This is a genomic window from Candidatus Binatia bacterium, assembly GCA_023150935.1.
Taxonomy (GTDB): Bacteria; Desulfobacterota; Binatia; order HRBIN30; family HRBIN30; genus JAKLJW01.
On the sequence record JAKLJW010000019.1, the window covers coordinates 1 to 57,443 of the forward strand.

Consider the following 57,443-nt stretch of genomic DNA (forward strand, 5'->3'; position numbering starts at 1 on the left):
GCTTCGGAGGGCATCCTTCGCCTACGGGTGGTGTCCGTTGGGCTTCGGAGGGCATCCTTCGCCTACGGGTGGTGTCCATTGGGCTTCGGATGGCATCCTTCGCTCGTTTTCGCTGCGCCGTTGTGGCCTGCCATCCGAAGCTCGTCTGAGCGCAGCGAAGACGAGCGAAGGATGGAGGCGGGGGGAATCGAACCCCCGTCCGAGAGCGGGCGGCGGCGGCTTCTACGTGCGTAGCCACGCATTTTTCATTCGCTGCCCAGGCTCCTGCGGGCGGGATCCGCGACAGCTAGCTCTTATCCTCCTTCGCCGAGGCTTCGGAGGATTTAGTTTTCGTCGGCGGGTCCAGAGCACTCCCCGCCGCTTATCCCGATTTGCGTCGCCTGATCCAACCCTACGGGCTCGAGCCGGTCAGACGTGACTGCCCTCAGGCAGCCAGTGCGAGTGGTTCGTCTGCGTTTAAGCAGCCCTGGGGTTTTTTCCGGTACCCAGGATCCCGTGCACGCAACCGCAACGTTCCAAACTCCCGTCGAACCCAAATCGCCCCCATGGACTGGCCAACCGTCCACCGGATCCCCGACCGTCGATTCCGCGATGGTCGCAGAGCCGAAAGGCGCCTGGCCAACAACAACACCCAGATACTAGTGGCCACACTCAACCTGCACAAGCCGCCTGCCAACCCCGCCTCAACCGCCAGCCTCACCGCGTTCGCGCGATGAAGCCGTCGATCAACGCGGCGATCTCGTCGGGCCGGTCCTCCTGCAAGAAATGCCCGGCGCCGGCGATGGTCACGTGCGGCTGCCCCTGCGCACCCGGCACCCGCTCCTGAAATACCCGCTCCCCACCCTGCGTTACCGGATCGGAATCGCTGAACGCCGTCAGCACCGGCTTCGTGAAGCGTTCCAGCACCGCCCACGCGTCTCGGTTCTCCGCCACCGATGCGTGCTCCGGGGTCACCGGCACCAGCACCGGAAAGCGCCGCGCTCCCGCCTTGTAACTCTCGTCCGGAAACGGCGCATCGTAAGCCGCCCGTTCAGCCTCGGTCAGCGGCCGCACCGTTCCGGAGGCGACGATGTCGCCGATCGGCAACGTCGGCACCCGCTGACTGAAGTCCAGCCAGCGCTGAAATCCCGGTCCGAGCCCCGTACCTACCGGCAAGCCCGTGTTGGCGACGACCACACGCGCAAATCGTTCCGGATGCGCCGCGACCAGTCGCAAGCCGATCAGCCCGCCCCAGTCCTGGCCGAACAAGGTGATCCGATCCAGTTCCATGGCCGCCAGCCAGTCGTCCATCCAGCGCACGTGCCGTTCGTACGTGTAGTCCTCCGGCACAGCCGGCTTGTCCGAGCGCCCGAACCCCACCAGATCCGGCGCCACCACCCGATGCCCGCGGGCGACGAGCTGCCGAACGATGCGCCGGTAGAGGAAGCTCCAAGTCGGCTCGCCGTGCATGAGCAGCACCGGCGCCGCGTCGCGCGGCCCCTCGTCCACCGCGGCGATTCGCAACGCCGTACCGTCCGCGTCTCGCACCTCCACATAGCGCGGCGCGTAGCCGAAGTCGGCAACCGCCGCGAAACGCTCTTCCGGGGTCCTGAGCACCTTCATTCGTTGTCCTCCATAGCGCGGGGTGCGCCCGCAATCCAAGATATGACCGAACTTGCCCCAGGGGAGGGCGAGGCTCCAGCCGAGCCGCGTCGATGAGTGCACGGCTCGGCTGGAGGGGATGCATCGGCTCGCCGATCATGGCAGGGTTGCGTGACGCGTGCGATCGATGACCGGCCTGGGACAGCAACTGCGCGACGTCGTGTGGGCACGGCGCGGTGCGGTGGGTTGGGCGGGGTGGCTGCTCTTGCAGCCGCTCAGCGCCGCTTTCCGTCTCGGGGTTGCGGCGCGCCACCTCGCGTATCGTGCCGGCGTCTTGCGATCGGAACGTGGGGTGCTGCCGGTGGTGAGCGTGGGTAATCTCGCGACCGGTGGGACGGGCAAGACCCCGGTGACGTTGTGGCTGGCCCGCGCGCTGGCGGCGGACGGCCGGCGCGTGGCGATCGTGATGCGCGGTTACGGCGGCGCCGAGCGCGGCGTCCGTATCGTCTCGCGCGGCCATGGTCCGGAAGCGGCGGTCGATGTCGCCGGCGACGAGGCGTCGATGCTGGCCAGGTCGTTTGCCGGCGTGGTCATCGTGGCGCCGCGGCGCATCGACGGCGTTGCCGCCGCTGCCGGCCTCGGCTGCGAGGTTGTGGTTCTGGACGACGGGTTTCAGCATCGGGCGCTGGCCCGCGACTTCGACCTGGTGCTGCTCAACGGTCGGGCCGGCGGGTTGCTGCCGGCGGGGCCCTTGCGAGAGCCTGCCAGCGCGTTGCGCCGGGCCGACGCCGTGGCAGTAGTGAGAAAGGCCGACGGCGACCGGGTAAGCCTGCCGGCGGCGGCAGCGGGAAAGCCCGTATTCGAGGTCCGCTTCGTCGCGCAGGCCCTCGTGGAATCGGACGCCGGGCAATGGCGAGAAATGGCGTTGTCGGGCCTGTCCGGACACCGTATCGGTGCGGTGTGCGGGATTGCGGCGCCGGCGTCGTTTTTCGCCCAACTGCGGCAGTGGGATGCGGAACTTGCGGAGGTATTCGAGTATCCGGATCATTACGCGTACGATGCCGCCGACTGGCAGCGTCTCAATCGTGCGGCGCATCGGGTGGACTTTATCGTGACGACCGAGAAAGATCTGGTGAAGTTGGAGCGCTTTCCATTCGCCAGGGGGAAGTTGGTTGCGCTTCGCATTGGTGTAGAGGTGGAGCGTGGGCAGGAACTGCTGGCCATGATCCGCCAGCGCGTCGCAACCCGGTGAGCGCGGAAGACGGGGAGGAACGACATGACGATCGACAAGGAACTTCTCGAGATCCTTGCGTGCCCCAAGTGTAAGGGTGCCGTCGAGCTGACCGGGAAGGAAGATGGCCTGGTCTGCAAGGCCTGCCGCTTGATGTACCCGATCAAGGACGACATCCCGGTAATGATGATCGACGAGGCGATCGTGCTGGAGTCGTGACGCCGCCGGCGGGCTTCGAGGCGCGCCGCGCCGGCAGCGCGGAGTGGTGGCGGCGGCCGGGTGATTCGCAGTGGATCGACACACTGCTGCAGGTGGTAGCCGCGGTGCCGGAGGCCGAGGCGGAGCTGTTGTCCGGCGGGCGTGGCGGCGCGCGGCTGACCGGCTCGGGTACGCATCGAATCGTGATCCGGCCGTACCGGCGCGGTGGCTTGCCGGGGCGTATCGTGCACGACCTGTACTTCGGTTGGCAGCCTCGGCCGTTCCGCGAATTGGTCGAGACCGAGGCGCTGCGCGCGCGTGGCGCCCCCGTGGTGGAGGTATGCGGGGCCGTGGTCCACTGGGCATTCCCCGTGCTCTATCGCGGTTGGCTGGCGACCCGCTATGTCGATGGTGCGCGGACCCTGTGGCAGTTGATGTCGGCGGCGCCGGCGCCGGCCGACCGCATGGCGGCGTGCGCCGCGGCGGGCCGCGCCATTCGGCGCTTGCACGACTGTGGCGGTCGTCACCCGGATCTGAACCTCAACAATCTCCTCGTCTCGGGTACGGACGCCGACTGGCAGGTACACCTCATCGATTTCGACCGGCCGGCGGTGCGTGTCGGCCGGGATGACCCGATGGTTGAGTTGGCCCGCCTGCGGCGCTCCGCCGCCAAGCTCGATCCAGCCGCGCAGTTCGTCACTCCGGCCGACCTTGCATGTCTCGAAGCCGCCTATCGGCGCGGGGAGTCCAGGTGAGCGAGCCCCGCGTTCCGGCACGGACGGTCGTGATCGTGCTGCTCGGAGCGATCGGCGACGTGACGCGCGCGTTGCCGCTGCTCGTTCGCCTGCGGCGCGGTTATCCGGAGGCGCGGCTGTGCTGGGCGGTAGAACCGGCTGCGGCGCCGCTACTGGAGCGCCACGCGGCGCTCGATTCCGTGCTGGTGTTCGATCGCCCGCGGGGGGCAAGAGCATTCGTGTCGTTTCTCGGTGCCGTGCGCCGATTGCGGGCGGACCTGGTGGTCGACCTGCAGCGGCACCTGAAAAGCGGCGTGATCGGCCTGGCGTCGGGGGCGAGGGTGCGGCTCGGGTTTCATCGCCGCAATGCCAGGGAAGGCAACTGGCTGTTCAACACGGATCACGTGGCGCCCATGGAGCACTTCAGCTCCAAGCTGCGGCAGTTTCTGGCGTTCGGCGATTGGCTGGGGTTGCCGGAGACGCCGATCGAATTCGGGTTGCGACTGAACGATGCGGAGGAGGCGAAGGTGGAGCGCTTGCTGGCGAATGTAGAACGGCCGTTCGTGGCCGCGTTCGTCGGCTCGAGTTGCGAGGCGCGATTGTGGTTTCCCGAGCGGACCGCGGCGGTTGCCGACGCGCTGGCGGGGCGGGGGTTGGCCACGGTGCTGGTCGGGGGAGCGGGTGACGTTGGTTACGGTGTGGCCACGGTGCAGGTGGCCCGGTCGCCGGTGGTGGATCTCACCGGCCGGACGTCGTTGCGCGATCTCATAGGGATCTTCGCCCGGGCGCGGGCAGCGTTCGGCCCGGATTCGGGTCCGATGCACATCGCCGCCGCCGTCGGCACGCCGACCGTGTCGTTGTGGGGAGCGACGAGCGCGCAACGTTCGGCGCCGTGGGGAAACGAGGCGGGTGTCATCGAAGGCGTGGCGGACTGCCGCCCGTGCTACCGGAAGACCTGCCCGATCGGGCGACTGTGCATGCAGGCGATCACGGTGGAAGCGGTGGTCGAGAGGGTGGCGGGATCGAAGGCTTGAGGGCATGAGGGCATGGACAGATCTTCCCCCAGGTCCCCAAGCCCCCAGGCCCCTCCTTGCTTCCTCCGTCCTCCATAAAGTAATCGTCCCGCGTGCAACGTGACGGGGTCAGTTGGACGTCGGCGGTCATTGCGCTTGCGGCGGCGTGTTTGTGTCTTTGCGCGACGCGAGTCTCGGCCGAGCCCTACATTGCCGTGCGCGAAGGGCTGCCGTGCGGTGCCTGTCACGTCAACGTCACCGGCGGCGGGATGCGCACGGATCTCGTGCGCACTCACGCGCGCGACGTTTTGCGCTACCCGCTGTTCTTCGGGCGCTTCTCGAGTCCGCCCGAGTACTTCACCGGCGACATCAACAAGTACCTGGCGCTCGGTGCCGATTTGCGCGTCAGCGACACGGCGGTGTTTCAGCAGAATCCGGTGAACGGGCGCGTCGACAACAACACGGTTTTCAAAGGTACTTTGCAGACAAACACTATCGACGTGAATCAGTTCACGCTGTACGGCGAGGCGCGGCTGATTCCCGAGTACGTGACTGCGTACATCGACCAGCGTTTTGCCCCGAGTGTCGACAACCGCGAGGGCTGGCTGATGCTACGGGGCGTGTTCCCCTGGGGTGGATTCGTCAAGGCGGGCCAGATGTTTCTGCCTTACGGGCTGCAGATATGGGACGACAGTGCGTTCATTCGTGCGGGGCGTAACGGGTCGGCGCGGACCGGCTTCAGCTTCAATGCTTCGCAGGCCGGTCTGGAGGTGGGGGCGCAACCGGGGCCGGTGTCCGCCTTTGTCGCCGTGACCGACGGCCCTTCGGGGGATCGTTCGGCGCAGATTACCGGGACCGTATACGGGATGTTCGAGGGCGTTCCGATGGTGCGCAGCGTCTTCGTCGGCGGCTCGGGGTCGTATGTGCAGCCGCCGGGCAGCGAGCAGACCATCTTCGGCTTCTTCGGCGGCACGAATTTCGAGCGCCTGACGGTTCTTGGAGAGGCGGATTTTCTGTCGGTCCGGAATCCGCAGTCTAACGGACGCAACCTCGGGCACTTCATCAGTTACGTGGAGGCCGACTACCTGTTCTTCGGCTGGCTGAACTTCAAGGTGGCGGTCGATTACTCCGACTGGGACGGGAGTGCAGCCGGGAGCGTCGACGACGCGGAGAACCGGGTGTTGTTCGGGTTCGAGCCGTTTTGGAATCGGTTTCTACAGACGCGGCTGTTCTATGCGATCGGCAACGGTGTCGAGTCGCAGCCGACGCACAACCAGAACGTCCTTTATTTCGAGATTCACGGCTTTCTCTAGACCCCCTTGCTGGAGAAGGCCAGGAGGGCAGCATGCCGCAGGCGAAGGTCAACGGGATTACGATAAACTACAACGAAGTCGGCAGCGGCGATCCGCTGCTGCTGGTGATGGGTTTCGGTATGCCCGGGGAGGCGTGGCTGGGTTCACTGCCGTTTCTCGGGGGCTTCCGTGCCATTTACTTCGACAACCGGGGCACCGGCCAGAGCGATAAGCCGGAAGGGCCATACACCATCGAGCAGATGGCCGACGACGCGGCCGGCCTGCTCAGGCATCTGGGGATCAGCCGCGCGCACGTCTACGGCGTATCGATGGGCGGCATGATCGCGCAAGAGCTGGTCTTGCGACATGCCGCGCTGGTACGGTCGGTGGTGCTCGGTTGTACGATGTGTGGCGGCGCTTTCGCGAAGTTGGGCGATCCCGCGGTCCTCGACGAACTGATCGACGTCGTCGCCAACATGGGCAAACCCGACCCGGCCGCGTGGGTCGAACGGCAACTGCCGCTGCTCTTCCCGCCGGCGTGGGTCGAGGCTAATCCGGCGATTCGGGATCTACTGCTGACCGCGGTTACGATGATGCCGCCGACGCCGCCGCAGACCGCGCAGAACGCCATGGCCGGTATGTTCGGCTGGTCGACCTACGACCGCTTGCCGGAGATCGCGGCGCCGGCGCTGATCGTACACGGCGACGCCGACGTACTCATTCCGGTCGAGAACGCGCACATTCTGAAGGAACGCATCCCGGGAGCGGAGCTGTACATCGTGCCCGGTGCGGGTCACGGCTACCCGGCCCAGGATCCGGTGGGCGTCCACGCCGTGGTGACCGAGTTCCTGCGGCGACACTGAAGCAAAGTCGGCGGAGTTCGAACGCCGGCGAGGGCGTGGCAAAGGGCCTCAACCCCCGGCGTGCCGGACCGGCAGTCTGGCTCGCGTGTCGGGGCCGACCTCGTCGAGGAGTACCTCGCGGCTTGCGCACGCGGAGATGTGTGCGGCGATGGCGAAGCGCAGGGTTGAGGCGGCGTCGTCGTAGTCCTGCGGGGCCTGGCGGCCCTCGATCAGGGCGTCGATGAAATCGTGTGCGCCGAGGCGGAAACTTTCGATCCAGTCGGTAGGTATATCGTGCCAGGCCCGGGTTTCCCCGTCGCGGTAGAGAACGAGGGCGGGTTCGTCGAGCAGGAAGCCGCTGCAGCGGTTCACCCAGATGATGCCCTCGGTTCCGTGGATCTCGATGCGGTCGTCGGAGGCGTAGTAATGGGAGCGCACGCGCATCATGATCGACGCGATCACCTCCCAGCTGCCGAACTTGGGCACGCCGGCGTACTTCCATGAGATGAACAGCGGCCCGTCGAACAGAGCGCTCTCGCCGAAATCGTTGACGTGGATCCAAGCGTGGACGCGTTCCACCGGTTCCGGCACGAAGAAGCGGGCCATGTTGTAGCAGTGGTAGCCGTGGTCGAAGGCCATTGCGCCGCCGCCGCAGGTGTCCGGGTTCATGCGCCAGACCTGGGTGGCGGGTGGCACGCGCCAGCCGTCGTCCGGCCTACCGGCCGCCGTCTTGATGCGCACGGAGATGGGTTCGCCGACGGCGCCGGCCCGAACCAGCTCGTGCGCTTTGACGTGTGGGGGGTAGTACATGAAATTCTCGAGCACGCGCCAGCGGCGGCCGGCGGCGAGGGCGGCTTCGTGGATGTCGGCCAGTTCGCGCAGAGTGAGCGTCGGCGGCTTCTGCAGGGAGAGGTGTTTCCCGGCGCGGAGCGCGGCGATGGCGACGTTGCGGTGCAGGTGATGGGGCAGGAGAATCTCGACGGCATTCACGTCGGGGTCAGCGAGCAGCTCCTCGTAGTCGGTGTAGACCTTGCGGGCTCCCCACTCCTCGGCGCGCTGGCGCGCGAGGTCGGCGTTGCGGTCGCAGACGGCGAGGATCTCGGCTCTCGGGTGATCGAGGTAACCTGAGGCTTGCAGCGACGAGATCCGCCCACAGCCAATGAAACCGGCCCGTACACGTTCCAGCGGTGTCATGCGCGCGCCTATAGCACAGCTCATGCGATTTGCGATTCTTGCGGATGCGCGCAAGGCGAGACGATTTCGTCCGCGACCGTTCGCCCTCTCGATTTAGCGCCGGCACTGATTTACGGTCCGCGGCATGGCCTGCGCCGGCGTCGCGGACCGAAGAGCCAGGCAAGCGGACGGGAAGGGCAAACATGGGTGCACACGAAAGGCGAAGGGCACTGCGGGTGGCGGGCTGCGACCTCGGCAAGGCTGCGGTCAAGCTGGTGGTACTGACGGTCGAGGAGGGTCGCAGCGATATCGAGCGGAACGACTGCATCGCCCACGACGGCGGTCCGGTCGAAGCGTTCGCGGCCTGGTACCGCGACGCCGGCATCGCCGCCTGCGATGCACTCGGCGCCACCGGCCTGCACGCCGAAGAGCTGCAAGCTCCGGCGGTGAGCGGTCTGCCCGAGGACGCCTGCCTCACGGCCGCAATCGAGTTTCTCCCCGAACTGCACGGTCCGCTCAACCTCGTCAGCGTTGGTGCCCGGGGGTACAGCGTGCTCACCCGAGACCGCACGGGTCGTGTGCAGGCACTTGGCAACGACAAGTGCTCCTCGGGCACCGGCGAGACCATGGTTCGCATCGCCGGCCGCTTCGGCGTTGCCATCGAGGAGGCCGATGCTCTCGCGCGGCGCGCCAGCGACGCGATCCCGATCACGGCACGGTGTTCGGTCTTCGCGAAGAGCGAGATGACCCATTTCGGCAATCAGGGTCGGCCTGCCGACGCGCTCTTTCGCGGGTATTTCGGGTCGGTGGCGCGCTATGTCGCGGCCTTGTTGGCCCGCGTGCGAGTCGACGGGCCGGTGTATGCCGTCGGCGGCTGTGCGCGCATCGGCACCCTGGTCGACGCGCTGAGCGAGGCCCTCGACACGGACGTGATCGTGCCGGAATCGTTCCTCGTGTTGGAGGCAATCGGCGCCGCGTTGCTTGCCGCAGAGCAGTGCCGTCACGCCGCGCCGCGCCCGCTTCCGGCGGATCCGAACGCGCTGCTGGTCCATACGCCCGAGCGCTTCACCGTCTTACAGCCTGCCAGCCGGTGGCAGGGGCGCGTTCGGCGCCTGGCGGCGCCGCCGGTGTCCCCGGGTGCGGAGCGTGCGCCCTGCGTTCTCGGCCTCGATCTCGGTTCGACGGGCAGCAAGGCCGCGCTGACGTCGGTCGAGACGGGCGAACTGATTCTCGACGTTTACGACCGCACACAGGGCAACCCGGTCGACGCCGTGCAGCGCCTGGTGCGAACCGTTCTGACGCGCACCACGCCCGACGTGCGTGCCATTGCCCTGACCGGCTCGGGTCGCGAGGCGGCGGCCACGGTGATCCGCGCTGCCTTTCCCGAGGCGGCCGACCGCATCGCCACACTCAACGAGATCGTCGCGCACGCGACCGCCGCCATCCGCTGCGACGACAGCGCCGGCGAGAGCATGTCGGTGGTCGAGATCGGCGGGCAGGACGCCAAGTTCATCCAGATCGAAGGTGGCCGGATCGTAGAAAGCGACATGAACAAGGCGTGTTCGGCCGGCACCGGCTCGTTCCTCGAAGAACAGGCGCACTTCTACGGCGTCGACGACATCGGCGAGTTCACCCGTATGGCGATGGCCGCCACGCGTCCCCCCGACCTCGGACAGATGTGTACGGTGTTCGTCGCCGATGCCGCGGCCGAAGCGCACAACGAGGGCTTTGGGGTCGCCGATCTCTTCGCAGGCTTCCAGTACTCGGTGATCCACAACTACATAAACCGCGTCATGGGCCAGCGCACGTTCGGGCAGCGGATCTTTTTCCAGGGCAAGCCGGCCTCGGGAGTATCGCTTGCCTGGACGCTCGCCGCGGTGACCGGGCGTGAGGTCGTCGTCCCGCCGAACCCGGGGGCCATGGGGGCCTGGGGCATCGGGCTGAGTGCGCTCGACGAGTTCGGTGCGGCAAGGCTCGTGGCCGCGCCCGCTTTGGACCTTGCGCGGGTGCTCGACGCCGAGGTGGTCGGCCAGAGCGAGTTCCAGTGCCGCGACCGCCAGTGCGCGACGCTCTGCACGATCGAACGCACGCGCGTCGTGGTCTCCGGCGCGGAGGAGACGGTGCTCTCCGGCGGGGCCTGCCCCAAGTACGAAGTGGCCGGCGGCGTGCGCGTGAAACCTCCGAAGGAGGCCCCCGTCGCCTTCGACGAGCGGGCGGCACTGCTCGCCCCGTACCTTGCCGGGCGTCCGGGCGCACGCACGGTCGGCATTCCCGTGGCGGGCGCAACTGCCGGCTACGTGCCGTGGATGGTCGAGTTTGTCGCCACACTCGGCTTCGGTGTAGGGGTGCTCGCGCCGGATGCCCGGTCGCTATCGCGCGGCGAGGAACGTTGCTACTCCTACGACGCCTGCGCGCCGGTGAAGGTGGCCCATGGAGTCCTCGACGCCGGCGTCGAGCGGATCTTCTTTCCGACGGTTCTCGCGACCGACAGCGTGGTCGGCGGCTGCGGGCGCACCTGCGCGATGGAGCAAGCGCAACCGGCGATGGCCGGTGCGGCGCTACGCGCGCGCGGCAGCGCAATCGAGGTCATCAGTCCGGTGCTCTCGTTCGACACCGGGCCGGACAGCAAGGCTTTCGCGCAGCAGGCACTGGAGGCTGCGCGGGAGCTTCTCGGCGCCGGGCCGGACCGAAACCGGGTCGCAGCGGCGTGTCGCGTCGCCGCGCAGGCGCAACGGCGTTACGACGAGGCCCTCCTCGAGATTGGCCGGGGGACGCTAGACTACGGGCGGGCCGCGGGCATCCCGGTAATCCCGGTCTGCGGCCCCCTCCACGTCATTCATGACCCGGTTGTCAATGCCGGGATTCCCCGGTTGCTGCGCGAGAATGGCGTTCTGGCCCTGCCGATGGACTGCTTCCCTCTCCCGGCCGGCGTGCATTCCGTTCCTCGTATGCCGTGGTCGGATATGCGTGCGGCTTTGCGAATTGCCCTGGCCTCGCGGGAGCGCGGCGATTGCTACCCGTTGCTGCTGTCGTCGTTCGGGTGCAACCCGGCCTCCTTTGGCGAGCAGCTCTTCACGGCGCTTCTCGAGGGTCATCCGCACACAACGCTTGAAAGCGACGGCCACGGCGGTACGGCAGGCTACACCACCCGTGTGCAGGCGTTCCTGCACACGGTGCGGCGTCACGACGGGCGGCCGAGCTCTACGGCGCCCTCGCGCCTGCGCATGCTGGAGCCGTTGCCGAACCCGCCGATTGCACGCGGAGACACGAGGCAGTTCGTAATGCCCAGCGTCGGCGAACCTTATTCTCGAGTCATGGCGGCGAACTTCCGCGCCTTTGGTCTCGATGCCATCACGCCCGGCCCGTCCGACGCCGAGCGTCTGCGCGCCGGCCGCCGCGACTGCTCGGGCAAGGAGTGCATTCCGTACCAGCTCATCTGGGGCGCGTTTCGCCATCACCTGGACCGCCGCGGCGACGACCGCGAGCGCGTACTGGTGCAGGTCACTGGCCAGGGCGTGTGCCGCAATTGCATGTTCTCGGTCAAAGACCAGCTTTCACTCGAACGGCTCGGCCTCGGCGACCTCGTAACCATGCGCGACATCCAGCCGGAGCGTTCGCTCAGTTCGTCGTTCCTGGCGCGGACCGGAATCTCGTCTACGGTGAGCGACATCCTCACGCAGCTCGCGGCCTACCACCGTGCGCTGGAGCGCACCCCGGGCGAGGTGGACCGCCTGCACGCCGCGCTCTGTAAGGATTTCGTTCGACTCGCGGAGCGGCCGGCGTTCGACGGTATGTTCGCCGGATTCCGCGATACGCGGCGGTACGGCCGGGCGCTCGGCGAGCTCGTCGAACGCGCCTCCGCCGCCTACGCGGCACTGGCGGCGCGGGCGGCGGAGGACCGGCGGCTTCGGACGGTACTGCTTGCGGGCGACATTGCCGTGAAGATGGACGAGTTTGCGAACGACGGCATCGTCAGGCGGCTCGCCGAGCGCGGTCTGAAGGTGGCGATCGAGCCGTCGCAGGTGCTCCTCGAATATGCGTCAACCGAGGCACCCGGCGAGATCGCCCGCACCGGGGAAGGCCGTGCCCGGCCGCTCGTGGCCATGGCGTTGCGGCGTATGCGCCGCAAGCTCTACGAGCGCGTGCAACGGCTGCACCCGTGGATCCCGGACGGTGCGGTGGCGCCGTTACTGGCCGAGAGTGCACGCGTTCTCGGGCGGCATCCGCGAGGCGAGGCGCCGGTAACGATCGGTAGCGTGCTCCACTATTGGAAGGCGGGGTTGTTCGACGGCGCAGTGCTCGTCAGTCCCTGGGGTTGCGGCCCGGCGCTGGTGAGCGAAAGCATCCTGCGCCACCAGGCCGATATCCCGATGCTCTTCGTTTACAACGACGGCTCGCCCGTAGACGAGCGCCGTCTTAACGCGTTCGCTTTCCGCCTGCGCCGCGAACCGTCGCGGGCGGCGCCGTATCCGGCTGTTTCGGTGCGTTCCGAAGGACCGACCAGTCGGGCGGCCAGGGACAACGGTCATCCCGGGTCGCGGGCCTCGGCCGGTGGTGTAGAACGCACTTGAGCGGCGTTTCGAGCCGCCGTACAGTCGGGGCCAATGGTGACGGGGGTGAGATGGACGACGTTTGGAAGGTAGTGGCTTACTTGCAGGCCCATCCGCTGCTGACCGTTGGCGGCGCGGTGGCGCTCGTTGGGATGTATTACCTGCTCAACCGCAAACCGAAGGCGACGCGCGACGCCGAAGCGCGCCTGGAACAACTGCGGAAGGAGCGTCACGACCATTATCGGCAGCAGCGGCCGCTGAAGTAGCGGGCCGGGCTCTTTGCTCCCCGGCGCCTTGCCAAAACAAAATCTTGGTAGTGGTGCGCCTGCGTGTTAGCCTCGGTGGTGATGCTACGCGGTGACTTCCACCACCACATCGACAGCGACCCGGTAGACGGTCATTTCGTGCCGCACACGGGGGGCGAGCTGATCGACCGGGCGGTGGCGGTGGGGTTACAGGTCGTGGCGATCACCTGTCACGAGTCGATGCCGTATGGGGACGATCTGGTCGACTATGCGGCGGGGCGCGGTGTGGTGCTGTTGCGCGGCATGGAGGCGACGGTCGAAGGGTGTCACGTGCTGCTGCTGAATTTCCGCGAGTGGCCTGCGGGCAAGTGCACGATGGCCGAAGTGGCGGCTTGCAAGACACCCGGAGCGCTGGTGATTGCGCCCCATCCGTTCTACCCGACCGGCATTGCGGGGGGCGACGTGCTGGCGGAGCATCGCGACGTCTTCGACGCGGTCGAATTCTCGGGCATGTACACGGCGATGACCGGTTACTTTAACCGTCGGGCGCTGGCTTTCGCGGCGTCCGCGGCGCTGCCGGTGGTGGGTAGTTCCGACACGCATTTCTTGTGGCAGCTCGGGGCGACGTTTACCGCCATCGACGCGGACCCGGAGCCGGCCGCGGTCGTCGAGGCGATCCGGCACGGCCGGGTGCGGCTCGTGACGCGTCCCCTGAGCTGGGTAGACGTCGCCCGCTTCGTGGTGCGGTCGCACTCGACAAAGCGGGTACTGCGCGACGGCATGGAGTACATGTTGCGTATCCTCCGCCGCACCAGAACGCGCGCCGCCCAGCCGACACCGCTGCCGGGCGGTGTCGACCTGGAACCTGCCGTGGCCGGCAGGGTCGAACGGCCGTGGCCGGGCGACCGCGCTGGCAAGCGAAAGCTGGGTTCCGGTCCGGAATCGGGGTTGGCGGGTTGATTCGGGAGCTGGACCGGGCGGTCCGAGGGCTCGCCGGCGGATAGCGTGCAGGCAGGGCTGGGTGTGTGTCCGAGCGCCGGGAAGTGGCGAACGGGGGTGCTTACTCGCGGTTGCGGTTGACGAAGCGGAAAGCCTCGTAGATGTCGATCAGGGTTTGGCGTTGAGTTTCGGTCAGGTGCGGGTCGCGACGGATCTCGCGAACGACGTCGAGTTCGTCAGTGTCCAACGGGTCGAGGACGCCCGCCTGAAGCTGCAACGTTTCCGCCGACAGGCGCAGGGCGCCGGCGATCGAGTGCAGGATGGTTCCGCTCGGATCGCGCAGCCCGTTTTCGATTTCTTTGAGTACCGCGGCGGAAATCCCGCTCTGCTCCGCCATCTTCCGCAAGGAGATGTTCGCCAGTTGGCGCTGCCGCCGGATATAGCCGCCGATCCCCACCACCCGTGCCGGGACTCTCGACCTGACCATGCCAAATTAAACCCCTGAATTCGGGTACTTGCAAGCGATCCCCGGCCGGGAGCCTGGAGGAGTCCGCCCTGGCGTGCTCCTCGACGCGGTTCGGGACGGTCGTCGCGATGACTTTCTCCGTCCCGTCTCTACCGGCCGTACTCGCGCGGCGAGGCGCGCACGGCGCGCTCGAAGGCCCACTCGCGGATGTGGTCCACCTGCTCCTTCATCGTGCGCGACAATGGCACGATGCTCGACGAGGCGTTGAGCAAGTCGTCGTCGGCCAGCTCGCGTTCCTCGAGCCGGGCGGCGGTAATTGCCGAAACCACGCATTGCTCGATCTCGGCGCCCGTCCACCCGCGGGTGAACTTCTTCAGCCGCTCGACGTCGAACCCCGCCGGGTCGTATCCCCGGCGTTCCAGGTGGATCTTGAAGATCTCCACCCGCTCGTCGTCGAGCGGAATGTCGACGAAGAACACCTCGTCGAAGCGGCCCTTGCGAATCATCTCGGCCGGCAGGAGGTCGATGCGATTCGCGGTTGCCGCGACGAACAGGCCGCGCGCCTTTTCCTGCATCCAGGTCAGGAAGAAGGCAAAGATGCGGCCCTGTTCCCCCGAGCTCTCCGTCGAGGTGATGCCCATTTCGATTTCGTCGAACCAGACGACCGCTGGCGCGATCTCCTCGAGCATGTGGCAGGCGCGCACGAAGGCGCCTTCGGGGGCGCCGTGCCGACCCGAGAAGATCTCGGTCATGTCTATGCGGTACAACGGCAACTCGAAGCACGACGCGATCGCCTTTACCGACAGGCTCTTGCCGCAGCCGGATATACCCATGACCAGCACGCCCTTGGGGACGATCTCGGCCTTGACGCTATCGCCCATGAGGAAAAGGCGGCGTCGTTCGAGCAGCCATTTCTTGAGGATTTCGAGCCCGCCGATCTGCCCGATGCTGGTCCCCTCGGCGACGTACTCGATCATGCCGGTGCGGTTGACCAGTAGCTTCTTTTCCTCCAGCAGCAGGTGGTGCGAGTTGGCGTCGAGGCGATTTGCGTGGGCGAGGGCGCGACGCACCGCATGGCGCGCCTCGTCGAGCGTCAGGCCTTGCAGCGCACGTGCTAGTTGGAGCAGCGTCTCGCCCGCGGTGTCCACCGTTCCGCCGGCGGCGGCAATGCGCCGCGCTTCCTCCTGCAGGAACTCGATCAACTCCTGAGTATCGGGCAGACGAAGTTCCACGTAGACGACGCAGCGCGAGATCTCCTCGGGAATGAACTGCACCGGCGAGGTGATGACGACGAACTTGTTGCGATCGAAGCAGACGTCGTACAGATCGCGCAGCCGCCGCCGGATATCGGCGCCCTCGCGCATCGGTTCGTGGAAGTCCTTGAGGTGGAAGATGCCCGGCGCATCGTGTGCGGCGATGAAGTCGAGCACGGCGCGCGGTCCCATCGCTTCGCCGCCCGGCTCGTTCCCGTCGGCCCGGGCGAGACCGTCGGTAAGGCTCCAGGTCCAGACCGGCAGGGGCGGCGAGAACAGGGCCTGCCCCGCCTGTCTCAGCAGCGCCGCGACCCGTTGCTCCTCCGCGGTGCGCACATAGGTCAGTGGACGGCCGGAGAGCAGGATCTCGCGAACGGTGGCGAGCGCACGGCTTTCGTTGGCGGGGGTGTTCATCGCGGGGCTGGGCGTCGTGCGGACTCCGGTATCGTGGTGGTTACTGCGGTGCACTTGTTCCCGCGGGAGCAGTGGCGATGGCGATCTTTTCGGCGCCGGCTTCCCGGGCGATCGTCATGACTCTGACCGCCTGCTCGAGGACGACGTTGCGGTCGCCCTGAAGAATGACATTGCGCTCCGGGCTGGCCGCGAGGGCTGCTTCCAGCGCCGGTTTGAGTCCGTCAAGAAGCACGGGCTGGCCGTCGATCTCCAGCTTCTGATCGGCGGTGACGGTGACCATCACGCCCGCCGGTTGCGCGCCGCCGCTGCCGGCGCGCGGTAGATTGACCTTGGTGCCCTGCTGCACGAGGGCGGTGCTAGTCACCATGAAGATGATCAGCAGCACGAGGAATATATCGGTAAGCGGCGTGACGTTGATCTCGGCGACAATGCTCGTGTCGTCGCCGTTGCCCTCGCCGAGGTCAACGGGACTGAGCGACACGGTGGAGAGCTCCTTCACGGGTCCGCGGTGCCGACAGGTGCACCAGCAACTCGTCAGTCCACTCCCGCCAGACGGCGGACAGATTGCCGATACGGACCATGAACGCGTTGTAGGCGAAGATCGAGAGCACACCGACGAGCAGTCCGCCGGCGGTGGCGATCAGGGCTTCGGAGATGCCCGCCGCGACGACGGCGAAACCACCGGAGCCGGTGGCGGCCATGTTCTCGAAGGCGCGGATTATGCCGATAACCGTACCGAGCAGGCCGATGAACGGCGCCAGGCTGCCGACGGTTCCGAGGAGCCAGACGTAACGTTTGAGGCGCCTTGTCGCCTCGGCGAGCCGCCGGACGGCGAGGCGGCCGCGGATCGAGTCGTCGGCCTCGGGGTGGCCGAGCACGGCCTTGTAGACCGTCGCCAGTGGCGAGCCGTCGCCCCGGCTGATGGCTAGGGCATCGGAGAACCCGCCGTCTCGAGCCGCTTCGCTAACCAGACCATGCAGCCGGGCGGCGCTGCGCGCCGCTCGTGCAATGCTCCACAGTCGTTCCAGGGTGATGGCCACGCTGACGACCGAACACAGTAACAGGGGGTACATGACGGCACCGCCCTGCTCGATGAGACCCAAGAATCCGCGCGGCTCGATCATGTGGTGATCGGGACGATAGCGCAGGCCCTCCGGAGGCGCAATTCGCCGCCGCCGCGGTCAGCGCCAGTCCGGGGGCATTGGCAGGTACTCGCTGCCGCGTCGAATGGCGAAGGCCTGCAGGAAGATGCCGCCGGTGCCCTCTGCCCGGGCGTAGGGTGTGCGGATGTCCAGACGAAGAGCCGTGCGCTCTCCGCTGGCGATGCGAGTGCGGTACTCCTTCTGGAAACGATCGACTTCTTCGGAGGTCGATCGCGGTGCGAGCAGGATGCGGACGATGACCCGCACGCCGTCCACGGGTTCGGGGTACGGGTTCCCGATCAGTCCGCGCACCTGAATGACGCGGCCGTCGCTCGACTGCTCGGTAACAAAGACCGGGAGGAGGCCGAGATCGGCCTGCGGCATGTTTGCCGGCGACGGCAGCGGCGGTGGGTTGGCGGATGTGGCCGGGGGCTTGGACTTCGCGGGGGGGCGCGGGCGTGCGCAGCTCGCCAGGGGCAGGGTCGCCAGCGCCACGACGGCCAGGGCGATGCGGCGGTGCCGCCGCCGTGTTGGCCAACTCATCCTTGGGCTGCTCCCCGCATGTACTCCGCCTCTACGCCGCCTCGCGCCACAGGTGCCGGGTTAGCCTCAATCAGAGCGCAGTTCGAGTCGACGGGAAGATCGATTGCGGCCCAAGGTTATCACACTGGACCGGATGCTCCATGTGTGATGGCCTGGCACGTCAGCCGCGATGACGCAGCGGGGATAGCGTGGTAGGTTGTCCGCCATGTCGATCGCCGATGCCGTGGTCCCGCCGCCGTCGCCTCTTGCGATGGAACGTCGGTTCCCATCTCTCACGGGGAAACTGGCGCGGGTGTCCCTCACCGTCCTGCCGACCCCGGTCGAGAGGATGGACCGTTTGAGCGCTTCGGTGGGAGACGCGGATCTCTGGATCAAGCGCGACGACCGCAGCGGCACCATGTATGGCGGCAACAAGCCGCGCAAGCTCGAGTTCTCTCTGGGCGACGCCCTGGCGCAGGGGAAGCGCGCCGTGATGACCTTCGGCGGTATCGGCACCAATCACGGGTTGGCGACCGCCGTGTGCGCCCGATCGCTGGGGTTGCGGTGCATTCTCGTCCTGTTGCGGCAGCCGGTTACGGAGCACGTTCGCCGCTCCTTGCTGCTTTACGGTGCCGCGGGGGCCGAGTTGCATTACGCGCCGACCGTGGGGCCGGTGGCCGTGCGCGCCGCCGCCGTGTGCCTGCGCGAACTCCTGCGCGGGCAGCTTCCCTACGTAATTCCGGCTGGCGGTACGTCGGTGCGCGGCACGCTCGGGTACGTCAACGCCGCCTTCGAATTGCAGGAACAGGTTGCTGCCGGCGCCCTGCCGGAGCCCGACTGGATCTTCGTGCCGCTGGGCAGCGGCGGCACCGTGGCGGGCCTGGCGGCCGGTCTCAAGCTTGCCGGCCTGCGGTCGCGCGTCGCCGCTGTGCTGGTCACCGACATCCTGCCGCCGACGGCGGAGCGGTTGGCGCGTCTGGGCACAAACGCCCTGGAGTTCCTGCGCAGCCGGGCGCCGGAAGTCCCGGCGATGAGCGTCACGGCCGACGATCTGACGATTGTGCGGGGGTATCTGGGGGATTGCTACGGTGCCCCCACGGAAGCGGCCCGGCACGCGCGCGATCTCATGGAGGACTGCGAGGGCATTCGTCTCGAAACGACCTACACGGCGAAGTGCCTGGCCGCTTTGCTCGACGCGGCCCGTCAGCCGGACCGTCGGCGGTCGCACCTGATGTTCTGGAACACGTACAGCAGTGTCGACCCGACGCCGCACCTCGGACGGATGCCCGCTTATCGGGAGCTGCCGCGGGTGTTTCACCAGTTCTTCCTGGGTGCGCCTGTGCCGGCCTGAGGACGGCGGAGTTCTGGCGGTTGCAAACCCGAGACCGCCGCGTTTAGTTGGGAGAGATGGATCGCGGGGTCACCAGTATGCTGCTTACGCGACGTGCTTTGCTGGGGCGTGCGGCGCTGGCGGCGGGGTGGCTGACCTTGAGCCGGCTGCGCCCGCTACCGGCTCACGCGACCGTCCCGGAAGCGACGCCCGCGTTGACGACATTGTCGGCGACCGAAGCGGCGACCATGACGGCGATCGCGGAGCGCATGGTATGCGGCGAGGCGTCGGGGATGCCGCGTTTCGGCGAGACGCCGGCACTGGCGACGATCGATCGGGCGCTCTCGCAGGTCGATACGGAGGTTCGCCGGCAGTTGCGCTGGCTTCTGTGGGGTTTCGAATGGGGCCCGCCGGTGTTTGCGTTACGCCTGACGACTTTCACCCGCATGTCACCCGAGGCCCAGGACGAGTACCTGCAGGGATGGGCCACCAGCCGCAGTCAGCTTCGCCTGCTCGGATTCCGGGCTCTCAAGAATCTGTCGATGCTCGGCTACTATGCTCAGCCGTCGACCTGGCCGGCGATCCACTATGACGGGCCGTGGCTCGGCGGCGCCGCGGGTCCGGTAAGGACGAGTTCGCCATGATCGTGAAGGGCCGGACTCTGGATCGCGACGTCGATTTGCGTTGCGAGGTCTGCGTGATCGGTTCGGGCGCCGGCGGTGCGGTCGTCGCCAGGGAGCTTGCCGGGGTGGGCCGCGACGTCGTCGTGCTCGAGCAGGGGGGGTATTACACGAAGGCGGACTTCACTCAGCGCGAAGACGAGATGATGCCGCTGCTCTACGAGGACATGGGGCAGCGCGCCACCGATGACGGCTCGGTCATCATTCTGCAGGGGCGCAACGTCGGCGGCTCCACGGTGCATAACCTCTGCTACAGCTTTCGCACGCCGGCGCCGATCCTGGACAGGTGGGCGCGCGAGGACGGTGTCCGCGAGATGCGCTACGCCGATCTTGAGCCGTCGTTCGAGCGCGTCGAGGCGATGCTCAAGGTTAAGCAGATTCGGCCCGACGAAGTGAATGTTCTCAACGACAAGATCCGGCAGGGATGCGAGAAGCTCGGCTATCGCGGCTTCGTCACACGGCACAATCGGGAGAACTGTTTGCGTAGCGGCTTTTGCCTGCTCGGATGTTCGTACGATGCCAAGCAGAGCATGCTGGTCACTTACGTCCCGGCGGCGTCCGAGGCGGGTGCCCGCATCTATGCCGATTGCCAGGTGACCGGCCTGACGACGGCCAACGGGCGGGTGAAATCGGTCGAGGCTACCGTTGTCGATGCGGATCGCCGGCCTCGCTTCGGTATGCGCGTCGAGGCCGACGTGGTGGTGGTGTCGGCGGGGGCCATCAACACGCCGCAGCTACTGCTGAACAGTCGGGTGCCGAACCGCAACCGGCAGATCGGGCGCAACCTGCACCTGCATCCGAGCGTCTTGATGGCCGGTTTTTACGACGAAGACGTTCACGGTTACCGCGGCATCCCGCAGAGCTTTTACGTCGACCACTTCATCGATCTCGAGAAGGACCCGGACCGCGGCTACATCCTGATGCCGGTCTTCGGTTATCCGATTGCGACCGGCGCGCAGCTCCCCGGCTTCGGGGCCGAGCATGCGGCGATGATGCGCGAGTACCATCGCATGGTGGCCATTCTCGTGCTGCTCCACGATCAGTCCGCGGGTACGGTCACGGTAGACCGCAGCGGGCGGCCGCGAATTCAGTACGGCCTGACGGCGGACGATGAGGCGCAGATACTCGAAGGTATGGAGCATTGCGCCGAGATCCTCTTTGCCAGTGGCGCCCGTCGGGTTCTGGCTCCGTACGAAGTGCCGCTGTGGTTAGGTCCGAACGATGATCTCGGCGCGATTCGTTCTCGCGGATTGCGGCCCAACGAAGTCCAGATCGCCTCGACCCATCCGCAGAGCACCTGCCGCATGGGCGAGGACCCGCGGCGGGCCGTGGTGAATTCGTGGGGTCGCTCGCACGAGGTGCCCAACCTGTTCGTCGCCGACATGAGCGTGTTTCCGACCTCGCTCGGGGCGCCGCCGCAGATCACCACCGCGGCGCTCGGCGACCGGACGGCGCACTACATCGCGGCGGAGTGGCCACGTCTGAAGGGATGATCGGGGTGTCGCGGGGCGCGTTCCGGGTCGTCGGCCTCGGGTTTCAAGTCCGGGGCGGCCCCAGGCCTATCTGAACAAGTCGAACTCGCGGCGTCGGATGAGGGTGCGGCCACAGCCATCGGTCGGGGCAAAACGGTAGCCGCGCACGACTGCCGCGGGAATGCCGTCGCCCTTACCCATGACCAGACCGGCGGCGGCGGCCAGGGCGTCGGCCTGGGCGATCACCGTGTGGTGCAACTCGCGCCCGGTCAGGTCGTGCTCCCCACGGTGGTCGCGTAACGCGTCCATGCCGGCGACGCCGAGGGCGAAGTCGAGCAGGCCCTCGCGCCATGGGCGGCCGAACGTATCGGTCACGATCGCGGCGATCCGTGCCCCGGTCGCGGCGGCAATGGCGTCGCAGATACGCCGCGCACTGGAGTCGGGGTCGCGCGGCAACAGGATGACCGTTTCGGGGTCGAGGCTGTTTGACTCGTCGACTCCGGCGTTGGCGCAGACCCAGCCGGGACCGGTCTCGACGATGAGGTGGCCACGGTCCATGCGAACGATTCGGGTGGTTTCGCGGAGCACGACCTCGACGACGCGCGGGTCCTTGTCCCTGGTCGACGCGGCGATGCGATGCGCGAAGTCCGACGGCACGACGGTGTCGAGTCGTACCACCCGCCCCTCGGCCTTGGAGACGACCTTCTGACAGACGACGAGGACATCACCGGTTTGCGGCTGTGGTCCGCGCTCGGCGAGCACGGCGACGAGGATGGCAGCGAGGTCGTCGCCGGGCTGCACGGCGGGGACGCCGTGCACGGGGGTGATGGTCAGGCTCATGGGGAGGCTTCCGCGAGGACGGTCGCTGCCAGTCGGCGAGCGCGTGCCGGGCTCGACATGAGAGTGTCCGCGATCACCGGGCGCAGGCCGAGGGCGGCGACCCGCGGGGCGTGAGCCGCGTCGCGGGTGTCGAAGACGAACGTGCCGGCGACATCGCGGTATAGACGGGCAATGCCGACCGGAGACACCTCATGCCCAAGGCCGCGCAGCATATGATGGAGCGGCCCCTTGACCGGCCGGCCGCCGATCAGCGGGCAGACGGCGACGACGTGCGCGCGCCTGGCCCGCAACGCGGCCCGCACGCCCGCAAGGGCGAGGATCGGTCCGATGCTGACGAGCGGGTTGCTCGGTGGGATGATCACCGCCGCACTCCGTCGCAGGGCGGTAATGACCTCGCGCGAAGGCCGGGCTCGGCGGTAGCCGCGCCAGGCGATACGCCGCACGCGCCCCCGGCCGCGCCCGTGGACGAGGTAGCGCTGAAATGCGAGCGGTCCGCGCCCCTCCACGTCGACGAAGGTGCGGACCGGATCGTCGGTCATCGGGAGTACCCGGGCGCGGACGCCGTGGGCACGAGCGATGGTGCGGGTGACCGTGGTAAGTCGCCGGCCACGGCGCAGGGCGTCGGTTCGGAAGATGTGTGTCGCCAGGTCCATATCGCCGAGACGGAACCAGGTTTCGGGGTAGTAGTCGGCCAGCGCTCCGAGGCAGCGAAAGGCGTCTCCCCGCCGACCCCAACCCTGGTTGGGATGCACGGCGCCGGCAAGCGTGTAGATCACCGTGTCGATGTCGGGGGACACGTGCAAACCGAAGAAGGAATCGTCGTCGGCGGTGTTGACGACAGTGGTCAGCGCGGTGGGCTCAAGCAGCGGGCGCAGGCCCCGTAGGAAACGCGCCGCGCCCACTCCGCCAGCCAGCACCGTCACCGGTGCGTTGCGCCTGATCGACCGAGACGGTCCCATATGTTGTCGTGCGCTCCACGGGTACGCGGCCAACGGCGCGGATCAGCGCGTGCATGTCGGCGACGGGGAGGTACTCTCCCGCGTCACCGCCGGCCGACTTGGTGATCTGTTCTTCCATCAGGGTCCCACCGAGATCGTTGACCCCTGCCTGCAGGCTCAGTTGCGCCAGATCTCGGCCGAGTTTGACCCACGACGTCTGAATGTTGTCGATGCAACCGCGCAGCAGCAACCGGGCCACGGCGTACATGCGCAGGTCGAACGCCCCCCTGGGCGGCGGGTCGACCATGCCGCGCTGGTACAGTGCAGTGTAGGTGTGAATGAAGCGTAGGGGCACGAATTCGGTGAAACCGCCGGTGTCCTTCTGGATGCGGCGGAGCAATAAGAGGTGGCGTACGATGTGAGCCGGGGTTTCGATGTGGCCGTACATCATCGTCGACGACGAGCGTAGCCCCACGATGTGCGCCGTGGTCACGATATCCACCCAGGAGCCGACATCGACCTTCTTGTGACTCAGCACGTCGCGGACGTCGTCGTCGAGGATTTCCGCCGCGGTCCCGGGGATCGTGCCGAGGCCGGCGTCTTTCAACATCTTCAGGTAATCGCGGTGCGTCATGCCGGTGCGGCGGGCGCCGTAAAGGATCTCCATCGGAGAGAAGGCATGAACATGAATGTCCGGGAAGCGACCCTTGATGGCGGCCACGAGGTCGCGATAGACGAAAGGGTCGAGTTCCGGATTGATGCCGCCCTGCATGCAGATCTCGGTGGCTCCGAGAGCGACCGCTTCCTGGACCTTGGCCAGCACGTCGTCGACGGTGTCGGTTCGTGCGTCGCTATCCTTGCGGTGCCGGGCGAAGCCGCAAAAGCGGCAGCCAACAAAGCAGACATTCGTGAAGTTGATGTTGCGGTTAACCACATAGGTTACGGCCGGGCCGACGTCGGCGGCGCGGACCTTGTCGGCGGTGCGGATGAGTGCGGCCAGGTCGGGGCCCTCGGCGCCGAGGAGCAAGATGCCGTCGTCGAAGGTCAGCTCGTCGCCGGCGACGGCGCGCTCGAGAATGTCGGCCAGTCCGGGTCGGGAGGCGGCAAGCATGGAATCGAGCGAACGCTCGTCGTGGACGAGCGCGCGAAGGTTCTGCATCAACATATCCGTGCTCCTAGTTCGGCGGTTCGTGCCGCCACGGGGGTCGCCAGGGCCGGGTCGAGGAAGCCGGGTCGGTCGACGTACTCCGGGTATATCGGCAGGCGGGGCTGGAGCGTGAAGCCCTCCGAGCGGCAGAGGTCGGCGAGCGCGGCGACATGAGGCCACGGCGCCTCCGGATTGACGTAGTCGGGGGTGACGGGGGAGATGCCGCCCCAGTCGTTGAGGCCGGCGGCGAGCAGCAGGCGGTGATCGTACGGGCTGAGGTTCGGCGGTGCCTGGATGCTCATATCCCAGAGCAGCAGGCGAGCGACCGCGATCGTTTGAGCCAGCTCGAGGCTGCCGGTTTCCGGGTGGGTCGCGGCGCCGGTGTTGGGCTTCGCCCGGAAGTTCTGCACGATGACCTCCTGTATGTGACCGTGCCGGGCGTGGAGGTCGCGAATAGCCGCCAGACTATCGACGCGCTCGGCGCGGGTTTCCCCGATGCCCACGAGAATGCCGGTGGTGAGTGGGATGTGCAGCTCGCCCGCCTCGCGCAGCATCCGCATGCGCGGCTCCGGGTCCTTGTCCGGCGCATGGTAGTGCACCTGGCCCTTGCGGCGGAGTCGTGGACTGACGCATTCGAGCATAAGTCCCATGCTGACGTTAACCGGGCGGAGTAGCTGCAATTCGTCGCGGCTCATCACGCCCGCGTTGGTGTGGGGGAGCAATCCCTCATCGATGGCAATCGTGCAGGTCTGGTGCACGTACTCGACGGTCGTGCGGTGTCCGAGCGCGGCCAGTGTCTGGCGATGGCTGCGGAAGGCGAGTTCGGGCTTGTCGCCGAGGCACATCAGGGCCTCGACGCAACCCTGGCCGCGTCCGGCACGGCTGGCGGCACGGACTTCCGCAGGCCGCATGGTCCAGGCATGGGGGTCGTCCGGGTCGCGGCGAAAGGTGCAGTACGTGCAGCGGTCGCGGCACAGATTTGTGATCGGCAGAAAGACCTTGGGGGAGTAGGTGACGGTGGAGCCCTTCAGGCGGGAGCGCACGGTGCCCGCGACGGCCAGCAGGGCACTTATTTCCGTGGAATCCTCGGTGTGGAGGAGCGTCTGGGCGGCGTCGACGTCGATGGGGTGGCCGTCGAGCGCGCTACCGAGGGCGCGATGAACGACTCCAGTCAGGCCCCGCCAGCCCGCGGGCGCCACCACATCCACTGACGGCGGCATGATCCGTGCGTACCACAACGCCGCCGGTCGGAATAGCCGAGCGCAGAAAAAGGCGCCGACCCCGGTAAGGCCCCTGGGGCGCTTGACCCTTGCGGGGCCGGGGTCGGGCGGTCAGGCCGCGATGCGGTAATCGTGGCGCACGCGCAGAGCCAGCAGACCGTCTTCGCTGCGGTTGGCGGCGAGGAAGTCGCTGACTCGCGGCAATTCCGTGGCGTCGAAGATCCGGCTGCAGCTCTGCACTAGCTCGACATATTGCGCGTCGGGCATACGGGCGATGCTGATGGACGGATCGTCGGCGTCGTCGAAAGCCACGTCGAGGGCGTCCACGTCGATGCTTTCGATCACGGCCCGCACGACTCCAATAAAGCTGTCGAGCTTGCTCGGGCGCAGTGCGTGCGGATAGAGCTCGCGGTCGAGGCCGTGCAGGAGATGGGCATCTTCGATGCTCACGCTGGTCGGCAGCGACTCCAGGTGGCCCGGTGTGAAGCGGTAAATCCGCGGCTCGTCGACCGATGCTCGCTCCACCGTCACGAGGTACCTGGTATGGCCGTCGGTGACCGTGAAGGTCACGATGCTCATCGGATCCCAGACCGGGCCGATGGCGCGTACTGCCGTGTCGTGCCGGCTGACAATGGCCAGTGAGTGACCCTCGTGTTCCGCCTGGAATTCCAGCAGCGCTTCGGTGGCGGCGGCGACACTGTCGTCGTCGGGGCGTGCAGCAACCGCAAGGGGTTGCAGGCGCTTGCAGTCATGGCAGGCGAGATATTGGGTATCGGTGACGTGCGTGGTCATGGTTTGGGTCCTCGCGGCGAATTTTGTCAGGAGTGCAGCCGGGGGGCCGCGCTCGGTCGTGGGGGTAGGGTGACGGTGAACCGGGTGCCCTGGTTGGCGGCGCTGCGCACGCGCAACTGGCCGCCGAGCAGGTCGACGAGGCGAGTGGCGATACGCAGCCCCAGGCCGAGTCCGCGGTAGCGGCGGCGCGGCGAGGAGTCGCCCTGTGAGAGACCCTGAAGCGCGTGTAACAGCTCGTCGCGATCCATGCCGATACCGGTGTCGCAAACCTCGATCTCGAGTGCGCCCGGCTGAGCCCCCTCGCGGGCTTCGACGGACACGGCGCCCTTGGCCGTGAACTTCACGGCGTTATCGAGCAGCGCCCAGATCACACGTTCCACCTTCTCCTCATCGCTGACCGCGATCAGCGGCGTTGTCGGGAGTTCGGTCCGGAGCAGCAGGCCCTTGTCGTGGACCGTCGGCTGCACGCGGTGTATCGACCGCCGCACGGTTTCGACGATATCGAAGGGGCGGATATCGAGGCTGATTTCGCCGGCATCGATGGAGTTCAGCAGGAGCACGCCGTCGATGAGCGACGAGAGTTCGAGGGAGTTCACCTGGATGCGCTCGATGTGATTGCGTTGGTCCTGGGTCACCAGGGTGCCGAGCTCTTCGAGAAGGATGGAGCTGTAACCGATGATCGCGCCCAGCGGGGTGCGCAACTCGTGCGACAGGTTCGCCAGGAAATCCTCTTTGAGGCGCTGACTGCGCAGGGCGGAGCGCCGGCGCGCCACCGCGCGTCGCACGAGGTCCGATATCTGCGGCACGTCGAAGGGCTTGGTGATGTAGTCGAACACGCCGGAGCGAATGCCGCGCAAGGCGGAATCGAGCGAGCTGTACCCGGTGATCACGATGATCTCGATATCCGGGTCCAGCTCCTTTATCCGTTCCATGACCTCCACTCCGGTCATAACGGGCATGCGCAGGTCGAGCGTGACGACATCGATCGGTGTCGACCGCACGATATCGAGCGCGTCACGGCCGCTGTTGGCCATGAACACGTTGTAGCTCGGCTTGAAGATCATCCGCAGCGATTCGGCCGGGCCGATTTCGTCGTCAACGATCAATAAACTGGCTCGATCGTCGTGAGTTGAGACCTTCTCAGCAGTTGCCACCATAGTGCCCCATCTCCCTCTCTTGCGTGTCGTCAGCGAGAGTTATCTTGCGGCGCAATACCGCCATGCACGAAAAATGCCGTCGATGGTCTGAGGTGCCCTATCCGTCGAGGGCTCAGGGTGTAAATTCTTAATAATGCTTGGTTAATTCTTGTCTCTGGCCGAGGGGGCGATGCCGGCGATGTACCGGTGTCGCGGGTCGGAGCGTCGGATTGTCGTCGCTTTGTGTCAGCCAGGCACCGCTGGAGGGTTACGGCGATTGCCGGCCCGCGGGTTGGATCAGCGTCATGGAAGTGCCGATCACGCCAGTGGAGGTTGGGTGGGCGGCGGCGGATCACTGGAATCGCGGGCGCCGGGCACGGAGATGCCGACCGGGTCATTCCGATCCGGCGGCCTCCGATCCACATCCGCTCCGTTGCCCGCTGCATTCGGATGATGGGATAGTACAGTATCGGCCACGGCTACACAAAGGGACCGGGGCATGGTTGCGGTCCGGCCGGAAAACGGTCGCGGGGGGGGAGCAGGATCGGGCTTTCGGGAGAATTCGCTTGAAAAAGTTTCATTCCGCGTGGTACCCGAGAAGGGTAGTCCGAATCCGGCGCGGGTTACTGTGGCGGAACTGGCGAGAAGACGGGAATGGTGGCGCGGGCGCTATCCGTGGCGCTCTTTAGAGTCTTCGGCCTTGGCGGTGTGGGCAGCGGACTGCAGCAGGGGCGACAGTGGGAACCAGGACCAGTGAGCTTGCCGAGCTCCAACCGATGAATGTCGAGTCCGCGGATGGGGGCGTCGCAGCGACGGAGCCGACCGGGCAGATCGTGGTGATCCGCCCCGACGTGGTGGACACGGTCGGCCACGTTCTCGGCAACCTCTTTCAGCGGATATATCATCTTGTCGATCGGGCCGAGTTGGCAGCGCCCGCGGAAGTCGGCGACCTGAACAAGAACGTGCGCCGGCTCGAGGATTTCTTGCAGTTGGTCATGGATTACATCTCGCCGGTGCCGTTGGTGCTGGAGTACGTGCCGGCAACGGAGGTGGCACAGAGTCTGGCGCGGCAGGTCAGCGACACGGTGGGCTGCGCCGTGCGGGTGGATGCCAGGGTGGCGGTGGACGGCCGTTCGCTGGTCGATCCGGGGCGCCTGGCGCGAGCCTTCCGGTTACTTGCCCGACAGCTCGAGGCGAGCGCCGAGAGCGGAGTTGCTATCGAGCTCAAGGTGGCAGGGCGTGCCGCCGGGCGGACGTTGTCGCTCAAGGCGCGTGTGCCGGGGCAGTTGAAGGCGCAGCGGTCGAGCGACGCGGAGATGGAATGGGCCGTGGCCGAGCGGCTCATCGAACTGCACGGTGGCGGGGTGCGATGTCAGGACCTGCCTAACGGGGATGCGACGTGGGAGATTTCACTGCCGCTTCAGCCCTAGCCGTGCAGACAGGCTTCCCGGCGCGGATTCTGGTCGTCGATGACGACCCGTTGATCCGCCGGCAGCTCGAGGGGTTATACGCGGCCTCGGGTTACGCCGTGGAGTCGGCGTCCGACGTCGATGCCGCCGTCGAGCGCCTGACTTCGTCCGACTTCAGCCTTGCCGTGGTGGACCTGAAGATGCCGGGTAGCGACGGCCTCAGCCTGATCCACGAGATCCGCGAGCGCTGGCCTGGCGTGGATGTCATCATGATCACCGGCTACGGGAGCATCAAGGGTGCCGTCGAGGCGATGCGGCTGGGCGCGTGCGATTACATCACGAAGCCGTTTGCGCCGGACGACCTGCTCCTGGCAACGCAGAAGGTGCTCGAACGCCGTCGTTTGTTGGACGAGATCGAGTACCTGCGCAAGCAGCTTTCCGACCGGTACACCTTCGCCAACATGGTCAGCCGGGACCCGACGATGCTCGAGGTGTTCTCGACGATCGAGATGCTGGCGCAGAGCGACGTGACGGTGCTGATTACCGGCGAGTCGGGCACGGGCAAGGAGCTGGTGGCGCGTGCCATCCACTTTCAGGGCAAGCGCAAGGCCGGGCGTTTCGTGGCGATAAACTGCGCGGCGGTGCCCGAGTCGCTGCTGGAAAGCGAGCTGTTCGGGTACGAGCGCGGGGCGTTCACGGGTGCGCACCAGGATCGGGTCGGCAAGATCGAACTCGCCAACGGCGGCACGTTGTTCCTCGACGAGGTCGAGAGCATCCCGCTGGCGATGCAGGCCAAGCTCTTGCGCGTACTCGAGGAGCGCGCCATCGAGCGGCTCGGCGGTAACAAGCGCGTCGGCGTCGACATGCGGGTGGTGGCGGCGACGAACAAGAACCTGTCCGCGTGTGTGGCCGAGGGCACGATGCGCGAGGACTTCTACTACCGAATCAATGTTGTGCCCGTGCAGTTGCCGCCGTTGCGCCAGCGGCTTGCCGACATACCGCTGATCGTGGCGGAGTTTCTGCGTAACAACCCGCTGGCGCGCGAGAAGAAGATCAACCGGGTGGCCGACCGGGCGCTCGCCGAGTTGATGGGATACTCCTGGCCGGGGAACATTCGCGAGCTTCTCAACGTCATGGAGCGCGCCGTGCTGCGCGCTAAAGGCGACACCGTTGCCGAAGTGGACGTTCCGGGGGCGCGGCCTGACGCCCGCCACGTCCCGCGGGAGGCGGCGGTCGACCTCGCGTTACCGCTGCGACAGTTTCTCAAGGCCAGCGAGCGCGACTACCTGCGCCGGCTCCTCGAACGTTACCACGGCAGCATTGCGCCGGCGGCGCGGCATGCGCTCATCGATCAGGCAACGCTGCACCGCAAGATCCGGTTGCATGGTCTGCGCCCCAGCGACATGCGGCGCGCGCGACAGGTCGGCGAGGACAGCGACGCATGAAGCGGCAAGTCCATTCGGCGCCGCGGCCCCGGTGCGTTCGTTCACAGACCGCTTAACGCCGGCGTTTCACGATGTACTGCGACTTCTACAAGCTTACCGAACGGCCGTTCAACGTCACGCCGGACCCCAAGTTCCTCTACCTGAATGCCCGCTATCGCGAGGCGATCGCCTCGCTGCATTACGGCATCACCCAGCGCAAGGGATTCATCACGCTGATCGGCGAGGCCGGCACCGGAAAGACGACGCTGCTGAAGAAGCTTCTCGACGAGCTCGATCCCAAGACGCGCACCGTTTTCATCTTCAATACCAACGTTACCTTCGAAGAGATCCTCGAATACATCTTCGCCGAGTTCGACCTGCCTATCCACAATGGCAAGAAGCTGTACATGTTGCAGCGGCTCAACACCTTCCTGCTGAACGAGCTGCAAAACGGCGGCAACGTGGCCCTGCTGATCGACGAGGCTCAGGATCTCGAGTTTGCGGTCCTGGAGGACCTCCGACTGCTGTCGAATCTCGAAACCGCGAAGGAAAAGATCCTGCAGATCGTGCTCTCCGGGCAACCCGAGTTAGGTCAGAAGCTCAGCAATCCCGTGCTGCGCCAGTTGCGCCAGCGCATCGGCATCAACTGTCGGCTGCTGCCTTTGTCGCGCGAGGAAATCAGCGAGTACGTCCGCTTCCGCCTGCAGGCTGCCGGCAGCCCGGACCTGAAGCTGTTCTCCCGCGAGGCCGAGGATCAGGTTTATCGGTTCTCTCACGGCATTCCGCGGTTGGTGAATGTCGTTTGCGACAATGCGCTGGTCATCGGTTACGCTCTGGGCCGCCAGCGCATCTCCGCCGAGATCATTACCGAGGCAGCCGCGGATCTACTGGCGGTCGACCCGTCGATTTCGGCGATCGCGACGGCCGAGCCGCCGCCGGACCTGGATTTGCCGACCGCGCCGGTGACCGTGTCGCCGCCGCCGGCGGCGGGTACCGGCAACCGCTGGCGGTCGCGACTTGCGGTGGCGGCCCTGATGGTCGTGGCCGTGGGTGTGGGATTGTTCTCGATGGGGCGAACCATGCTGTCGATGCGCGACGGAGGGGGCGACGTGCCGGTCGTCGCGCCATTGCCTCAGATCGAGGTCATTCGGCCCGGGTCGCAGCCGTACGGCTCGGGTGTGAGCGTGCCGGAGCCCGCCGCCGTGGCGGCCGCCCCGGCCGGAACCGACCGGGCGGCTATCGAGCAACCCGTGCCGGTGAACCGGCCTGCGGAAGTGGCCGCCGACGATGTCGATGTCGTCATAGAAGCGGGGGATCGAGGTTCGGCGGCGCGGGTCGCCGTCCAACGGCCGACTGGCGAGGAAGTCGAAATCGGCGGCCGGGGCGATGGCGCCGGCCAGATGGCCGCTGCCGTTGCGCCACCCGCTTTGGGGCGCGCCGAGGCACGGGGTGCCGAGGCGCCACGCCCCGGTTCCGGCGCCCGCGAATTGGTACCGTCCGATCGCGAACTTGCCGGGGCTCCGCCGGACGGTGAGCGCGCCGGCCGGCGTCCCCTGGCGGCCGACCCCAGGAGCCGCGTGCCGCCCGCGGCGGCGCCCGCCCCGGTGGTGGCGAGTGCGCCGGAGGCGATCGTCCGGTTCGACGCAGATGACGTCGTTGCCGAAGATGACAGGATCCGGCCCGCGAGTCCCGAGGGCGCACCTCAGCTTGCCGGCGTCCCATTTACCGAGAAGGCGGTACGTCAGGGCGACTCTTTGTCCCAACTCGCCATGCAGAAGTACGGGCAGGCGACGCCGACGATTCTCGACATGTTGAAGCTTGCCAACCCGAGGCTGAGTGACGTCGACGTGATTCCGGTGGGGCAAACGATCCGCTTGCCCGAACTGAGTGACGGCTTTCCAACCCTCGTCGATAGTTCCGGGAAACTGGCCTTGCTGGTCTACTCGAGCCCGCGCAACGACCGCGCCCAGGCTCTGCAGAAAGCGCTGCGTAACCGCGGATTCGACGTACGCGTGACCACCGGCAGGTTTGGAGCGCAGAAACCGATCTACCGCGTGGTGCTCCCGGGGTTTTCGGACCGCAGCGAAGTGGCGGCAACCGGCCGGCAACTCCAGAAGGTTCTGCGCGAGGATCGACAGATCGCCCGTCTGGGCGAGTGAGCGGGGATGAAAAAGATGACGCTGCCCCAGTGGTTCGTGATCAGCACCAAGACTCGGCGCGAAGAATATGCGCAGGACCAGCTCCGCCGGCGCGGCGTCGAGACGTTTTTGCCGCGCATCGTCGAACCCGCTCGCCTCGCGGACCGATCGAACATCGTGCCGCTCTTTCCGGGTTACTTGTTTGCCCGCCTCGATTTGACGACACAGTACTTTCACGTGGTGTGGACGCCCGGGGTGCGGAAGCTCATCGGGTTCGGAGACGTACCGTGTCCGGTCGATGACGCGGCGGTGGATTTTCTGCGCGCGCGGGTCGGTGCCGAAGGCGTTTTGCGGCCGGCCTCGCTGTTGCGTGAAGGCGATGTGGTACGGGTCCGACGGGGCCCGTTCGAGGGGTTGGTGGGGATCATTGAACACCCCGGGTGCGGGCGTGGCCGCGTCCGGGTGCTGATGGAGCTGTTGCGGCGCCAGACCCGTGTCGAGGTGCCGCTGCACATCCTCGAGCGCGTCTCGGCCTGAGCCGGGCGCCGACGGGCGGCCGGCTTCACGCCGCGCCGGCCCCTTCCGTGACACCCACGCAGCGCGAAACGCCCGGCGAGGAACGCGTCGTCCTCGCATGGGCGGAGCCATGAGCGCCGCCCGACGGGGAGGGGCGCCGGCCGCGTCGATCGAAACTGAAGCAAATGACAGGAACAGAACGAGTGCAGCGAGGCCTGGCGGGCATCGTTGGCGGCGCATGGGGCGGGACGATTGTGGGTCTCATCGAGGCCACGCTGATCGCTGCGACCTCGGGCCCCGCCGACGAATACTGGCTGTTTCCCTATGCGGTCGCGACTTACGGTTTGCTTGGCGCGTCGATCGGTGCTGCGGTAGGAGCATTGTACGCCGCCGGTTGGCGCCCGGGCGCGCGGCGAATGGCCGAGGCGACTGCGCTTGGGGGCGGATTCGCCGTGGCGGGGTTGGGTGCATTCGTGGTGCGCTATCACGTCGTTCAGCGTGTGTTTCACGAGGAACTGGTCAACGCGTCCGCGGTCGGGGTCGGGGTCAACGCCGGTGTGCTTGGGGGCTGCCTCGTTATCGGCGTGCTGCTCGGTCTGACGCTCCGTGCGGTAGTTGCGCGGCGCCACGGGTTAGTCGCCGCGAGCGGGCTGTTGCTGGTTGTCGGGGCGGTGACCGTTGCCGGTGCCTGGGCGACTGCGGCGGCTGCCGGCGAGAGCGAGGTGGTGCGCCGCACGAGTGCCGGCGCGGCCGGATTGCCGAACATCGTGCTGGTGATTGCCGATACCTTGCGCGCCGATACGGTAGCGGAGTCCGTGACCGCCAATCCAGACGGTGGATTGCGCCGGCTGGCCACCGATGGCGTTACCTTCCCGCAGGCGTACGCGCAGTCGAGCTGGACGCGGCCGTCGGTGGCCACGATCTTCACGGGTCTGTACCCGTCGCAACACGGCGCCATCCACAAGATGACGCCGTTGCCGGACGACGTAGCCACCCTTGCCGAGGCGCTACGTGCCCGCGGTTATTGGACGGCGGGTTTCGTAACCAACATCAACGTCGCGCCGATCTTCAACTTCCAGCAGGGTTTCGACGAGTACACTTACCTGGCGCCGTCCTTTTACTTCTGGGCGACCGATTCGGCGACGCGGCTGGCGATCTACAAGGGGCTCCGGCTCGTCAGGGAGCGACTGCTGCGCGACCGGATTTACGTGGCCAATTACTACCAGGACGCCCGAGTCGTCGACGAAGCGGTGGGGCAGTGGCTGGCGCAACGTCCGCCGTCGCCGTTTTTTCTCGTTGTGCATTACATGGATCCGCACGATCCGTTCTTTGCGATTCCATACGACGGTTCCGGGGTAGCCCGGGTGATCGATCCCAATCCGCCGGCCTCCCGGGCCGACGAGATGCGTCGGCTATACGAGCAAAACGTCCGGTACTTCGACGGTTTTCTGGCGCAACTGCTCGGTCAGTTGGCGGCGCGCGGCGACTACGACAACACCCTGGTCGCGCTGGTCGCCGATCACGGCGAGGAGTTCTACGAGCACGGCGGCTGGTGGCACGGAACCACGCTGTTCGAAGAACAGATCCACGTCCCGTTGATAGTCAAGCGGCCGCGCGAATCGCGAGCGGGGCAGCGCGATCCGCGGCCGGCAATGACGATCGACGTGGCCCCGACCCTGCTGGCTGCCGCTGCCGCGCCGCCGCTGCGGGACTCCCACGGCCGCGATCTGTTCGGGCCCGATGAATCGCCCGGAACCTTGTTCGCGGAGGAGACCCTCGAGGGCAACGTGCTCACCTCGTTGCGCCTCGGGGAGTGGAAACTGATCACGGCCAACACGGGAAATCCGCGTGGCCTTCCCGAGGTGGCGTTGTACGACCTCGTCAGCGATCCGACCGAGTCCCGCAACCGCGCCGCCGATGCGCCGGAGCGTGTGCAGGCGATGCGCGCGGAGATGGAGAAGTTGCGGGTGACGCTCGGAAAACCCCCGGCCTGAGCAGGTACGATGCTGCTGATCGTCGGACTTGACGGTGCCACCTGGGCCCTGTTGGACCCGTGGTTGGCCGCCGGCCGCCTGCCCGTGCTGGGACGGCTACGGGCTCACGGCGCGTGGGGCCCGCTGGCTGCGACGACGCCGCCGGCGACGATGCCGAGCTGGACGACGTTCATGACCGGGGTCAATCCCGGTAAGCACGGGATATTCGATTTCACGCAACTGGTGCCGGGAACCTACGATGTGCGTTTCGTCAATGCGACGTTCCGCAAGGCGCCGAGCGTCTGGGCCCGGTTGAGCGGGGCCGGACGCCGGGTGTGCGTTCTGGGTCTGCCGGGTACGTATCCGCCCGAGTCAGTGAACGGTTGCATGGTGAGTGGCTTCGATACGCCGGTGACCACGCGGGCCGATGCGTCGTTTGTGTATCCGCCGAGCCTGGCGCCGGTGGTTATGGGGCTCGGCGGGTTTCCGTTCGCCGACTTTCAGGAAATGCATGTGTCGCCGCGCTGGTTCGCCATGGCGCGCGAGCGGTTGCTGCGCGGTATCGCCACCAAGACACGCCTCGCGCGGGCCATGCTCTCGCGCGAGGCGTGGGACTGCTTCATGGTCCTGTTCGGCGAATCGGACACTGTCTCGCACCACTTCTGGCACTGCGCCGACGCCGCTTCGCCGCGCTTCTCGGCGGCGCTGGCGGCGCGGTTCGGCGAGGTCCCTCTCGAGGTGTTCGAGGCTCTCGATGCTGCGGTCGGCAGCCTGATTGCCGCCGTTCCGGGGGCGACGGTGCTGGTGGTGTCCGACCACGGTTTTGGTGGGGCGGGGGCGAAGGCGGTCCACCTGAATCGTTGGCTCGAGGCGGCAGGTTTTCAGCGCCGGCGCGAGACCGGGGTGCGAGTGGGGGCCGGTGCGGTAAAGCGCATGGTCGGCCGCGCCGTGCCGGCAGCGTGGCAGGCACCGCTGTTCCGTATGGGAGGCGGGCGGTGGGCGAGCCGTTTCGAATCGCGGGCGCGGTTTGCAGGGATTGACTGGGCGGGAACCCGGGCGTTTTCCGAGGAACTCAACTATTTTCCGAGCGTGCGCCTGAACGTGCGCGGGCGGGAGGCGGCGGGGACGGTCGACCCCGCCGATTACGAGCGGGTGCGGGACGAGGTTTGCGCGGCAGCGACGACGCTGCGCGACCCGGAACACGGTGCCCCGCTGGTACGACGGGCCTGGCGCCGTGAGGAGCTTTACGACGGGCCGTGGGTGTCGCTGGCTCCGGATATCGTTCTCGATCTGGAGTTGGACCGTGGCTACTCGTACAACTGCCTGCCTTCGGCCGGGGCACCGGGTGCGCCGCCGGTTCGCCGGCTGGCTGCCCGGGAACTGGGGGGCGGGAAGTTGCGCGGCATGAGCGGGAGCCACCGTCCGAACGGTATCTTCGTCCTTGCCGGCGACGCGGTGAAACCGGGCCGCCGCGAGGGGGTGCGGATGGTCGACATGACCCCCACGATGCTCTTCGCATGCGGAGTGCAACCCGGCGCAGAATTTGATGGAGTAACTATTTCCGACGGTGTAGGAACCGAAGTGTTCGAGGCAGATTCGCAAGGAACGGCCTCGGTAGAACCGTATTCTCCGGCGGAGGAACGGGAGTTGGAGGACCGCCTGCGGGCTCTCGGTTATCTGGGATGAGAGGATACGACGCCACGCGCATTTTTGGACGACGGATCGCTATGGTGGCGGCCTGTCCTTTTCCGGCCCCGCGGGGGTCGCAGGTGCTCATTCGCGACCTGGCGCACGCGCTTGCCGACCGCGGTCACCAGGTCCATGTCGTGACTTACCCGTACGGGCAGAGCTTGTCGCCGCTGCACGGTATTCACGTGCATCGGGTGGCGTGGCCGCGGGTCGGTGCCGGCGGACGTCCGCTGAGTTGGCGGAAGGTTGCGCTGGATGTTGGCCTATTCCTGGAACTTTACAGGGTCGTCAAGCGCGAGCGGATCGAAGTCATTCACGCGCACAACTACGAGGCCCCGCTGCTGGCGTATCCGGTGAGAGCGCTGGCGGGTGTGCCGGTTGTGTACCATTCTCACAACGTGCTGGGTGACGAGCTTGCGTACTACGCTTCCAGCCGGTGGCTGCGCAGGCTCGCTTCGTGGGTCGGCAACGCGCTCGATGCCGGGATACCGCGTCGGGCGGATTTCTGCATTGCACTGACTCCGGAGATCGAGTCCTGTCTGCGGCGACACGGAGTGTCGGCGCAGCGGGTCACGGTGGTGCCGCCCGGAGCCACGCCGCGAACGGAGGCCGAGACCGCTCCGTCCGGCGCTCCGTTCACTATCGTGTACGCCGGTAACTGTGACGGGTATCAAGATCTGGACGTGCTTTGGGACGCGGTTGAATCGCTGCGGCGTGAGTGCCCGGCGGTGGCCGTGCGCTTGGTTACGCACGACGCTGAGTGGGCCAGGGGCACGCGCCCCGGCCTGACGGCGTTGATGGCGGCCGGAGTGGCGCGCGTCGTGGTCGCGCCGACCTATGCGGCGGTGCGCCGGCAGATGGCGGAGGCCCATGTGCTGGTGTGCCCCCGCAGTTCGTGGTCGGGATTTCCGATTAAACTGATCAACTACATGTTGGCCGGTCGGCCGATCGTGGCCGCGGACGGTTCGGCAAAGGGATTGGTGGACGGCGAAACTGGGCTGACTTTTCGGAACGGCAGCGCGGAAGGGTTGGCCGCGGCGTTGCGGCGGCTCCACGATGATCCAGCGCTGCGGCGGCGCCTCGGCGACAACGCCCGCGTGGCGGCGCGCGCGCGCTATAGCTGGTCCCACGCTGCTTCGCAGATCGAGGCGATTTACGCCGAGGTCTGCGGCGGCGGGACTGATCCGGCGGCGCGGGTAAAGCCGCGTCCGCCTGTGCGGCGGCAGATGGGGTTTTCGTCGGCGGCAGCAGGGGTAGGACCGCAACGTCAAGCGGCGGGCACGGAATGCGACGCGATATGAAGACGAGTCTGGTCGGACTGGCTTTGCTGTTGGCTGTCGTCGGGTGCGGTGCCACTCGCCAGCCGGTCCCGCCCATCCCGCTCCCGCCTCTCGATGCGCAACCCCTGACCGCCGGGGCGACGGCTGTAGGACCCGACTACCGGCTGCAGCCGGGCGACCTGTTGCGGGTCAAGTTCGTTTACCATCCGGAGCTCGATGTGAAACTGCCGGTGCGTCCCGACGGCGGCATCAACCTGCAGGTCGCCGGTGACGTGCATGCGGCGGGGCTTACCGTCGACGAGCTCGAACGCGCCATCGTCGAGCGCACCAGCGATCGCCTGCGTGAACCCGAGGTCTCGGTGATCGTGGCGGATGTCGCGGAGCTCAAAGTCTACGTGGGGGGCGAGGTGAACGCCCCTGGTTTCGTCGTTTTCCAGGCCGGTATGACACCGTTGCAGGCGATTATGAGTCGTGGCGGCTTCACCGATACCGCGCGACTCGACAGCGTATTGCGGTTGTCGCCTTCCCATCCGGATAACCACGCTACGCGGCTGGATTTCACCCGGCCGCTCATCGAGGGTAGTCCGGAATGGACAGAGGTGGACGCGGGCGACGTGCTTTACGTGCCGCGCTCGTTCATTGGCGACGTCAACGCCTTCGTCCAACTGTACATTCGCAACGTGCTGCCCATATCGCCGCGCTTTGGCGCCGGTACGAGCTTCTGACGCGCACTGCTGTAGCTGACCGACTAGACTCATGGCACACGACAATCTGCGCCCGGACCGCCCCGCCGTTGGCCGTCACGGCAACGTGAATACGAACGGCAACGGCAACTCGAACGCCAATGCCAACCAGTCGGGTTGGGGCCCGGGCAACTGGGGACCGAGCGGCGCGGATCAGGTCCGCGACATCCTGCACGTGATCTTCAAGCACCAGCGGCTGATCGTCGTGCTCTTCCTCCTCGTGGCGTTTCCGGGCGTTCTGGTCACCTTCTTCAAGAAGCCGTCATTCGTGGCCAGCGCCAAGGTGATGATCTCGACGCAGCGCAGCGACCCGCTCGTGCAGCCGACCGACATGACGCGTCTGGACCCGGTGACGATCAACGAATCGCTGGTGAACTCCGAGGTGCATGTGCTTGGCAGCCGCGACCTTGTCGAACGTGTCGTGCGCACGCTCAACGCTCCGAACGAAGGGGGCGGCATCGCCAAGGCGGGCTCGTCGCGCCCGAACTTCGGCGACCAGGTCCTGGCAATGGGTCGTAATCTCGGGATCACGCCGATCAAGAACTCGAACGTGATCCAGATCGATTACCGCTCGGGCGATCCGATGGCGGCGACGCGTATCGTGAACCGGGTCGTCGACGAGTACCTTGCCTACCACGCCCAGGTGCATGGTCATAAGGGCTTGCCGAGGTTTTACGACGAGCAACGGCGGGATCTGGAGCGGCGCCTGCGGCAAGCCGAAGCCAGTCTCGTGGCCTTTGCCGATGCCGAGGGCATTGTGGCGCCGGACGAGGAAATCAGTTCGAGCATCCGCGTTGTCAGTGAATTATCTGGTGCGATGCGGGAGATGACAGCCAACATCGCGGCGGGCGAAGAAGCCGTGCGGGTGCTCCGCGATCAGATCGCGGCCCAGCCGGAAGTAGTGAAGCGGTCCCAGTACCTCGAGATCAATCCGGTCATCACTCAGCTCGGGACGCAACTCGTCGACCGCCAGGTCGACCGGGTGACGCTGCTGCGGAAGTACACCGAGAAGGACCGGCGGGTGCGCGACAATGCCGAGGAAATCGCCGAGCTGCAGTCCCAGATCGACACGGAAATGCGCGATCGTCCGACCGTGGTGGCGCATCAGTTGTTTCGCACCAACCCGCTGCGGGAATCGCGCCTGCGGGAAGTGTTGGACAAGGAAAGCTCGATTCGCGAGTGGCGGGCTCGCCACGCGGCGTTGGACGAGGAGTTGAGCCGCGCCAAGCGGCGGCTGGTTACGCTGCGGATCAAGAGTGTCGACTACGACCGTCTGCGTCAGGACGTCAAAGCCCAGCGCGACGCGTACGAGTTGTACGTAAAGCGAGAGCAGGAGGCGCGGATCAGCGACGCGATGGACGCACAGCGTCTCGTCAACGTCGACGTGGTGCAGCGGCCGGCGTTGCCCCTGCCGAAGGCCGACTCGCAGCGTGCCACGGTGGGTCTGTCGCTGCTTGCCGGCCTGGTTGTCGGTATTGCGGGGGCGTTCGGTCGGGAGTATCTGGTGCGCACGCTGCGCTCCGAGTATGACGTGGGCCGTCACCTCGGGTTGCCGATGTTGGCCAGCATCAGCGAGACGCCGCGGGGATGACGAGGCGGACCGTTAAGTGAGCAAGATATACGAAGCGCTCAAGCGCGCCGAGCAGGAACGCGAGCGGACACGTGGTCCTGCGGAGCAGCCGCCGGTGCCCCTCGGGGACGACGGTGCTGCCGACGGCCGGCCCGTGCCCGGCACGCAGGAGGAGTACCAGCGGCTGCGGGCGAGCTTGCTGTCGGTAACGGTTCCCGCCGGCCTGCATACGGTGCTGGTGACAGCGCCGAATCACGGCGAAGGGGCAACCACCGTGGCCATCGGTCTGGCGACCGCGCTCGGCCGCGAGCGCGAGGCCCGTGTGCTCCTGATCGAGGCCAATCCGCGCGCGCCGGTGCTTCGCCACCGGCTGGGGATCTCGGGGGACGCCGGATTGACAGATTTCATCGCCGGACGGGTGGCGCCCGAGGCGCTGCTGACGAGGATTGATCGCCACAATTTCTCGGTCATCCATGCCGGTGAGGCCGCGCACGCCGGTGCGGAGCTGGAAATGCTCAGCGGCTTGCTGACCCGATTGCGTCCGCAGTTCGATTTCATCGTCATCGACGGGCCACCGGTCAATCGGTATGCGGATGTGAGCGTGATCGCCCCGGTGGTCGACGGCGTCATCATGGTCGTAGAGGCGGACCGGACGCCCCTGGCCGATGCGGAGTCGGCGACCCGTGAGTTGGGCAAAGTAGGGGCGCGCATCCTCGGGGTCGTGCTCAACCGGCGGCGATCGTACATTCCGGCGTTTCTCGAAAGCTTACTGTAGACCTCAGACCTCCCCGGGACAGAAGAGATGCAGGCGGTTGGGACCGGTTACCCCGTGCGGGTGCGGGGCCTTGTGCCCGTAGTGGGGTTCGTTGCCGGCAGTGTGCTCATCGGGGCCGCCGTTGCCCGGCTCGGCCCGGCTGCGCTTCTGCCGGTTTTCGGGGTGCTGCTGATATCGGTCGTGATGGCGCGTCCCGAGTACGGTATCGCCCTGTTCCTGTCGACGTTTCTCATGTCGTACCCCCGCTGGATGCAGGGGTCGGGCTACCTGACGATCAACAATGCTCTCGGCGGCATCTTCCTCCTGCTGCTTACCTACCGGGTGTACCGGGATCAGGATTGGTGGTTCCTCAAGTCCCGCGAGATGCAGATCCTCGGGTTCATCATTCTGATCTTCTACCTCTCGGCGCGTTTCAACTCGCCCGATCCGCACAAGGTGGAACTGCTGGGGGCGGGCTTTTACTTCGCCGAGGGCCTGCGGACGTTCATCAATCGGGTGGCGTTCGTGCTCTTCCTCATCGTCTTCATTCGCACCCCGGCCCACCTGCGCATGCTGGTTCTGCTGGCGCTGTTCTTCATGGTGTTCACGGCGCTTACCGGCGTGCAGGGCGTGCTGCGCGGCGGCGGTCTGAAGGGTTATCGTGCTTTCACCGAGGTGAGCGATCTCGTCGCCGGGCAGGCTGGGCTGATTCGTTCCGCCGGCAACCCGAATCGACTGGCGATGTTCTCGATCCTCGCCATCGCGTCGCTCTGGTACCTCATGCAAGTGGTGCGTGTGCCGGCCATGCGCCTGCTGATTGTGCCGACCATGGCGCTGCTCGCCCTTGCCGTGTTCATGACGGCGTCGCGTAGCGGCCTGTTGGGGTTGCTGGTGTGCACCGCGGCGATCACGGTCGACGGCGGGTTCAATCTGCGCAAGCTGTTGAGCATCGGCCTTGCCGCGGCGCTCCTGGTCGTGATGGTGGTGCAGTTCGTGCCGGAGAAAAGCCTCGAACGAATCACCAACCTGCCAGGGACTTCGACGGCGGACACCGGCGAGGGCTCGGCGTCGATCGAGCGCCGCCAGGGCGCGGTAGGCCTGGCCGTCGACATCTTTCGCGACAACCCGGTCCTGGGCGTCGGTATGGGCAACTGGCACGTGGTGCGCTTCCTCAAGGACCCGGGCTATGCGGCCGGGTCGCCCCACAACTCCTATCTCCTTACGCTCGTGGAGGGGGGGCCGTTCGCTTTACTCGCGTTTCTCGTGTTGCTGTGGTGGACTTGGCAGAACTTGCGCTTTGCGGAGAGCTACGTGAGCGAACCTTTCTCGCCCCTGGGCGAGCTGGAATGGATCGTCAAGAGTTCGAAAGTCAGCCTCCTGGTGCTGGTCTTCTTCTCGATGGTTGCCGATCTCTGGAATCTGGTCGTTCTCTTTATGCTGGTGGGCTTCGGTGTCGTGGCTCGGCGACTGGTCGAGCAGTCGATGCGCGAAGAAGCTGCGGCAGCCTGACGGCCGCCCGGCATTGCGGACTGAGACTGTGGTGACGTTGCAGGCATATGCGGGTTTCCTGCAGGCGCTCGGGCACCGAGTGGTGCAGACGCGGAGTGCGCACTGGTACGATGCCAGTCGCTGGGTCGCTCTCAGCGCGCCGCCCAACCGGGCTTACGCGCCGGCACCGGACGAGATCCGCGCGGTCATGCGCGGGCTCTCGTGTGTCGGCGTCCGCTATGCCACGGCGTTGCCGGGTCCGGGCAAGCCGAGTTACCAGATCGTTTGCGACACGGCCGGGTACGGCCTCGAAACCCTGAGTGCGAATGCGCGCAGCAAGGTTCGTCGCGGCCTCAAACGCTGCCGTGTCGAACCCGTGGCGAGCAGTGTCGTCGCCACCGCCGGTAAGCAGGCGCATGCCGATACGGTCGGCCGTCAGGGCCGGGAAGGTGTGCTCGACGGACCTCGCTGGGACCGATTCTGGAAGGCGGTCGGTTCGACACCCGGCTTCGAGGTCTGGGGGGCGTGGTGCGGCGACGATCTGGCGGCGTTTCTCGTTAGCGTGACGTTTGCCGACTGTGTGGAGTTCCTGCTGGCGCGCTCGCGCAGCGATCACCTCGGGGCATACCCGAATAACGCGCTCCTCTTCTCGGTAACCGAAGAGATGTTGAGCCGGCGCGGCGTCGGTCGGATCACCTTCGGCCTGGAATCGCTGGAGGAGGTCGGCCCACTGGATCAATTCAAGTTTGGGATGGGGTTCCGCGCCGAGCCGCTCTGTCAGCGGGTGGTGCTGCACCCGGTCGTGCGCGCCGTCCTGCGTCCGGCGCCGATGCGCAGCGCCGTGCGGCGCTGGGCGGAACGGCGCGAGGATGCGGTGTTCTGGCGCAAGGCCGCCGGCATCCTGCGCTTCGCCGAGGACGGTGGGTGGTGAGCCCGGCAATGGGCAAGCTTGCGTATCTTTTCCCGGCCTTTCCGGTGTTCCATCAGACATTCGTCCTGTGGGAAGTCCTGGGGTTGCAGCGCAACGGTCTCGCGCCGGTGATCTATTCGCTGCGGCGTCCGCCGGCCGGTCGACAGCAACCCGAGGCCGAAGCCGTGGCGCGTAGCGTGCGCTACCTGCCCGCGGCTTTGTCGGCCGCCGTTCGCCGTGCGAACTGGCGCGCGCTGCGCCGGGCGCCGGGTCGTTATCTGGGGCTGTACGCCGACGTGGTGCGGGCGTGGCGAACGGGCCCCGCGGGCTCGGTGCGGGACGACGGATGGGAACCCGGTCGCGTACGTTTCTACGACCGTTTGCGGGGCTGGTGGAACGGGCACCCCTTGCCCTATTTGGTCAAGTCACTGGCGTTGGTGCCGGTGGCCGTGTACCTGGCGGAACGGCTGCACGACGACGGCGTGGCGCACCTGCACGTCCATTGGGCCAGTTACCCGGCGACCGTGGCGTATGTGATTCACCGCTGGAGCGGTCTGCCGTTCAGTGTCAGCGCGCACGCCTACGACATCTACATGGTGCCGCGCATGCTTCCCGCCAAGGTTCGCGCGGCCCGCTTCGTGGTCACCTGCGCCCGCACGAATGCCGACTACATGCGCCGGATCACCGGTCCGGAGGCGGATGGTAAGGTGCTGGTCAGCTATCACGGCGTCGACGTGACGCGTTTCACGCCGCCCGATTCCGCACCCGCGCGCCGGCCCTTTACGGTCGTCTCGTGCGGACAACTCGAGCGCTACAAGGGGATGCACTTGCTGGTGGAGGCCTGCGCGCAACTGCGGCGCGAAGGTGTCGACCTCGAGTGCTGGATAGTCGGCGACGGACCCTATCGTCCCGTACTCGAGCGGCTCGTCCAGACGCTTGCCGTCGGAGATTGCGTGCATCTAACCGGGCCACAACCGCATGCCGAGGTGGCCGCGCTCCTGCGCCGTGCCGACGTGTTCTCGCTGGCGAGCGAACTGGCCGGCCGGCGCCGTGACGTTATCGCCAACGTAATTGTCGAGGCCATGGCGGCCGGCTTGCCCGTCGTGGTTTCGCGCATTCCCGGGGTCGAGGAGTTGATCGAGGACGGGATAACCGGCTACCTGGTGCCGCCCAATCGGACCGATGCGCTGGCAGAGGTCCTGCGCGGGCTGCTCGAGAATCCGGAGGGGCGCCGGCGAGTCGGCCTGGCCGGACGGCGCCGCGTGTTGCAGGACTTCGATAACCACAAGAACGTACGCGCCCTGGCGCAACAGCTCGCGGCGGCCGTCGGTGCCGCGACGCCGCCCGAGCGAGTGGCCCGCGCGGGCTGACCCCGCGGCCGCCTTCGAGTCACGCTTTCCATGTCCTGGCGCGCGCGCTTGTTGTTGCTGCTGTTCGGCCTGGCGGCCGGTATCGGCACGATCGAAACCGTTCCGCGGCTGTTTTCGTGGCTGATGCCGCGCGGCTTTCGCGGCGTCGAAAGGGTGTACACCGGCCGCGCGCGCTGGGAACAGATGATGATTGCCGATCCGAACCTCGGCTACCGGCCGCGGCCGCGTCTGGATTTCCAGTTTCCCTCCGAGGGTCGCAAGATTCCCATCCGCACGACGGATCACGGGCTCGGCGACGTGGGTTTTCGCGACCTCGGAACGCGGCCGCCGTTCGCGGCGGTCGCCATCGGCGACTCGTTTACCTTTTGCGACGATGTGCCCGCCGATGCGTGCTGGGTACACCAGCTCGGCGCTCTCACCGGGCTACGGATCGGCACGCTCGGCGTCAGCGGCTACTCGACCATGGCCGAGGCACGGCTGCTGGCCCGTTACGCGCCGGCACTGGCTCCCCGGCTGGTTATTCAGACGCTGTTTCCGAACGACTTCATGGACAACGTCCTGTTCGAACGGTGGCGCAGCAGCGGCGCTCCGGATTTCTGGACATGGCGTGCTCAACAAGAAGGTCGCAGCCCGGTGCGGCGCTGGCTGGCCGATCGCTCGATCGTGTACCGCCTCGCGGAAGTCGGTTTGCGGGGCCTCGACGACAAGACGGTGAAGTACCAGGCCGACGGTCTCGATCTCGTCTTCCGCGTCGACCGCTGGTGGTTGGGCGTAACCGAGGGCGACCGTCAAGAGGAATTCGACCGTGGTTGGGCGCTGATGAAGCAGGCACTCGGGGATATCCGTGCCACGAGCGAACGGCTCGGAGCGCACCTGCTCGTGGTCTTGATTCCCATGAAGGAAGAGGTCTACTGGGACATTTTGCGTACGCGGATGCCTGGCAAGGAGGCGTCGAAAGCCGATAGCCCGCTTACCGTCGTGCGCCAGTTCTGTGCGGATACGGGCCTGGCCTGCTGCGATCTTACAGAGGCGCTGCGGACCGAGGCCGACACAGGCAGTCAGGTGTACTTCCGCGTCAGCGGCCACTGGAACGACGCGGGCAACACGGTGGCGGCGAGAGCCATTGCGGCTTGCCTGGCGGAGCGCGGCTGGCTTCCCGGGGACGTGGCGCATGCGGGCTCGTGAACCCGATCGGGGAAGTCCGAGGGCATTGGAGAAGGAAGCTCGGTTATGAACAAGGGCCTGCAGCGCGTCATCAAGCTCGGTCTCGGTGTGATCGTCGGACTTGTCCTGAGCGAGGTGGTCATCCGTGTCATGCCGCGCAGCTTGCTGCCCGCCGAGTTCAAGATCCTCGATCGCGTGTACGACGCTCGCGGTGCATGGCAGGGCATGATGCAGCCCGATCCGGTGCTCGGTTACGCCCTCAAGCCGGATCTCGATATACAGTTTCCCTCCGAGGGGCGCGCCATTCCGATCCGCACGACGACACACGGCCTCGGGAATGTCGGCTTCCGTGACATCGGTACCCAGCCGCCGTTCGCGGCCGTGGCCATCGGGGACTCGTTCACTCTGTGCGACGACGTGCCCGTGGAGGCGTGCTGGGTGAAGCACGTTGCCGATCGCACGGGAATGTCGTTCGCGACCCTGGGCGTCAACGGTTACTCCACCCTCGCCGAAGCTCGCGTCCTCGACCGCTACGGACGAAAACTGCAGCCCCGCCTCGTGCTGCTCGGCATCTTTCCGAACGATTTCAAGGACAACGTTAATTTCGACGAGTGGACGCGAAGCGGCACGGAAGACTTCTGGGTCTGGCTCGGTGCCCGGCGGGGAAGGGGCGAGTTCGGGCGCTGGCTGGCGGACCACTCGATCATCTATCGGATGTTCGATGGCGCCATGCGAGCCCGCGGCCGCGACATCGACAACTTCAAGCAGGGCGATCTCGACTTCGTCTTCCGCCTCGACCGCTGGTGGCTCGATCTGGTGCAGGACACGGAGAACAACCCCGGCTGGCACCTCATGCAGAAGGCCATCCTCGACATTCAGCGGATGTCGAAGGAGATGGGCGCCGAACTCGTCGTGCTCCTGTTCCCCCCCAAGGAGCAGATTTACTGGGACCAGGCGCGCCAATTCGCACCGCCCGAGGCGCGCGACCTGCCGGTGAGTCGCCCGCTCGATGTAGTGCAGCGGTTCCTCGATGCCCAGCACATTCCCGTGTGCCGGTTCGAAGACGCGTTGCGCGCAGAGGCCGCTCAGGGGCGGCAGTTGTATCATCGCATCAGCACGCACTGGAACGACGCCGGTAACGCCGTCGGGGCGCGGGCGGTTCTGCAGTGCCTGCAGGACAAGGGTCTCGTCAAGGAGCCGGCAGGGGGCGCCCGGGCCGCCGCTGTGCACTGAACCCGAGAGCGAGAGGAGCCATGCGGACAGAGAACGCAACAGCAGGGGATGCAGCGGTGGCGGAACGTCAGGTCGCTTTCTATCGCCCGGATATCGGCGAAGAAGAGATCGAAGCGGTGGTGCGGACTTTGCGGTCAGGTTGGCTGACCGTCGGTCCGCAGACGCAGGAATTCGAGCAGGCTTTTGCGGTTGCCGTGGGTGCACCGCACGCCATTGCGGTCAACTCGTGTACCGCGGCGCTGCACCTGGCGCTGGACGCGCTGGACCTGCAGCCCGGGGACGAGGTGATCACCAGTACGATCACGTTCACGGCGACCGGGGCGACAATTGTCCACGCGGGGGGGCGGCCCGTGCTTGCCGATGTTTCCCCCGACACGCTGAATATCGACCCGGCCGACGTCGTGCGGCGGATAACGCCGCGGACTCGCGCCATCGTCCCCGTGCACTTCGCCGGCCACCCCGCACCGATGGACGAGATCGTCGCGATTGCCCGAGAACACGGGTTGCACGTTCTCGATGACGCCGCCCACGCTCTACCGGCGAGCTACAAGGGCAAGTCGATCGGCGCCATCGGTGACACCACGGCCTTCAGTTTCTACGCCACCAAGAACCTGACGACCGGCGAGGGCGGGATGCTGACGACCGCGGACGGGGCGCTGGCCGAGCGGGTGCGGATGCGGCGCCTGCACGGGATGAGTAAGGACGCCTGGCGCCGTTACAGCGCCGCCGGATCGTGGCGGTATGACGTCACCTACCCGGGCTTCAAGTACAACATGACCGACATTGCGGCGGCGCTCGGTTTGGTGCAGCTACGTCGTCTGCCGGCGCTGCACGAACGCCGCCGGCAGCTCGCGGCATTGTACGGCACGGCGTTGGCCGACGTGCCGGAGCTGACGTTGCCGGCGACCCGAGCCGAGGTCGAGTCCGCATGGCATCTCTACGTGGTGCGGGTGCACCCGGATCGGCTCCGGGTGGATCGCGACGAAGTTATCGAGTTGCTGAAGGCCGCCGGTGTGGGTACCGGCGTGCACTTCATTCCGCTGTACGAGTTCGAGTACTACCGCGACGCTTACGGGTTCAGACCGGCGGATTACCCGGTGACCGCCGGGGCTGCGCCGTGTCTGATCTCGCTGCCGTTCTATACCGCGATGACTGACGACGATGCGCACCACGTGGCGGCGACGCTGCGCCGCGTGCTGGCTGCGAACCGGCGTTGACCGTGACCGCCGCCGGCTGTTCCCGCGTGACCGAAGGCCCCACAAATCATCTTCCCAGGCAGGTGAAGGCTTATGAGTGAAGCCGCAACGACGACCACGGAAACCGGCGCGAAGGATCAGGGCATACTGCGCGCCGTCAACCGCTTCTATGAGGAAAACCCGTTTCCGGGTTTCGATATCAACAAGTACCGCACGCGCGATGACCTCGTGAAACGCGCCAGTTGGTGGGCTCACAAGCTCGACGCCGAGATCCCGTACGACGCCGACGTGATCGACGTCGGCTGCGGCACCGGTCAGCTCGTGAACTTCCTCGGGCTCAAAGGGCGCCGGGTCATGGGTGTGGACTACTCGCAACACTCCCTCGCGCTGGCGGAGTCCCTGCGGGACAAGTTCAATCTTTCGACGGTCCGCTTCCAGCGCGAGAACATCCTCGAACTCAGCTTGCCGGACGAAAGCTTCGACTATGTGTTCTGCAACGGCGTGCTGCACCACACGAGCGATCCGTACGGGGGCTTCAAGCACATGGTTCGCATCTGTCGGCCCGGCGGGTACCTCGTGGTCGGCCTCTACAACACTTATGGCCGCCTGATGCTGCACGTCCGGCGCCGGGTGGTGAGGTTGCGGATGCGCTTCGATCCCGAGGCAAAGGACCGGGCCCTGGAAAAGCAGCTCGTCAAACTCGAGAACGACGCCGAGAAGAGGCGCACGTGGTGGGCCGACCAGTACGAGCATCCACACGAGAGTACACACACCGTGGACGAGGTGCTGGGCTGGTTCACGCGCCATGGCATTCGTTACCTGAGTTCGTTCCCCAAGGCCGAACTGTTCGGCGGTTCGGACAACGACCGCGTCTTCAAGCCACGGGGGGCCGGGTTCCTGTCCAACAACCCCGTTGCCCACGTGCTCGTGCAACTAGGCTGGATCGTCACTCAGAACGACGGCGGAGGCTACTTCGTAATGATCGGACAGAAGACGGGAGAAACTCGATGAACGTGCTCGGAATCTCCGCTTTGTACCACGACGCCGCGGCCTGCCTGCTCCGGGACGGAGAGGTTGTCGCCGCGGCCGCGGAAGAGCGCTTCACGCGGCGCAAGCATGATGCCGACATGCCGGTAAACGCGATCAAGTATTGTCTGGAGGCCGGACGCCTGCGCATCGACGACATCGATCACATCGGCTTCTACGAGAAGCCGTTCGTGAAGTTCAAGCGCATCCTCTACACGCACCTCGCCTGCTACCCGTTTTCGTTCACGCCGTTCCTGAAGGCGATCCCGTCGTGGATGAACGAGAAGCTCATCATTCCGTCGATCATCCGGCAGAAGACCGGTTACGAGGGCGAGGTGCTGATGATCGAGCACCATCTCTCGCACGCGGCGTCGAGCTTCCTGGTGTCGCCCTTCGAGGAAGCGGCCATCCTGACGGTCGACGGCGTTGGTGAGTGGTCGACGGCAACCTACGGGCACGGCGCCGGCACCGACATCCGGCTGTTCCGGGAGATCCGGTTCCCGCACTCGCTCGGCCTGCTGTACTCCGCGTTCACGTATTATCTCGGCTTCAAGGTGAACAGCGCCGAGTACAAGGTGATGGGATTGGCCCCTTACGGGCGCCCTATCTTCTACGACCAGATCCGCCAGCTCATCGACGTCAGGCCGGACGGCAGCTTCCATCTCGACATGCGCTACTTCAACTACCTGACCGGCCTGACGATGACGAACGGCAAATTCGATCAGTTATTCGGCGGTCCGGTGCGCAAACCCGACGATCCACTCGAGCAGCGCCACAAGGACCTGGCTGCCAGCGTGCAGAAGGTGACCGACGACGTCATGCTGCTGATGGCGAATCACATCGGGAAGGAGACCGGGTCGCGCAACCTGTGCCTTGCCGGTGGCGTGGCTCTGAACTGCGTCGCCAACGGACGCATCCTTCGCGAGGGGCCGTTTAAGCACATGTACGTCCAGCCTGCCGCCAGCGACGCGGGCGGCGCCATCGGAGTCGCCAGCTATATTTACCACACCCTCCAGCGGCACGACCGCAACTTCGTGCTGCGCCACGACTATCTCGGACCGGGATACTCCGAACAGGAGGTCCGGGAGTTCCTCGTCGGCAACGATATTCCGCATACGGTTCTCGAACGCGACGAGTTGCTGCGCCGTACGGCCCAGCTGATCGCCGACCAGCAGGTCGTCGGTTGGTTCCAGGGGCGCATGGAGTTCGGTCCGCGCGCGCTCGGGAACCGCAGTATTCTGGCCGACGCGCGCAATCCGGAGAACCGCGATCGGGTGAACCTGAAGATCAAGTTTCGCGAGAGCTTCCGGCCCTTCGCGCCGGCGGTGCTGGCAGACCGGGTGGGCGAGTACTTCGAGCTGTCGGAACCGAGCCCGTTCATGCTGCTGGTGGCGCAGGTACGGCCGGACCGCCGTACCATCCCGTCGGTAACCCACGTCGACGGGTCGGCGCGCGTGCAGACGGTGGAGCGCGATACCAATCCGTTGTTTTACGACCTGATCGCCGAATTCGACCGTCTTACTGGGACCCCGGTGATCATCAACACGTCGTTCAACGTGCGCGGCGAGCCGATCGTGTGTTCGCCGGCGGACGCGTATCGCTGCTTCGTGACCACAGGCATGGACTACCTCGTGATGGGTAACTGCTTGCTGGATAAGCAGAAACCGCTGCCGAAAATCGCGGGAGTCGACTGGGAACACACGTTTGCGCCGGATTAAGAGGGCACTGCCATGTGGAGCAAGATCAAAAAGGGATGGATGGCGTTCGTCGATGTCCTGGGGCGGGTTCAGACGACCCTGCTCCTGAGCATCATCTATCACATAGCCGTGGGGCCGATCGCCTTGGTAGCACGCCTATTACGCCGGGACTTCCTAGGGTTGCGGGCCAGGCCGGGGGAATCTTACGCGGCCGAGCTGGGGCCGTTGTCGACGACTCCGGAGCGGGCCCACCGGCAGTTTTGACCTGTACGGCCCCGTCGGACGCACGGGAACAGGGCTGGGGCAAGTCCTTGGTGAAGATTTTTCTTGTGTTTCCGACGCCGTTGTAGTGGAAACGTATGTATGCCCCAGGCGCGGGGGAGATTTTCGGAGGGCAAAAATGGGCAAAGTCCGTACTGTGGGACGTCTGTCGAAAGAGCTGTTCCAGTTCATGAAGGAAGACAAGCTCTGGTGGATGTCGCCGATTCTGGTGCTGCTCTTGATCGTGGGATCGCTGTTGATCGTCGTGCAGGGATCGGCGCTGGCGCCGTTGATCTACGCGATGTTCTAGCGTTGCCGCTGAGGTCGATCTGACGGGGGCGGGTGCCCACCGGCACTCCCGCCCCCCGGGGTCTTCACTCTCACAATCCGCGTCGGGGCCTGCGACCGACGGGAAGCGGTCAGGACACCATGCAGGCATATGCTCGAGTTCCCGATCAGGACCTGACACTGGCGCAAGCCGGCGCAGCAGGGGAAAACGCATCCCGCTTCGAGCGGAAGATCACGCCCCTCGGCGAGGTGGCCAAACACGCTCTCGACTTCGTGCTGGTGCTAATCGGGGTCACGCTGCTGCTGCCGGTGTTTGCTGCGGTTGCGGCGCTGATCAAGCTGGATTCGCGCGGGCCGGTGTTCTTCCGGCAGCGCCGCGCGGGTCGCAACGGCACGTTCTTCCGGATCTACAAGTTCCGCACCATGGTCGACGGGGCATACATGATGGGCTCGCGCCTGACGACCAAGCGCGACCCGCGGATCACCCGCGTCGGTCAGTACCTCCGCTGGACCAAGCTCGACGAGCTCCCGCAGTTGTTGAACGTCCTGCGCGGGGAGATGAGCCTGATTGGTCCACGACCCGAAGATCCTCACTTCGTCGAGTTCTACACGCCCATGCAGCGCAACGTCTTGTTGGCGCGACCCGGCCTGGTCGGTCCGAGCCAGATCATGGGCCGCGACGAGACCGAGGACTACCCGGACGGCCTGCGCGACACCGAGCGCTATTACGTCGAACGCATCTTGCCGGATAAGCTGGAGCGCGACCTGGAGTATGTGCGCACAGGGACATTCTGGGGCGACATATGGTTGTTGTTGCACGGTTTGTGGGCGACCGTATTCGGCGCGTTCCGACTCGAGTATCTGTGGCGTCGTCGCCGACGCTTCGCCCTGATGGCGGCCGACCTTGTGTTCTGCATGGCGGCTTACGTCATTGGGCTGCTGATTCGCTTCGACTGGGGGATGCCGGAGGCCGTCTGGACGTGGCAGGCGCTGGCGCTGACGGCGGTGGTGATGCCGCCCACACTGGCTTACTTCGGCGCGTATCAGGGTATCCTTTCCTACTTTGGCCTGTGGGACCTGCTGCAGCTTGCCAAGGGCGTTACGGCAGGTGTCGTCGCGGTCGCGGCCTTTACCTACCTGACCGGCATGCAGCAGCACCCGCGGTCGGTGTTCGTCATCTATTGGGCGGTGATGTTCCTGATGCTCGGCGGTCTGCGCTTCGTGCTGCGGCTGCGGGCGCGGGGTCGCGTGCGGGCGCACGCGCGTCGGCGCAAGGCGATAGTGGTCGGTGCCGGGACGGGTGGTGAGCATCTGCTGCGCGCGCTGATCGGCGATCCGGCGGCAGAGTATGACGTAACGGCGTGCATCGACGATTCGCCGGAACGTTGGGGCTCTCGCATTCACGGCGTCAAGGTGCTCGGTGGGCCTGCCGAACTGCGGCTGGCACTGTCGGCCAACGGAGTTCAGGTCGTCTTCGTTTGTTTGTCGGACATCGATATGCCGGCGGCGCGCGAGATCGCGGAGATCTGCGCCGATTCGGGTGTGGACTGCCGGTTGTTGCCGGCGCTGAGCGAGCTGTTGAACACGGATAACTTTACGGTCGAACGACCCACGTTGCGCGCCCCGGGCGGCGAGGCGCGTTGTGAAGCGTAGGCGGCGGCCGGGCGGGAGCGAACGGTTCGTTGAAGGAGGATGCATGCGAGACGATCTCGTGTTGGTGACCGGGGGCGCGGGCTACATTGGGTCGCACCTGGTGCGAAAGCTGTTGCGGCAGGGATACCGAGTGCGAGTGCTCGACAAGTTTCTCTATGGCGAGCACGGGATTTCCGAGCTGCGTGGCGATCCTAACGTCGAGGTGCGCTACGGCGATATCTGCAACATCCGTGACGTCGTTCAGGCGGTCAACGGCGTGCGCGCCGTCGTTGCCCTGGCGGCTCTGGTTGGCGATGCCGCGTGCGACCTCGATCCGCGCGAGGCGCTGATGACCAACTTCGAGGCGACGCGATGTCTGCTCGAGAGCTCCCGCGAAGCCGGCGTGCAGCGCCTGGTGTTCGCTTCTTCATGTAGCGTTTACGGCGCCAACGGGAGCGAGTTGCTGCACGAAAACTCGCACCTCAACCCGGTCTCGCTGTATGCGCGCACGCGTATCATGTCCGAGGAAGTGCTGTTGCACGAGCACGGACCCGTCGAGATCGTGATCCTGCGTCTGTCGACGGTATGCGGGCTGTCGCCGCGGATGCGGTTCGACCTGATGGTCAACACGATCACGGCGCGGGCTATGGTGGAAGGGAAAGTGCGCATCGTGGGAGCCAACCAGTGGCGCCCGCACATTCACGTGCAGGATGCCGCCGAAGCCTTCCTGGCTTCGGTCGACGCACCATCGGAGGTGGCGGCCGGGGGCATATTCAATGTCGGGGCCGATCACCTGAACTTCACGGTCGGCGAGGTGGCTGCCAAGGTCGTCGAGCAGGTGCCGGGCACGGTCGTCGAGTATTTCGACCGCATCGAAGACCGGCGAAGCTATCGGGTGTGTTTCGATAACATCCGGGATCGGCTTGGTTTTCAACCGCTGCACACCGTCGATGATGCGATTCGCGAGGTGCGCACCGTGCTCGAAACCGGTGAGGTCGGCGATTACGGGGACGAGGTGTATCACAACGTCAAGCAGCTGCAGCGTAACAGCCGTCAGCAGACTCTCTCGGCCTGAGCCGGGGTACTCCCCACAGGCGTCGTTCCGTAACATGAGTGCTTCGCGCACCCTGCGTGTCGGTTTGGTCGGGTGTGGACGGATCGCGCACGTCCACGCTGGTTACTTGCGGCAGACGCCGCACGTGACCTTCGTGGGCGCGTGCGACACCAACCCCGAAAGCCGTGAGACGTTCACCGCCCGGTGGCAGGTGCCGACCTTTGCCGACATCGACGAAATGCTGAGCGCCGCCGCCCCCGACGCGGCGCACGTGGTTACTCCGCCGGCGTCGCATGTGGCGCTGGCGGTCAGACTGCTGGATGCCGGGCTGCACGTTCTCGTCGAGAAGCCGCTGGCATTGAGCGTGGTGGAAGTCGACCGCATGCTGGCGGCGGCGCAACGCCGGCAACGCGTGCTGACGGCCAATCATAATCGCTGGTTCGACCCCGTGGTCGCGGCGGCGCGCAACCTGCTCGACTCGGGGCGGTTGGGGGCTCTGGTCGGTGTGGACGTGTTTCAGGGCGCCGCCGCGGGCGAGGCCGACCCGGCTGCCGGGGCGCATTGGAGCCGAGCCCTGCCGGGCGGAATGCTGTACAACCTCGGTCCCCATCCGACTTATCTGCTGCGTAATTTCGTCGGCCCGGTACAGGAGATCCAGGTCCTCTCCGATGCCGACAGTGCAGGGCAGCTTCGTGAAGTGCGGGCCCTGGTGCGCGGCGCCGCCGCGGTCGGCTCCCTGACGATCTCTTTGCAGACTCAGCCGTTCATGAATCGGTTGACGCTGTACGGGACCGCGATGACGGCGGAGGTTAATCTCAACAACATGACGCTGTTGGTCCGTCGCACTCGCCGCACGCCGAAGCTGGTCGGCAAGGTACTGCCTAATCTCGACGAGGCGACGCAACTGGTGTGGGCGACCGTCGTCAACACGATCGAATTCCTGCGCGGCAGGCAACGGTACTATCCCGGGATGGGGTTGCACTTCCGTGCCCTGTACGAGGCGTTGGCCGCGGGGGGCGTCCCGCCGGTGAGTGCAAACGAGGCGCGCGAGGCGGTCTGGCTTATGGAGCAGATCTGGCAACGGGCGGGGGCCAGCGCCGGGGGGCCGGCAACGGAGGTGGCGGCGTGAAGGTGCTCGTGACCGGGGCTACCGGCTTTCTCGGCCGCAGTATCGTCGCCCGCCTGCAGCGGGAGGCCGTCGAGGTGCGTGCCCTGGTGCGGCCGGGCCGGGCAGGTTTGCCGCCCGACGTGGAACCGTGTCCGGGAGACCTCAAGGACGAGGCGTCGATCGCGACCGCGGTGCAGGGCGTCGATGCGGTCGTGCACGCCGGGGCCAAGGTGGATACGAGCGGCAAGTGGGAGGAATTTGCCGAGGTTAACATTCGGGGCACGCGACGGGTGATCAGCGCGGCGCGCGCCTCCGGTGTCGGCCGCATCGTCCACATCAGCTCGCTGAGCGTTTACGATGTCGATCGTGACGGCGTAACTATTACCGAAGATAGCCCTTACGAGAGTGAAGCCAACGCGCGCGGTCACTACAGCCGCTCGAAGCTCGCCGCCGATCGCCTGGCGCTAACCGAGGCCCGTGCCGGTGCGCCGGTCGTGGTGCTGAGGCCGGGTCTCCTCTACGGACCGGGCAAGCGCCCGCCGCTGGCGCGGCAGAGTTTCGCGGTGAAGGGCTGGAAACTGATCCTGGCGCGGCCGAATTATCCCCTGCCGATGTCCTACGTCGATAACACGGCGGATGCGGTCTGGTTGGCGCTGCACTGCCCCGACGCGATCGGGCAAGCCTTCACGATCGTGGACGAGAACATCCGGCAGAACGAATTGGTGTCGCTGTATCGGGCGGCGTCGGGAGAAGTCTGGCGCCCGGTTTTTCTCCCGGTCGGTACCGTTGCGCTTGCGGCCGGGGTCGCCGAACGCGGCTTACGCCTGGTGCGGCGCCGATCGCCGGTAACCTACCATCAGGTGCGGCGGGCCACCGACCGCGCCTGGTACGACTGCTCCCGTGCCGAGCAGGTGCTCGGCTGGCGTCCCGCGGTGCCCGTCCACGAAGGATTGCGCCGCACCTTCGAGTCGATCCGGACGTTGGCCAACGCGCCGGCAGCCGCGTAGCGCCGTTGGCGCCAGCGCGCGAAGGGAATGATCGCCCATGATCGGGATTCGTGACGTCGCCTGCTATCTCCCCGAGGGCACGTTGCACTCGGCAGACCTCCGCGCCCGACTGGGTTTCAAGCCGGGGTTTCTCGAAGACAAGGTGGGTGTCGAGATTCGCCGCATCTCGGCGCCGGACGAAAGTACCAGCGACATGGCGGTTCGGGCCTTCGAGCGGCTTCGGACGCGCTGTCCCGGGGAAGGCTTCGAGGACGTTGGGCTGCTGCTGTTCTGCACGCAGAATCCGGACTTCAAGATCCCCAATACCGCGAGCCTGGTGCAGCATCGGCTCGGGCTTCCTAAGTCGATGCTGGCCTTCGATATCGCGCTGGCTTGCTCGGGCTACGTGGCGTCGATCGTGACCGCCAAGGCCTTGATGACCGAACTCGGGGTCGACAAGGCGCTCGTCTTCACCGCCGACCCGTACAGCAAGATCATCGATCCAGAGGATCGTACGACGGTGGCGTTGTTCGGAGATGCAGCGACGGTAACGGTGGTGCAGCGCGGCGGCCGCCTGTCGATCTGCAAGAGCGCGTTCGGGAACGACGGCGGCAAGTACGACGCCTTGATAGTTCCGAACAGCGGTACGGCGAAGATAGACGGTGCCGCCGAGGTACTGCGGCTCGACGGCCGCAGTATCTACGAGCTGCTCAAGACCGAGGCCCCGCCGAACATCCGAGCCTGCGCGGCGATCAACGGTCTGACGCTCGAGGCAATCGACCTGTTCTTGTTCCATCAGGCGAGTGCGTGGCTCTTGCGGGGATTGCTCGAAGACCTGGGGCTGCCGGCGGAAAAGGTGCCCACAAACCTGCGGCTCATCGGCAACACGGTCTCGTCGTCGATCCCGTTGCTTCTCGACGAGGTAATGTACGGCGGTGGGCCGCTGCCCCGGACGATGCTCATGAGCGGGTTCGGAGCCGGCCTGGCATGGGCGTCCGTCGTGTTGCGAAGCTGAGTCGATGCGGCGGAACCTGGAGCAATCGAGCGCCGCGCCGGGCAGTCAGGAGGAATTCGTAAATGGCAAGTGAGATCGAGGTGCGCAATCAACTGCTGACCATTCTGTCGCGGATGTTGGAAACCCCGCCGCAGTACGCGCCCGGGGCGGACATATTCGAGGACTTCGGCCTCGATTCGCTCGACCAGATCGAGTTCCTGTTCAACGTCGAGGAATCCTTCGGAGTGAAGATCGCGGACGAGACCTTCGAAGGCGAAGGCCTGCGGGAGTTCGATCGCCTCGTGGCGCATCTCGCCGAAAGGCAGTCCGCCGCGAATTGACCCGGAACCGGTTCGGGACCGCATGATCCACGAAGTCGCCAGCGATCTG

Annotated in this window: 52 protein-coding genes and 1 other RNA gene (1 of these 53 running past the window's edge); 39 read left to right on the plus strand and 14 right to left on the minus strand. The window is 66.4% G+C overall.

Annotated features, from left to right (window positions below; translation table 11 throughout):
• Positions 1-169: 169 nt before the first annotated feature.
• Positions 170-545: a transfer-messenger RNA gene (ssrA, locus tag L6Q96_12465) on the minus strand.
• 151 nt (positions 546-696) lie between these two features.
• Positions 697-1,602, minus strand: coding sequence for a haloalkane dehalogenase (locus L6Q96_12470; GenBank protein ID MCK6555373.1), 906 nt, complete (start codon positions 1,600-1,602; stop codon positions 697-699).
• Positions 1,603-1,768: 166 nt separating this feature from the next.
• Here L6Q96_12470 and lpxK point away from each other — a divergent pair, with 166 nt between their 5' ends.
• From lpxK to L6Q96_12500, 6 genes are all read left to right on the plus strand, one after another.
• Entirely contained in the window at positions 1,769-2,833 is a 1,065-nt protein-coding gene (gene lpxK, locus L6Q96_12475; GenBank protein MCK6555374.1) for a tetraacyldisaccharide 4'-kinase, read from the plus strand.
• A 24-nt stretch (positions 2,834-2,857) separates the two neighbouring features.
• On the plus strand, positions 2,858-3,031 hold the full coding sequence (locus tag L6Q96_12480) for a Trm112 family protein (GenBank protein MCK6555375.1): 174 nt from the start codon (positions 2,858-2,860) through the stop codon (positions 3,029-3,031).
• Positions 3,028-3,765, plus strand: a complete 738-nt coding sequence (locus L6Q96_12485; protein ID MCK6555376.1) for a hypothetical protein — start codon at positions 3,028-3,030, stop codon at positions 3,763-3,765. Before L6Q96_12480 ends, L6Q96_12485 begins: the two co-directional genes overlap by 4 nt.
• A complete protein-coding gene (locus L6Q96_12490) occupies positions 3,762-4,778 on the plus strand; it encodes a glycosyltransferase family 9 protein (GenBank protein MCK6555377.1) in 1,017 nt (338 codons plus the stop codon). The genes L6Q96_12485 and L6Q96_12490 overlap by 4 nt, the downstream gene beginning before the upstream one ends.
• A gap of 92 nt (positions 4,779-4,870) precedes the next feature.
• Positions 4,871-6,070: a hypothetical protein gene (locus tag L6Q96_12495; GenBank protein MCK6555378.1), complete on the plus strand. Its 1,200-nt coding sequence runs from the start codon at positions 4,871-4,873 to the stop codon at positions 6,068-6,070.
• A gap of 32 nt (positions 6,071-6,102) precedes the next feature.
• Positions 6,103-6,912 (plus strand): alpha/beta hydrolase, encoded by an 810-nt coding sequence (locus L6Q96_12500; protein ID MCK6555379.1) that lies wholly within the window; start codon positions 6,103-6,105, stop codon positions 6,910-6,912.
• A 48-nt stretch (positions 6,913-6,960) separates the two neighbouring features.
• Here the strand turns inward: L6Q96_12500 and L6Q96_12505 are convergent, their stop codons facing one another.
• On the minus strand, positions 6,961-8,109 hold the full coding sequence (locus L6Q96_12505; protein ID MCK6555380.1) for a Gfo/Idh/MocA family oxidoreductase: 1,149 nt from the start codon (positions 8,107-8,109) through the stop codon (positions 6,961-6,963).
• A gap of 158 nt (positions 8,110-8,267) precedes the next feature.
• Here L6Q96_12505 and L6Q96_12510 point away from each other — a divergent pair, with 158 nt between their 5' ends.
• The 3 genes from L6Q96_12510 to L6Q96_12520 all read left to right on the plus strand — a co-directional run bounded on the left by L6Q96_12510 (position 8,268) and on the right by L6Q96_12520 (position 13,819).
• A complete protein-coding gene (locus L6Q96_12510) occupies positions 8,268-12,635 on the plus strand; it encodes an acyl-CoA dehydratase activase-related protein (GenBank protein MCK6555381.1) in 4,368 nt (1,455 codons plus the stop codon).
• A 50-nt stretch (positions 12,636-12,685) separates the two neighbouring features.
• The gene (locus L6Q96_12515) at positions 12,686-12,880 is read left to right on the plus strand and encodes a hypothetical protein (GenBank protein MCK6555382.1); all 195 of its coding nucleotides are present in this window, start codon (positions 12,686-12,688) and stop codon (positions 12,878-12,880) included.
• Positions 12,881-12,943: 63 nt separating this feature from the next.
• The gene (locus tag L6Q96_12520) at positions 12,944-13,819 is read left to right on the plus strand and encodes a hypothetical protein (GenBank protein MCK6555383.1); all 876 of its coding nucleotides are present in this window, start codon (positions 12,944-12,946) and stop codon (positions 13,817-13,819) included.
• Between the two features lie 100 nt (positions 13,820-13,919).
• On the opposite strand, the gene L6Q96_12525 is transcribed toward L6Q96_12520, so the two are convergent.
• The 5 genes from L6Q96_12525 to L6Q96_12545 form a co-directional block, all read right to left on the minus strand.
• On the minus strand, positions 13,920-14,285 hold the full coding sequence (locus tag L6Q96_12525) for a helix-turn-helix domain-containing protein (GenBank protein ID MCK6555384.1): 366 nt from the start codon (positions 14,283-14,285) through the stop codon (positions 13,920-13,922).
• 128 nt (positions 14,286-14,413) lie between these two features.
• Complete coding sequence (locus tag L6Q96_12530) at positions 14,414-15,931, minus strand: AAA family ATPase (protein ID MCK6555385.1); 1,518 nt, start codon at positions 15,929-15,931, stop codon at positions 14,414-14,416.
• 40 nt (positions 15,932-15,971) lie between these two features.
• Positions 15,972-16,412 (minus strand): biopolymer transporter ExbD, encoded by a 441-nt coding sequence (locus L6Q96_12535; protein MCK6555386.1) that lies wholly within the window; start codon positions 16,410-16,412, stop codon positions 15,972-15,974.
• Positions 16,393-17,055 carry a MotA/TolQ/ExbB proton channel family protein gene (locus L6Q96_12540; protein ID MCK6555387.1) on the minus strand — a complete coding sequence of 221 codons (663 nt, stop codon included), beginning with the start codon at positions 17,053-17,055 and terminating at the stop codon, positions 16,393-16,395. The genes L6Q96_12535 and L6Q96_12540 overlap by 20 nt, the downstream gene beginning before the upstream one ends.
• A 57-nt stretch (positions 17,056-17,112) precedes the next feature.
• Positions 17,113-17,616 carry a hypothetical protein gene (locus L6Q96_12545; GenBank protein MCK6555388.1) on the minus strand — a complete coding sequence of 168 codons (504 nt, stop codon included), beginning with the start codon at positions 17,614-17,616 and terminating at the stop codon, positions 17,113-17,115.
• Positions 17,617-17,821: 205 nt separating this feature from the next.
• Between L6Q96_12545 and L6Q96_12550 the strand changes: the two genes are divergently transcribed.
• From L6Q96_12550 to L6Q96_12560, 3 genes are read left to right on the plus strand one after another with little or no spacing between them, the layout of a single operon-like run.
• Positions 17,822-18,946, plus strand: coding sequence for a pyridoxal-phosphate dependent enzyme (locus L6Q96_12550; protein MCK6555389.1), 1,125 nt, complete (start codon positions 17,822-17,824; stop codon positions 18,944-18,946).
• A gap of 56 nt (positions 18,947-19,002) precedes the next feature.
• Entirely contained in the window at positions 19,003-19,569 is a 567-nt protein-coding gene (locus tag L6Q96_12555) for a gluconate 2-dehydrogenase subunit 3 family protein (GenBank protein ID MCK6555390.1), read from the plus strand.
• The gene (locus L6Q96_12560; GenBank protein MCK6555391.1) at positions 19,566-21,098 is read left to right on the plus strand and encodes a GMC family oxidoreductase; all 1,533 of its coding nucleotides are present in this window, start codon (positions 19,566-19,568) and stop codon (positions 21,096-21,098) included. Before L6Q96_12555 ends, L6Q96_12560 begins: the two co-directional genes overlap by 4 nt.
• Positions 21,099-21,164: 66 nt before the next feature.
• Here the strand turns inward: L6Q96_12560 and cofE are convergent, their stop codons facing one another.
• The 6 genes from cofE to L6Q96_12590 form a co-directional block, all read right to left on the minus strand.
• Positions 21,165-21,917, minus strand: coding sequence for a coenzyme F420-0:L-glutamate ligase (cofE, locus tag L6Q96_12565; GenBank protein MCK6555392.1), 753 nt, complete (start codon positions 21,915-21,917; stop codon positions 21,165-21,167).
• The gene (cofD, locus tag L6Q96_12570; protein ID MCK6555393.1) at positions 21,914-22,840 is read right to left on the minus strand and encodes a 2-phospho-L-lactate transferase; all 927 of its coding nucleotides are present in this window, start codon (positions 22,838-22,840) and stop codon (positions 21,914-21,916) included. Before cofD ends, cofE begins: the two co-directional genes overlap by 4 nt.
• Positions 22,776-24,014, minus strand: coding sequence for a 5-amino-6-(D-ribitylamino)uracil--L-tyrosine 4-hydroxyphenyl transferase CofH (cofH, locus tag L6Q96_12575; protein ID MCK6555394.1), 1,239 nt, complete (start codon positions 24,012-24,014; stop codon positions 22,776-22,778). Before cofH ends, cofD begins: the two co-directional genes overlap by 65 nt.
• Positions 24,014-25,222, minus strand: coding sequence for a 7,8-didemethyl-8-hydroxy-5-deazariboflavin synthase CofG (gene cofG, locus L6Q96_12580; GenBank protein MCK6555395.1), 1,209 nt, complete (start codon positions 25,220-25,222; stop codon positions 24,014-24,016). The genes cofH and cofG overlap by 1 nt, the downstream gene beginning before the upstream one ends.
• A gap of 111 nt (positions 25,223-25,333) precedes the next feature.
• Complete coding sequence (locus L6Q96_12585; protein MCK6555396.1) at positions 25,334-26,014, minus strand: hypothetical protein; 681 nt, start codon at positions 26,012-26,014, stop codon at positions 25,334-25,336.
• A gap of 26 nt (positions 26,015-26,040) precedes the next feature.
• On the minus strand, positions 26,041-27,171 hold the full coding sequence (locus tag L6Q96_12590) for a hybrid sensor histidine kinase/response regulator (GenBank protein ID MCK6555397.1): 1,131 nt from the start codon (positions 27,169-27,171) through the stop codon (positions 26,041-26,043).
• Positions 27,172-27,926: 755 nt separating this feature from the next.
• On the opposite strand from L6Q96_12590, the gene L6Q96_12595 reads away from it, so the two are divergent.
• The 27 genes from L6Q96_12595 to L6Q96_12725 form a co-directional block, all read left to right on the plus strand.
• Complete coding sequence (locus tag L6Q96_12595) at positions 27,927-28,580, plus strand: hypothetical protein (protein ID MCK6555398.1); 654 nt, start codon at positions 27,927-27,929, stop codon at positions 28,578-28,580.
• Positions 28,550-30,004: a sigma-54 dependent transcriptional regulator gene (locus tag L6Q96_12600; protein MCK6555399.1), complete on the plus strand. Its 1,455-nt coding sequence runs from the start codon at positions 28,550-28,552 to the stop codon at positions 30,002-30,004. Before L6Q96_12595 ends, L6Q96_12600 begins: the two co-directional genes overlap by 31 nt.
• Positions 30,005-30,075: 71 nt before the next feature.
• Positions 30,076-32,142 carry an AAA family ATPase gene (locus tag L6Q96_12605; GenBank protein MCK6555400.1) on the plus strand — a complete coding sequence of 689 codons (2,067 nt, stop codon included), beginning with the start codon at positions 30,076-30,078 and terminating at the stop codon, positions 32,140-32,142.
• A 15-nt stretch (positions 32,143-32,157) separates the two neighbouring features.
• On the plus strand, positions 32,158-32,658 hold the full coding sequence (locus L6Q96_12610) for a hypothetical protein (protein MCK6555401.1): 501 nt from the start codon (positions 32,158-32,160) through the stop codon (positions 32,656-32,658).
• Between the two features lie 182 nt (positions 32,659-32,840).
• Positions 32,841-34,631, plus strand: coding sequence for a sulfatase-like hydrolase/transferase (locus tag L6Q96_12615; protein MCK6555402.1), 1,791 nt, complete (start codon positions 32,841-32,843; stop codon positions 34,629-34,631).
• A gap of 9 nt (positions 34,632-34,640) precedes the next feature.
• Positions 34,641-36,296 carry an alkaline phosphatase family protein gene (locus tag L6Q96_12620; protein ID MCK6555403.1) on the plus strand — a complete coding sequence of 552 codons (1,656 nt, stop codon included), beginning with the start codon at positions 34,641-34,643 and terminating at the stop codon, positions 36,294-36,296.
• A gap of 83 nt (positions 36,297-36,379) precedes the next feature.
• Complete coding sequence (locus L6Q96_12625) at positions 36,380-37,600, plus strand: glycosyltransferase family 4 protein (GenBank protein ID MCK6555404.1); 1,221 nt, start codon at positions 36,380-36,382, stop codon at positions 37,598-37,600.
• Positions 37,597-38,304, plus strand: a complete 708-nt coding sequence (locus L6Q96_12630) for a polysaccharide export protein (GenBank protein MCK6555405.1) — start codon at positions 37,597-37,599, stop codon at positions 38,302-38,304. Before L6Q96_12625 ends, L6Q96_12630 begins: the two co-directional genes overlap by 4 nt.
• A gap of 31 nt (positions 38,305-38,335) precedes the next feature.
• Entirely contained in the window at positions 38,336-39,913 is a 1,578-nt protein-coding gene (locus L6Q96_12635; protein ID MCK6555406.1) for a GumC family protein, read from the plus strand.
• Between the two features lie 16 nt (positions 39,914-39,929).
• On the plus strand, positions 39,930-40,667 hold the full coding sequence (locus L6Q96_12640) for a CpsD/CapB family tyrosine-protein kinase (GenBank protein MCK6555407.1): 738 nt from the start codon (positions 39,930-39,932) through the stop codon (positions 40,665-40,667).
• Between the two features lie 27 nt (positions 40,668-40,694).
• Positions 40,695-42,155 (plus strand): O-antigen ligase family protein, encoded by a 1,461-nt coding sequence (locus tag L6Q96_12645; protein MCK6555408.1) that lies wholly within the window; start codon positions 40,695-40,697, stop codon positions 42,153-42,155.
• A gap of 31 nt (positions 42,156-42,186) precedes the next feature.
• The gene (locus tag L6Q96_12650; protein MCK6555409.1) at positions 42,187-43,065 is read left to right on the plus strand and encodes a hypothetical protein; all 879 of its coding nucleotides are present in this window, start codon (positions 42,187-42,189) and stop codon (positions 43,063-43,065) included.
• Positions 43,062-44,414 (plus strand): glycosyltransferase, encoded by a 1,353-nt coding sequence (locus tag L6Q96_12655; protein ID MCK6555410.1) that lies wholly within the window; start codon positions 43,062-43,064, stop codon positions 44,412-44,414. Before L6Q96_12650 ends, L6Q96_12655 begins: the two co-directional genes overlap by 4 nt.
• A gap of 30 nt (positions 44,415-44,444) precedes the next feature.
• Positions 44,445-45,599: a hypothetical protein gene (locus tag L6Q96_12660; protein ID MCK6555411.1), complete on the plus strand. Its 1,155-nt coding sequence runs from the start codon at positions 44,445-44,447 to the stop codon at positions 45,597-45,599.
• Between the two features lie 45 nt (positions 45,600-45,644).
• Complete coding sequence (locus tag L6Q96_12665) at positions 45,645-46,811, plus strand: hypothetical protein (GenBank protein MCK6555412.1); 1,167 nt, start codon at positions 45,645-45,647, stop codon at positions 46,809-46,811.
• 20 nt (positions 46,812-46,831) lie between these two features.
• Complete coding sequence (locus L6Q96_12670) at positions 46,832-48,028, plus strand: DegT/DnrJ/EryC1/StrS aminotransferase family protein (GenBank protein ID MCK6555413.1); 1,197 nt, start codon at positions 46,832-46,834, stop codon at positions 48,026-48,028.
• Between the two features lie 72 nt (positions 48,029-48,100).
• Positions 48,101-49,018 carry a methyltransferase domain-containing protein gene (locus L6Q96_12675; protein ID MCK6555414.1) on the plus strand — a complete coding sequence of 306 codons (918 nt, stop codon included), beginning with the start codon at positions 48,101-48,103 and terminating at the stop codon, positions 49,016-49,018.
• Positions 49,015-50,751 carry a carbamoyltransferase gene (locus L6Q96_12680; GenBank protein MCK6555415.1) on the plus strand — a complete coding sequence of 579 codons (1,737 nt, stop codon included), beginning with the start codon at positions 49,015-49,017 and terminating at the stop codon, positions 50,749-50,751. The genes L6Q96_12675 and L6Q96_12680 overlap by 4 nt, the downstream gene beginning before the upstream one ends.
• 12 nt (positions 50,752-50,763) lie before the next feature.
• A complete protein-coding gene (locus tag L6Q96_12685; protein ID MCK6555416.1) occupies positions 50,764-50,994 on the plus strand; it encodes a hypothetical protein in 231 nt (76 codons plus the stop codon).
• A 154-nt stretch (positions 50,995-51,148) separates the two neighbouring features.
• The gene (locus tag L6Q96_12690; protein ID MCK6555417.1) at positions 51,149-51,301 is read left to right on the plus strand and encodes a DUF5989 family protein; all 153 of its coding nucleotides are present in this window, start codon (positions 51,149-51,151) and stop codon (positions 51,299-51,301) included.
• A gap of 119 nt (positions 51,302-51,420) precedes the next feature.
• Positions 51,421-52,932, plus strand: coding sequence for a sugar transferase (locus tag L6Q96_12695; GenBank protein MCK6555418.1), 1,512 nt, complete (start codon positions 51,421-51,423; stop codon positions 52,930-52,932).
• A gap of 43 nt (positions 52,933-52,975) precedes the next feature.
• On the plus strand, positions 52,976-53,986 hold the full coding sequence (locus tag L6Q96_12700) for an NAD(P)-dependent oxidoreductase (protein MCK6555419.1): 1,011 nt from the start codon (positions 52,976-52,978) through the stop codon (positions 53,984-53,986).
• A 34-nt stretch (positions 53,987-54,020) separates the two neighbouring features.
• Positions 54,021-55,094, plus strand: coding sequence for a Gfo/Idh/MocA family oxidoreductase (locus tag L6Q96_12705; GenBank protein ID MCK6555420.1), 1,074 nt, complete (start codon positions 54,021-54,023; stop codon positions 55,092-55,094).
• The gene (locus L6Q96_12710) at positions 55,091-56,080 is read left to right on the plus strand and encodes an NAD-dependent epimerase/dehydratase family protein (GenBank protein ID MCK6555421.1); all 990 of its coding nucleotides are present in this window, start codon (positions 55,091-55,093) and stop codon (positions 56,078-56,080) included. Before L6Q96_12705 ends, L6Q96_12710 begins: the two co-directional genes overlap by 4 nt.
• A gap of 37 nt (positions 56,081-56,117) precedes the next feature.
• The gene (locus L6Q96_12715; protein MCK6555422.1) at positions 56,118-57,074 is read left to right on the plus strand and encodes a ketoacyl-ACP synthase III; all 957 of its coding nucleotides are present in this window, start codon (positions 56,118-56,120) and stop codon (positions 57,072-57,074) included.
• Positions 57,075-57,136: 62 nt separating this feature from the next.
• Positions 57,137-57,394 carry a phosphopantetheine-binding protein gene (locus L6Q96_12720; GenBank protein ID MCK6555423.1) on the plus strand — a complete coding sequence of 86 codons (258 nt, stop codon included), beginning with the start codon at positions 57,137-57,139 and terminating at the stop codon, positions 57,392-57,394.
• 22 nt (positions 57,395-57,416) lie between these two features.
• A protein-coding gene (locus L6Q96_12725; protein ID MCK6555424.1) for a hypothetical protein crosses the window boundary here: on the plus strand, positions 57,417-57,443 show its beginning. Its footprint extends 639 nt past the window's final position; the window shows 27 of its 666 coding nt (coding positions 1-27); it begins with the start codon at positions 57,417-57,419; the stop codon falls past the right edge of the window.

Excerpts from the sequence above, each read along its gene's own strand:
- L6Q96_12470 (MCK6555373.1), bottom strand. The coding sequence starts at position 1,602 with ATGAAGGTGCTCAGGACCCCGGAAGAGCGTTTCGCGGCGGTTGCCGAC.
- lpxK (MCK6555374.1), top strand. The coding sequence starts at position 1,769 with ATGACCGGCCTGGGACAGCAACTGCGCGACGTCGTGTGGGCACGGCGC.
- L6Q96_12480 (MCK6555375.1), top strand. The coding sequence starts at position 2,858 with ATGACGATCGACAAGGAACTTCTCGAGATCCTTGCGTGCCCCAAGTGT.
- L6Q96_12500 (MCK6555379.1), top strand. The coding sequence starts at position 6,103 with ATGCCGCAGGCGAAGGTCAACGGGATTACGATAAACTACAACGAAGTC.
- L6Q96_12505 (MCK6555380.1), bottom strand. The coding sequence starts at position 8,109 with ATGAGCTGTGCTATAGGCGCGCGCATGACACCGCTGGAACGTGTACGG.
- L6Q96_12510 (MCK6555381.1), top strand. The coding sequence starts at position 8,268 with ATGGGTGCACACGAAAGGCGAAGGGCACTGCGGGTGGCGGGCTGCGAC.
- L6Q96_12515 (MCK6555382.1), top strand. The coding sequence starts at position 12,686 with ATGGACGACGTTTGGAAGGTAGTGGCTTACTTGCAGGCCCATCCGCTG.
- L6Q96_12525 (MCK6555384.1), bottom strand. The coding sequence starts at position 14,285 with ATGGTCAGGTCGAGAGTCCCGGCACGGGTGGTGGGGATCGGCGGCTAT.
- L6Q96_12530 (MCK6555385.1), bottom strand. The coding sequence starts at position 15,931 with ATGAACACCCCCGCCAACGAAAGCCGTGCGCTCGCCACCGTTCGCGAG.
- L6Q96_12540 (MCK6555387.1), bottom strand. The coding sequence starts at position 17,055 with ATGATCGAGCCGCGCGGATTCTTGGGTCTCATCGAGCAGGGCGGTGCC.
- L6Q96_12545 (MCK6555388.1), bottom strand. The coding sequence starts at position 17,616 with ATGAGTTGGCCAACACGGCGGCGGCACCGCCGCATCGCCCTGGCCGTC.
- L6Q96_12550 (MCK6555389.1), top strand. The coding sequence starts at position 17,822 with ATGTCGATCGCCGATGCCGTGGTCCCGCCGCCGTCGCCTCTTGCGATG.
- L6Q96_12555 (MCK6555390.1), top strand. The coding sequence starts at position 19,003 with ATGGATCGCGGGGTCACCAGTATGCTGCTTACGCGACGTGCTTTGCTG.
- L6Q96_12560 (MCK6555391.1), top strand. The coding sequence starts at position 19,566 with ATGATCGTGAAGGGCCGGACTCTGGATCGCGACGTCGATTTGCGTTGC.
- cofE (MCK6555392.1), bottom strand. The coding sequence starts at position 21,917 with ATGAGCCTGACCATCACCCCCGTGCACGGCGTCCCCGCCGTGCAGCCC.
- cofH (MCK6555394.1), bottom strand. The coding sequence starts at position 24,014 with ATGCAGAACCTTCGCGCGCTCGTCCACGACGAGCGTTCGCTCGATTCC.
- cofG (MCK6555395.1), bottom strand. The coding sequence starts at position 25,222 with ATGCCGCCGTCAGTGGATGTGGTGGCGCCCGCGGGCTGGCGGGGCCTG.
- L6Q96_12585 (MCK6555396.1), bottom strand. The coding sequence starts at position 26,014 with ATGACCACGCACGTCACCGATACCCAATATCTCGCCTGCCATGACTGC.
- L6Q96_12590 (MCK6555397.1), bottom strand. The coding sequence starts at position 27,171 with ATGGTGGCAACTGCTGAGAAGGTCTCAACTCACGACGATCGAGCCAGT.
- L6Q96_12595 (MCK6555398.1), top strand. The coding sequence starts at position 27,927 with ATGAATGTCGAGTCCGCGGATGGGGGCGTCGCAGCGACGGAGCCGACC.
- L6Q96_12605 (MCK6555400.1), top strand. The coding sequence starts at position 30,076 with ATGTACTGCGACTTCTACAAGCTTACCGAACGGCCGTTCAACGTCACG.
- L6Q96_12610 (MCK6555401.1), top strand. The coding sequence starts at position 32,158 with ATGACGCTGCCCCAGTGGTTCGTGATCAGCACCAAGACTCGGCGCGAA.
- L6Q96_12620 (MCK6555403.1), top strand. The coding sequence starts at position 34,641 with ATGCTGCTGATCGTCGGACTTGACGGTGCCACCTGGGCCCTGTTGGAC.
- L6Q96_12630 (MCK6555405.1), top strand. The coding sequence starts at position 37,597 with ATGAAGACGAGTCTGGTCGGACTGGCTTTGCTGTTGGCTGTCGTCGGG.
- L6Q96_12635 (MCK6555406.1), top strand. The coding sequence starts at position 38,336 with ATGGCACACGACAATCTGCGCCCGGACCGCCCCGCCGTTGGCCGTCAC.
- L6Q96_12645 (MCK6555408.1), top strand. The coding sequence starts at position 40,695 with ATGCAGGCGGTTGGGACCGGTTACCCCGTGCGGGTGCGGGGCCTTGTG.
- L6Q96_12660 (MCK6555411.1), top strand. The coding sequence starts at position 44,445 with ATGTCCTGGCGCGCGCGCTTGTTGTTGCTGCTGTTCGGCCTGGCGGCC.
- L6Q96_12665 (MCK6555412.1), top strand. The coding sequence starts at position 45,645 with ATGAACAAGGGCCTGCAGCGCGTCATCAAGCTCGGTCTCGGTGTGATC.
- L6Q96_12670 (MCK6555413.1), top strand. The coding sequence starts at position 46,832 with ATGCGGACAGAGAACGCAACAGCAGGGGATGCAGCGGTGGCGGAACGT.
- L6Q96_12675 (MCK6555414.1), top strand. The coding sequence starts at position 48,101 with ATGAGTGAAGCCGCAACGACGACCACGGAAACCGGCGCGAAGGATCAG.
- L6Q96_12680 (MCK6555415.1), top strand. The coding sequence starts at position 49,015 with ATGAACGTGCTCGGAATCTCCGCTTTGTACCACGACGCCGCGGCCTGC.
- L6Q96_12685 (MCK6555416.1), top strand. The coding sequence starts at position 50,764 with ATGTGGAGCAAGATCAAAAAGGGATGGATGGCGTTCGTCGATGTCCTG.
- L6Q96_12695 (MCK6555418.1), top strand. The coding sequence starts at position 51,421 with ATGCAGGCATATGCTCGAGTTCCCGATCAGGACCTGACACTGGCGCAA.
- L6Q96_12700 (MCK6555419.1), top strand. The coding sequence starts at position 52,976 with ATGCGAGACGATCTCGTGTTGGTGACCGGGGGCGCGGGCTACATTGGG.
- L6Q96_12705 (MCK6555420.1), top strand. The coding sequence starts at position 54,021 with ATGAGTGCTTCGCGCACCCTGCGTGTCGGTTTGGTCGGGTGTGGACGG.
- L6Q96_12715 (MCK6555422.1), top strand. The coding sequence starts at position 56,118 with ATGATCGGGATTCGTGACGTCGCCTGCTATCTCCCCGAGGGCACGTTG.
- L6Q96_12720 (MCK6555423.1), top strand. The coding sequence starts at position 57,137 with ATGGCAAGTGAGATCGAGGTGCGCAATCAACTGCTGACCATTCTGTCG.